Origin of the sequence: Stutzerimonas stutzeri KOS6 (assembly GCF_000307775.2) — a bacterium.
GTDB classification, from domain to species: Bacteria; Pseudomonadota; Gammaproteobacteria; order Pseudomonadales; family Pseudomonadaceae; genus Stutzerimonas; species Stutzerimonas stutzeri_B.
In genome coordinates, this window is the sequence record NZ_KK020675.1 from 679,784 (window position 1) to 737,454 (window position 57,671).

Genomic DNA, 57,671 nt, shown 5'->3' on the forward strand with positions numbered 1-57,671 from the left:
TGCCGAAGGTGGCGAGGCCAAGACTCGCTTCTCGTCCATCGTTGTTCCAGTCGTACCAAAGCCATTCTGGAACATCCGGAAAACCGACTCGAGCACTGCCAGTAACGTTCGGAGCAGCGACGGTCAGCCCCCCCTGATAACCACTCTTGATAGTTGAAACCTCCAACTGCTCCGCTATATCGGCCAATTTTCCACTCGGCTCGGTCAGACCCGGATTGGGCCAGGTCGGCGCGCTACAGCTGTCGTCCTCTTCAGGAAGGAAAGCGCCGGGCGCCTGCCAGCTTTCGATCGTCCACGGAAGGTTAAGTTGTTGCAGTTCCGAACCATGGGCGTTGCCGATACGTAACCGACCCAGGCGGATTTCACTGGCCTCGTAAGGTAAGTCGTATGGCAGGCAATCCTGCGTTCCCGCCATATAGCAAGCGCCATCGGCATCGGTTAGAGCGTCTGCGGAAAATCGCTGGAGGATCGAGAAAGGCAAATCATCGGCGCCAGGGGTCGTATTGGAAGACTCATAACTCAGGCCATCTCCCGACCACTCATATGCGCGCTGGCCATCCGGATCTTCCGCATCGCTCAAGGTAGAGTCCTGCTCTGGAAAACTGAGATTGTTCGTCAGTTCCCGCATGCCATCCAAGGTCCACCAAGTACTGGATAAAGATGATGGCAAGCGCCAGAAATCTCCACGGTCATAATTTTCCGTCGTGCCTCCTTGACGGTTTTTGCCCGTCACCATCAATTTCGGAACCACGGAATAGGTCACCAACTCCCGCTGGTAGCTGAACCCGTCGCAACTCTCCAGGCTGGCGACGCCGCTCACTTCCAGCGAAGCTGGAATGAACCTGACCCAATGACTAACACCAACTATGTTATTTCCAGCCTTCAGATAATTTTCCGCAGACGCTACAAGTTTCACAACACCAACTTCATCCACTCGCGGAACCGGATCACCATTTGGATCACCAAATGAATTCACCCCCCCTAAGCCATGAGCATAGTTCTCAGGATAAATCTTGGGAGGCACCCCGTCTCGGGGATAGTATTTATCGTCTCCCTCATAACCTACCAGCAACCTTACTGTATGTTCAAAATTTGGCGTCGGCTCGCCACTGCGATTAACCGCGCCAATATCCAAGTCAAATCCATCGCCTGCCGCCTTAAATGCCGGACAATTGCTTCCCGTAAAGGACTCTTCAGGATCACAAACTCCACTTGGCATTTTGATTTCAAAAGAGGCAGGCGTAGCGATAAACTGGCCTTCGCCCTCCAATTCAATCATGGACAGGCCTTCTTCTGGGCTGCCTTCTGCACCCGAATAGCTGACATGCAAAGCCATTTTCCCTGCATCGGCATAGCTCAAACTTTGCAGATTGGCCACAGCAGCATCATTAAAAGTCAAACTATAAGTAGTAGTCTGGCTATCATTTATCTTGCTGACTGCTGAACCAGCGATTGTGACCGAACCATGCCCTATTTCACGGGAAGAATCCGGATCGATATAGCTTGACCAAAGCTTCACACTTCGGGGACCAGCCTGACTAAAAGCAGGACCGCATGTCTGCGGATCGTTCTTGTCCGCTTTAATCGCCGAAATTTTGGCCTGAACGCTATCACCCGAAATAAAATCAGGCACATCGACTAGAAAACCACTGGAATACATCTCCAATGTACAATTTGCCCCTACAGCGCTCGTACCGATCTGACAAAGTGGCGGGTTCAATGCAGAGGGCGTGGAGGCTGTCACCCCCAGAGATGCAGCGCCCTCTTTTACAGCCCTTAGCGCATAGTCCCCATAACCGCCGGAGAACGATTTTCCATATCCGGTAGTCGTTGTACCCTGAGTCACGCTCACTTCAGCGTTGACGGCCTCAACGTAAAAGTTGCTGCATGTCGTATCGAGGCAGGCTTTCACCGTTATCTCTACTGGGCTACAGGTTATGCCGCTGGCAGGTGCGACAATCTCGAAATGATCGATTTCGGCAACCGCACCACCTGAGTCACAAAGCGGGCCCAGCGCAACCGGATCCTCATGTTCGACAATGGAGCCCTGACCTATATAAATGTTGCGCCCGGTAATGCCACCCTTGTACCGCCCATTATTGCTGAAGTTGATCGTCACATCCCCGGCCGCATAAACAAAGGCGGGAAGGTCCTTCTGGCTACTGATGGTGATGTTGCCCGTGGCATACATCAGAAGGTCACCACCGCCAAAATTCTCGAACACCGCTGCGTGCTGGATTTCAATATTGCCGCGCACGAACAACCTGACCTTTCCTTCGCCCGGCAATTTTCGAAATTTGGTTGCGACTTTGGCGGTCAGGTCGCCATCGATCCAGTAATTGCCCGGAGCAAGCTCGAATGTCGAATCGTAAGCCGGCGTCAGAGTGCCCATTTTGTGATCATGGTTGATTTGGGTATAGCGAATGATCGGTGAGCTGTTGGTGGAAAAATTGTTCGAATAAACCCCACCGGTCACCTCAGCCTCCGTCCCCAAATAGACCGACCCATTGGCATAAATAAAACCCGGAAGCTTGAGGCCATTGCCAAAATTGACGTTGCCAGTGGCGTAGATAGCTATTTGCCCGGCAGCAAACCCCTGCACCTTTATCTGCCCTGCCCTTACGTTGCCTCTGACGAACAAACGCACCGTTCCATCGCCTCCCCCGATTCGACGTAGTGTCGAATCCTGCGCCTGCAGATCAAGGTCGCCATCGATCCAATAGTCGCCGGACGAAAACTCCAGGATCGACTGGTAATTGGTTTTCACCCCTTTCATCAGATAAGTGCCACCGACACTGGTGAAGCCAATGATCGAAGCCTGGCCGACCTCCACACGCCCATAATCTCCAGCCGATTTGTACAACGGCTGTGCCCGGTAACCTGTAACAAGATCACCACCACTGGCATTGCCGCTCTGGAAAGTCGTGGGTACCTGGGAGCCGGTCAGAAAGGTCGGTGTCGAGGTAGCCGCATGAGTCCCACTCGCCGCACACTTCACGCCGTCACATAGACCAACCTGATCCTGCCAGCTATGGGTATGCGTCACGGTAGGCGCAACCAGTGTCGGCCCGCTGCCATAGACTCGCGACATATAGCCCATCTGGATGAAGCCGCTGGGCGAGTGGCTCTGGATGCCGCCAGGAAAAATCGCCGTGCATTGCTCAGCCATTGCGAAGCCAGCGAACAATGATGCGGCCAGAAACGCGATGTATCTCATGACCCGACGATTTCCCGGCATTTCAATCCTCCCCCGTCTCGCTGCCCTGCTCCGCCTCTTCCGCTCGCTCGACTACTGCCTGTAATTGCCGATAAGCATGATCCGGACTCCCCACCGAGGCGTATTCGGCCTCGCTGGTAATGGTGTAGAAGACGAGGTTCTGGATGCCCTCTTCCGACAAGTCAGGTGGGCCGGCTTCCTCCGAACAGGAAACATCAATCCGAAACAATCCAGCAAAACCATCCGGCGTAAAAGGAAGATTTACCTCGGAGCAGGTTCCCGCCAGCGCACTGGATATTCCCCATTCAATTCCCGCCCGGGCAGCCTGATAAGCACGAGCTTGTTGTAAGGACAGAGTGTTGGTCGCGGTTTGAGTGACCGACATACGCCACATGGCGGCGATGACACCGGCAATCACGATGATCAGGAACATCGCAGCGACCAAGCCGAAACCACGCTGCTTGTGGCCCTGTAGGAGCGGGCCATGCCCGCGATGCTTCTGCGCAGTATCGATTCGCGGGCATGGCCCGCTCCTACGGAGTGTGTCGCGCCGGAGATCAGGGGGCATTGTCGACATGGACCTGTTGTAGCAGGGTGATGGTTTCGCCGTCCTTGCTCAGCGACAGCCGCAGGGTTACCAAGCCATTGCGGGTATTGGTGGCGGGATCGTAGGTGAATGAACAGGCGGATACGGAGTCGACGACTAGCGAAGCATCTGTATAGGTATATGTACCTGACAACGTATCAAATACCCCACGACGGAGACTTCCGGTGCCATCGCCATTGGCAGCCTCTCCGGGATTTTCGCAGCGGTAACCCAAGACATCGCGCACCAAGTAAAAACGATGCTGGGGCGAGGCATGTTGGAACGAGAATCCTGCAGCTCCAGTTAAGACCAAACACTGTTCATCGGAAGAGGTGCAACCCAGCGCAAACTGAACATTATCCGGCGTGATCACTGCCGATCCGCCGGCATTCCAGACCGCCTGTCCCGTATTGTAGATCACCATCCAGCGGGCCTCGGCTACTTTGCCAGCATCCGTACCAGGGCTGAGGACCGGTATGTTGCACTCTCCAGATTCTGGGCAGCGAGGCGGCTCGTAGCGTTCACCTGATGTTTCCCATTGGTTGGCGCGGTAACGACCGCCTTCATTGATCGCCAACAGCTCAAGAAGGCGACACCCCGAGGCAGGACAAAAGGGCTCGTTACGCAGCGAATTCGGCACTGCCAACCGAATATCCCGTGCCATGCGGTTAAGTGCGCTGGCGGCGAGGTCGGTCAGCTCGGCGCGGCGGCTTTGGTCGACGAAGCCTTGCAGAGGCCGTGACATGACAGAAGAAACCATCACCGCGACGGTACCGGCCAAAGCGATGACCATGATCAATTCGACCAAGGTGAAGCCGGATGGCCGAGCGCGTCTACAGGAACGAACTTTCATCAATAGTCCGTCCTATATCCGGTCAGAGTGAGGGTTTGTCCTGCCGGGTCCTTGACGGAGACATCGATACGCGTGGCGTCCACCTCGTTCAGGCTGGCGGTATTATCCACGACCACCTCAACCGAGTAGCTGGCTAATTCACCGATAGGATTGCCATTCACGTCCTGCGGGGGCGCAGGAGGTTGTGCCGCCGAGCTCAATTGATCGTAGGGAAGAGCCGTGATCGCCTCCAGATAACTCTCGGCTATATACAAGCTCTGCTGGCGCAACATCGGGTCGGCGGACCGGCCGGTGATGGAGGCCATGGCGGAGAACAACGCTGCAGCGGCGATGCCGATGATGACGATGGTGATGACCAGCTCGACCAGGGTCATGCCGCGTTGGGAACGTATCACGGCTGAACCCTCGCCCGTAGGGTTGAGAGCCACCCCGTAAAAAACCTCGAAGCGTTTTCCACAAACCGCTCAGGTTGCGAGCGAATAGTTGGAGCGCCTCGGTGGATGGGTGAGGCATCATCCACCCTACGGCCCTTCCGCCCGATCGATTTCCCGGACGGCCACGCTGCTTTTGTAGGGGCGAATTTATTCGCCTGGCCGTGTGCGATCAGCCCATGCGGAAGGTGCGACAGGCATCGTGGTGCCAAACCACGCGAGCTGAGGCTTGGGTGTTTGTCGTCACGCCGCAGGTGCCGGGGAGTTTGGTGCCGGGCGAATGAATTCGCCCCTACGGGAAGCGCAGTGCAGGTGATTAACCCGGTGGTCATTGCATGACCTCGATAAAGCCGGTGGCGCGATGGATTTTCATTTTGAAACTGGATTCACCAATTTCCAATTCATCGATACCCTGCACCGGACAAAATTTTGTAGTGGAAACACAGCCAATAGAATTGAAAACAACCGTAAAGGGAGCAGCGCCAACCTTTATGACCTGCTGCGGATTAGCAACTGCATAACCGCCAAGCACAGTTTCACCTGAATTCTTATCTCCACAATTATTAAAATAATGCAATTCGGTCCCAGTCGCACTAACCTGGACCTGTATATAACACCCACTTGCCACCGCCAATTTCTGCGCATAGCGAACAGACGAAAGAACCTCTTCGAAATAGAAGCGTTCATCGAAGTTGCTTTTACTAAAGAAGCGCGGCCCCACCACGGCGGCGAGGATGCCGATGATTACGATCACCATGATCAACTCGACGATTGTAAAACCGCGCTGTTCAACCATTGGCCAGCCCTTTGTTCAAGCGGGTTGGAGGCGGGAATTGACCAGCCTCCAGAAATTCGTGGCAACCCGGCCAAAAGCCGGGTTGCGATGCAGCGTAGGGCGGATGAAACCCGCCGACTATGAGTTGTCGTCAGGTTTCGACATCCGTGAATTGCAACCGCCCTACATAACTACATAGTTAGCAATCACCAGTTGCTGGAGTAATATCGGAAATATCCACACCACTCGTTGCACTTGTTGCTGGCGTGTAGTCAAAACTACAAGAACCGAGCGTTACTTTTACATCTGTCCCATCGAGAGCGACAGTATAGTCGTTGCTAAGCTGAGCCGCCTCCCTAACATCAGCGACCGTCCCGGAAATATATCCATATGCCAAATTTATTTCCTGCCCCTCAAGTTCGACTGACTCGCCGGTCGCAGCTATGTTGTTTTCAACCAAAGCAGCCGAATGGACAATAGCACTAGCTGAACGAAGGGCGCCTTGAGCTGCTTCCAAGCTGGCCCGTCGCGCATCCGCCCCAAAATCCGCAAACCTCGGCAACGCAAACGCCGCCAAAATTCCCAATATCACGATAACCATAATCAACTCGATCATGGTGAAGCCGCTTTGTTGCTTTTTCATGGTGTTGCTCCTTTTTGCCTTATTCAAAAGTGACGGCGACTTCGCCGGTGTTGCTGTTGTACTCGATGAAATCGTTGTTTCCATCAAGGGTGTAGCGATAGAGGCAGCGGTGGCCCTGGGCCTCGGCGCGGAAGGTGGGGTTGGTGCCGGTGACGCTGGCCGCCGAGGCTTGCAGCAGGTTGGCCCAGAGGTTCATGCATTCCTGCTGGCTCATGCTGGTGATGGCACCGGGGTTGCCGCTGCGTTCGGTACCGACGGGCCAGCCGAGGGTGTTGACGTCAACGGTGCCGTTGCCATAGCCCAGCACGTCGATCTGGCAGTTGCCGGCCACGCAGCTGTTGCGGTTGAGTTCGTATTGGCCGCGCACCAGAGAGACGGCCGACGTGAAGGCGCCGCCGGCGCTGCGCACGGTGGCGCGGTGGGCGTCCTTGGCCGAGTCGATGAAGTGCGGTAGCGCCACCGCGGCGAGGATGCCGAGGATGGCGATGACCACCACCAGCTCGATCATGGTGAAGCCCTGGTTCTTCTGCATTACATGCGCTCGCTGCTGGTTTTCATTCATCTGCTCACCTTTCGTGTCGGCACAGGCGTACCGCCCTGCCCTTCGCGTTTCGTTGTTCGCTGCTTCAGTCATCACCCCCTCCCCTGCGCCGCGTTGCCCAGCTCCCACATCGGCAGGAACACGCCCAGCGCCAGCACCAGCACCATCACGCCCATGCAGACGATAAGGATCGGCTCGATGGCGTCGGCCAGTTGCTTGAGGTCGTAGTCGACCTCCTGTTCGTAGAAATCGGCGACCTCGATGAAGAGGTCATCCAGTGCGCCGGTCTCTTCACCAACCGCCATCATCTGCAAGACCAGCGGGGTGAACAGGCCACTGTTGTAGGCCGAGCGCGTCAAGGCCTCGCCGCGCTCGACGCTTTCGCGGATAGAGAGGATCGCCTCGCCGATATGGCGGTTGCCGACGCTGGCGCTGTTGATCGAGAGGGTTTGCAGCAGCGGCACGCCGGCGCGGTACATCATGGCGAAGGTACGGGTGAAGCGCGCCAGGGCGATGCGCTCGAAAATGCCGCCGACGATGGGCAGGCGCAGCTTGATGCGGTCCCAGCGAAGTCGGCCAGCGTCGGTCTCGATCCACTTGAAGAAGGCGTAGAGCCCGCCAACGATGCCCAGCAGCAACAGCCACCACCAGTCGCGCATGAAGTTGGAAGTGCCGATGAGAATGCGCGTGGCCAGGGGTAGCTGGGCATGGAACTGGGCGAAGACCTTGGCGAAGGCCGGGATCACCAGCAAGTTGATCACGCCCAGCGCGACGGCCATGGCCGCCATGACGAAGATCGGATAGCGGGTGGCCTGCTTGATGCGCTTGCGGGTTTCGCGTTCGAGCTCGAGATAGGCGGACAGCTGCTTGAACGCCTGATCCAGCTGGCCGGTGTTTTCGCCGACGCTGACCATGCTGACGAACAGGTTGTTGAACACCTTGGGATGGGCATTGAGGGCAACCGCCATCGACATGCCGCTTTCCAGGCTGGCGCGCACGTCCTGCAGAATCCCGCGGAAGTAGAGGTTGCGGTTGGATTCGGCGAGGCCGCCGATGGCACGGATGATCGGCACGCCGGCTTTGCTCAGGCTGTACATCTGGCGGCTGAAAATGATCAGTTCGTCCAGGTCGACGCGCTTGCGCCGCAGCTTTTCGCGCAGCTGCGCCAACACATCGTTGTCAGCCGTCTCGACCCTGCCCGCTTCGATGGTCAGCGGGATGATCTGCCGGGACAGCAGTTCACCGGCGACGGCATCGGCGCTCATACCCTCGAGCTCACCACTGACCTTGGCGCCCTGGGCGTTGCGGCCGGTGTAGCGGAAGCTAGGCATCGGCACGGGCCTCCCTGTCGCCACCAGTCGCCGTGTTCCGGCCCATCGCCAATGGCCACGAGAAGTTCATTCGTTCTGCCGCGCTAAAAGCATCGCCCCGGGGTCGGGCCTCCCACAACAGCAGGCTGCGCACACCGAACCCTGTGGGAGGCGCGCCCACGCGGCGATTGCCGGCGCAGAGCGGGTACGACCCGCCGATGGGGCGTTGGCGCCTGGTCCGTTCGGCGGGCGCGGCGCAGCACTGGACGATCACGCGGCCACCTCGTCGTCGGCCAGCGTGGCGCAGACCTTCAACACCTCGTCGACGCTGGTGACGCCGGCGATGGCGTAATCCAGCGCACAGGCCGCCAACGGGCGGTAGTGCACCTGCTGGCGCGCAGCCTCGGCGAAGCCCTGCGGATCGCCCCGGCGCAGCGCGGCGATCATCGGTTCGTCCAGTTCCAGCAATTCGTAGACACCGACGCGGCCGGCATAACCGGTGTTGTGGCAATGGTGGCAACCGCTGCCGCGCTTGAAGCTGCGCCCTTCCAGCGAGCCGCCATGCAGGGTTTCCAGCCAGGCCAGTTGGCGCGGATCGGGCCGGTGGTCTTCCAGGCAGTTCTCGCAGACCCGGCGTACCAGGCGCTGGGCCAGCACGGCATTCAGTGCGGTGGCGACCAGGAAGGGTTCGACGCCCATGTCGATCAGGCGCATGGCCGAGGTCAAGGCGTCGTTGGTGTGCAGGGTCGACAGCACCAGGTGGCCGGTGAGCGCGGCACGCAGGCCGATCTCGGCGGTTTCCTGGTCGCGGATCTCGCCCACCAGCACGATGTCCGGGTCCTGGCGCAGGGCAGCGCGCAGCACGCGGGCGAAGGTCAGTTCGATCTTGGCGTTGACCTGCACCTGATTGATGCGCGGCAGCCGATACTCCACCGGGTCTTCCACGGTGATGATCTTCTTCTCCGGGCTGTTCAGCTCGGACAGGCCGGCATAGAGCGTGGTGGTCTTGCCCGAGCCGGTGGGGCCGGTGACCAACACCATGCCGTGCGGGCGATGCAGCAGGCGGCGGAAGCGTTCGAGCATGGCCGCCGGCATGCCGGTGCCGTCGAGCTGGAACATCGCCCCGCTCTGGTCGAGCAGACGCATGACCACCGATTCGCCGAACTGCACCGGCATGGTCGAGACCCGCACGTCGAGGTTGCGGTTCTTGACGCGGATATTGAAGCGGCCGTCCTGCGGCAGACGCTTCTCGGAGATGTCCAGGCCGGACATGATCTTCAGACGCATGACCAACGCCGAAGCGACCCGCTGCTCCTTCATTACCTGCTCGTTGAGCACGCCATCGATCCGCTGGCGGATGCGCACCACGCCTTCGTCCGGTTCGATGTGGATATCCGAGGCCTTCATCTGCACGGCATCTTCGAACAGCGTCTGCAGCAGGCGCACCACAGGCGCGTCGCTGTTGCTCTCGGCGCCCAGGCGCGACAGGTCGAAGTCGCTGTCCTGCAGTTCGCCTTCGAGCTCGCCGGCCAGCGAGGCGATCTCGCTGGTACGCCGGTAGAGCTGGTCGAGCGCGCCGAGCAGTTCACTTTCGCGCACCACGGCAGGGAACACGCGCTTGCCCAGCAGGCGCTCCATCTCGTCCTGGGCGAACAGGTCGAGCGGATCGGTCATGCCCACCAGCAGCCCTTCACCCTGGCGTGACAGCACGAGCACCCGGAAGCGCCGCGCCACCGCCTCGGGCAGGCTTTGGGTGAGCTGGTTGTCGAACTTGTAGTGCTTGAGCTCGACGAAGGGGATTTGCAGCTGCTCGGAAAGCGCACGCAGCAGGCGACCCTCGTCGATGAAGCCGAGGTCCAGTACCGTGCGACCGAGCTTGGAGCCAGTGCGTTTCTGGTCCTGCAGCGCCAGCTGTAGCTGGGCCTCACTGATCAGGCCGGCCTGGACCAGCAGGTCGCCTAGACGAATCTTGCGCTGACGCATGTCTTGCTGGGTCATCGACCAACTCCCAGGGCAGCGGCCCGTTCAACGGCAAAGCGCCGTGCATTTCCATCCAGCCCCTGCCCTTGCGCAGCCAAGCGATAATGATCAGCCGCGAGCGCGGGCTGATCGAGCTGCTCCAGCGCGATGGCCAGGCCCAGTTGCCAGGATGCCTGCTGCGGCCGGAGACCGACCAGTTGGCGGTAGATGGCTGCGCTGCCCGCCCAGTCGCCGACCTGCTGCCGCAGTGCGGCCAGTAGCGCGTGATACGCCGAATTGCTCGCCAGGGCCGGCAAGCTCTGTTCGAGGGTGGCGAGGGCGGCAGGCTTGTCGCCGCCCAGCAGTTGGCCGCGAGCCAGCAACATGCGCAGCTCGGCATCCCGGGGCCGGGTTTGCAGCTGGCCAGGCAGCCAGGCGAGCAGCGTATCGATCTGTCCGCTGGCCAGATAGGCTCGCGCCAGCCAGCGAATCGCTTGCGGATTGTCCGGTTGTGTAGCGTGCAGCGATTGCAGCAACTGGATGGCTCGCGGGTAATTCTGCTGCCGCAGGGCGTCCTGGGCCTGCGCCAACGGCTCGGGCCGGTGACTGCCGATCTGCACCGACTGCTTCGCCGAAACCTCGGGAGCTGCAACCTGCGCGGCAACCGGCTCGGCAGGATTGCGGACTTCCGGCGCGGGTGCGGCCGCGCGTGGCTCGTCCGGCACGCTGCGAGTCACCCAGTCGGGCCAGTCCGCTTCGTCCCTTACCGCTTCGGCGACCGGCAGAACCAGCTCATCGGCCGGCGCCGACGGTTCGCCCCCCAGGCGCGCCTCCAGCCAGAGCTGGACGTGACCACCAGCCGGCTCGAGCCGGTCGCGAATGTCGAGACGATCGGTCATGCCGATCAGCAGCACCCGCACCTCATCATCATGCGGTTCCACGCGCCAGGACAGGGTCAGGCCGTTTTGCTCGATGCGCCCGGTAAGCGCCTCGCCGGCAAGCACGACGCCAGGCAGACGCAGGCTGACCACGCCGCTTTCATCGGTACGCTGGTAACTGACCGAGCGATCCAGCAGCAACTGCAGCACGAAGCGGCCTTCCTCTTCGTGAGGCAGGACATCCAGCAGCCGCACAGCCGTCGCTGCCGGCGGCGCCGGTACGACGGCGGGTGCGGCGGGTGCGGCGGGTGCGGCGGGTGCTTCGACCTGGCGGCTACCGAACGGCAGCCGCTCGAACATAAGCCCCACGCCAAGCGCGACAAGCAGCACCGCAACCAGCGGCAGCAGCCAGCGTTTCGCCCGTGCCGAGCGCTGGCGGCGAAGCAACGCGGCCTCATCGACCGTACGCACGCCGTTCAGTGAACTCTGCCCGCCGGAAGCCGCACCGCGCGCCTCCAGATCCCGCAGCATGTCGTTGACCAGGCTCATGGCTGCGCCTCGATGAACTGCGAGAGCCATGGCCAGGCGCCGAGCAGCAAGCTCAAGGTGATGCCTCCCGCGAGCATGGCCCAGCGCACCGGCGAAGCCGTTCGAAGGAAGGGACGGGCGCCTTCCGTATCAGCGACGGCCCGCTGTACATGACGACGGGTGATCCGCGGTCGCCCCTCACCGAAGGCCGCCATCAGGCATTTATTGGCAAGAATGTTGAGCAGCCGCGGGATACCACCGCTGCCCTTGACCAACAGCCGCACCGCGGCGGGTCCGAACAGCGGGGGGCCCTGATAACCGGCGACGGCGAGGCGTTCGTGCAGGTAGCGACCGACATCACTGGCATCCAGCGGTTGGAGCCGATAGGAAAAGGTGATGCGCTGGCGCAACTGGCGAAAATTTTCACTGCTCAAGGTTGCATCCAGCTCAGGCTGACCGAACAACACCACCTGAAGCAGCTTGCGCCGTTCCGTTTCCAGGTTGGTCAGCAACCGCAGGGCCTCCAGCGTCGTGGGCGGCAAGGCTTGCGCCTCGTCGATCAGCAGCACGGTGCTTTTGCCGGCCGTAGCCAGCTCGATCAGACGATGATGCAGCACCGTGAGCAAGCCATGGTTGTCCAGACGATCGACATGCCGCACGTGCAGCTCGTGCGCCAGCGCCTGGTGCAACGCCATCGGGCCGAGCGCGGGATTCGGCAGCCAGGCGACCTGATAGTGCTCGGCATCCAGCTGCTTGAGCAGCTCGCGGCAGAGCAGTGTCTTGCCCGTGCCCACTTCACCGGTCACCTTGATGAAGCCTTCACCCTCGGCCAGCGCCACCCGCAACAGGTTCAGACACGCCTGATAAGACGGCAGCCGCACCATGAAGCCGGTGTTGGGCGTCAGCGCGAACGGCTTCTCGCGCAGACCGAAGAATGCCTCGTACATGCGGCGGCCTACCTCACCTGCCGAAACGAATCGGCGCTGCGGCGCAACTCGTCGACCCAGACCTGATCAGTGATCACCTGCGGACGCACCAGAATGACCAGCTCGGTCTGCTGGAGCGATTTGCTTTGCTGCTGAAACAGCGGTCCCACGATTGGCAGCTTCGAAACCCAAGGTAAATTCGCATCGTTGTTGGTGTTGCGGTTTTCCAGCAGGCCGCCGATGACCACCACCTGGCCGCTGCGCGCACGCACGATGGAGTCGGACTGACGCGTGGTGGACAGCGCCAGTGGCAGGTTGAACACGTTGTCGGCGCCACCCAGCTGGATGCTCTTGTTCTGGTCCTGTACGCGACTGACGGTAGGCCGCACATGCAGGGTGACCTGGTCGTTCTCGTCGATCTGCGGCGTCACGTCCAGCGAGATGCCGGAGAAGAACGGCGTTAGCGTGATATCGAGGTCGGGCGCGGTGGTGCCGCCGGCCAGCGAGGTGGTGGTGGTCGAAACGTCGGTGACGAAGAACTCGTCGGTGCCGACCTTGATCACCGCCTTCTGGTTGTTCAGCGTGGAAATGCGCGGACTGGAGAGCACACGCACATCGCCCTGGGTTTCCAGAAGCTGAACTACCCCCTCAAAGTTTCCGAAATCAAACGTGGCACCGAACACGCCGCCAACCCCGCTGGGACCGCTTAACGGGATACTGGGAATATTCACGCCTTGTGGCAAGCCGCTCTGAACATTGGTCCCGTTAGTGAGAGTGCTATCGACATTGTTGCCGGTCGTAGTGATGAAGCTGCCGAGGCTAAGTCCTTTCTGGCCCTGCAAAAAACTCCAGTTAATCCCCGACTGGAAACCATCGGATAGACTCACCTCGAGAATCTTGGTTTCCAGAATCACCTGGCGCTGCAGGTTGCGCTGTGCCTGTTGCAGGAAGCGCTCGACGCTCTGCTGGTCGCCGGTCGATGCGCGCACCACCAGCAGGCCGGCCTGCGGGTTGACCACCACGCTGTTGCCCGCCTCGCTGCCGATCATCATCGCCACCACGTCGCGCACTTCGCTCCAGAAGTCGACGTTGCTGCTGGTCAGCAACTGGCTGGCATTGACGGTGCTGGAGGTCGTGCTGGTAGTGGTGCCGCTCGCCCCCGTGCCGGTATTGTCGCTGGTGGAGACCTGGCCCGAGCTGACCCGTGTATCGCTCATGCCCTGGCGCTGCAGGTTGAGGTAATTCAGGTCATAGGTTCGCGTCACCGCGGTATTGGCCTGGATCTGGTAGCCATAGCTGGTGCGACGATAGTCATAACCATAGCTGTCACGCACCGCCGCCAGCACCTCCTCCAACGTCACATTGCGCAGGCTGAAAGTGATGTTGCCGGTCACCCCGGGATGCACCAGCAGGTTCTGCCCGGCGCTGTCCATGAGGCTGAGGAAGAACTCGCGGGCCGGCATGTCGTTGGCCACCACATCGAAACGCGGGCCGTTGGCAATGGTGCCGCCATCGACATCCAGAGGCGGGATCAGGGCCGCCTGCACCGAAGGCGGCGGCTCGGCCTTGACCTGGCTCTGCTGCAGACTCTCCTCGAACAAGCGATTGCTCTGCTCATACAGGCGCTGGTCGCCGTCCTTGAAGGTCTGACAGGCAGCCAGAAGGCTGAACAGGCTCAGCAGGACGAGGCGCGGCAGAAGGATCGGCATCATGGTCGGGATTGGCTCGAAGTGATGATCGGCGCAGCCAGACGCAGCTGTTGCCGCTGTCCGTCACGCTCGATCAGGACGGAGTTCGTGTTGATCGCCAGGACTCGCGCCCCGGCAAGGCTTTCGCCGACTTGCAACGACTGGCCGTTGAGCACGGCGCGTGAGCCCTGGGCGCTGCGGAAGATCGCCTGGAGCTGCAAGGTGGCCAAAGGCTGGCGCTCGGGCGTCGCAGACGCGAACGCAGCAGGCGGTCGCGTCGGGTCGAGCGCGAATGCCGAAGCGGGCAGCAACAGCACGAGCCAGGCAGCACGAAGAAAATTAGACACCGACCCACCCCGCATGACGACTCAAGGTATGCAGTTCGAGCGTGACCCGCGCCTTGTCCGGCCCGGCATCCTCGACCTGGTAGTCGAGGCTGTCCCAATGCAGACGCCAGCCACTGTTCTGCACCGATTGCAGGTAGGCGAGCAGGTCGAAATAGCCGCCCTGCAAGGTCATACGCACGCCGTGACGATAGAAATCCGGTGTCGCAGGTGAAGCCTCGTCTTTTTTGCTCGTCGCGGAAGCCGGCAGCTCGAGGGGGGCTGTGAAGCTCTCCACCCCGACCAGTTGCAGGCGCGGCTGGCGACGCAACAGGTCCTGCAGCAGCGCCTTCATGCGGGACGGAGATACCAGCGAACTGGTCTGCTCATCGATGCGCCGCAGGATCTGCTCGCGACTGGCCTCGGCGGCGGCGATGGCTTGCCGGTAAGGGCGATTGGGGTCGGCAGCGAGTCTCGCCTGCAGCTCGAGCCGCGCATTGTCCGCTTCCATCTGGCGCGCCTCGGCGAGACGGCGCTGGTTTTCCTGGGCAGAGATACGCTGCGCCAGAGGCTCGGCAACCAGCAGTACGTAGAGCATCAGCAGCAGCGCCAGGCCGACGAGGAAACACAGCCACTGCTCTCGCGGCGCGAGTGCTTGCCAGCGCTTGCGCAGGCTATCCACGGCATTACTCATTGTCGTTCTCCTTGACGGCACGTGACGACAGCAGGAAAAGCAGCAGGCCATCGTCGTCACGCTGCAGGTCGAAGTTGCCGAACTCGCGTCCGCGCAAGGCAGCGCTGCGCCCCAGACTTTCCAGATAAAGCGGCAGCAGCTCCTGATCCTGACTCAGGCCCCGCAACAGCATGTCGCTGCCGCCCGCCTGCAGCCGAATGCGCGTAAGCCACAGCCCACTGGGCGGGTGTCGGTCGGCAAGCGCGGTGAGCAACGGCGCGAACCCGCCACGTAGCTGGCTATCGAGTGTTTGCAAATGGCTGGCCAGATTCTGCAGCTTCAGGTTTTCCGCTTCACGCTCGGCCAATTGCGTGGGCAGCCGACTGTCGAGTTTCGGCTCGCGGTAGCTCGCCTTGAATGTCGCCAGCTCGGACTCCGCGCTTGTCGCCTGGGCCTCGGCCAATTGCCGAGCCCCCTCGCCCTGTTGCAGAACCCAGCTCTGCCAGACGGCATGCGCCAGCAGCGCCACCAATAGCGCACTTAGACCAAGCAGCATGCTGCGCGGCCGCGGTCCACCCTGCTGGCGTCGTTCATGCTGATAAAGGTTGACGTTCTGCATCACGGCGCTTCCTGACGCAAAGCGGCGCCCACTGCGCCGAGGCAGAAGGCCTGCTCGGCTTCGGTCAGATCGGCGGCCGGCTGCCCTGGAAACAGCTCACGCAAGTCGAGCCGCTGCAGATTCACGGCCAGCCCGCTGGCGAGCCCTTGATAGGTTCGCTCGCCGTCCTGTTTCATCGGCAGCAGCAACAGACGCTTGATATAGCCTTTGCCCAGCTGGCTCTCGAAATAGTCCAGCGAACGCTGGATCTCCAGCGTCATGCTGCTCTGCTCCTGAGCCGCACGGGCCAGGCCGTGCTCGATGCGCCGCGCCATGTACAGGTCAACGCCATTCTGTATGCAAATGAGGCCTTCGCTGGTGCGCAAGCGCAGCAACGCGACATTCGCCCCCTCGGCCCCGGCGAGCGCCCCAAGATTGCGGAGCGCCATTTCGGTGATGTCGATGCTCGACATGCGCAGACCGGCCTGCCGTACGAGCTGGGCGTGATGCTGCATACGGCTCTTTTCGAGCACGGCGCAGTAGACCATGCGGGTACGCCCGCGATAAGCATCCTCAGGCAGGGCGAAACAATCGATCACCACCTCATCCAGCGATTGGCTGATCATGTCCTTGACCCGCCAGCGCATGGCATCGCGAAGCTCCTGAGGCGGAACATCCGGGGCTTCGAGCAGGAACATCTGGTATTCGGAAGGGTGCAGCAGAAGGTTTACCGGCAAGCCTTGCAAGGCATATTCGGTGACGGCCTTTTCCAACAGGGCCGAATGCGTATCGGGAGGGCCGTCGAGATGTTCGCAGCAAAGCAATGCGGGTCGCTTGCCCGGCGATCGCATCAAGTGCGCCACGGCTACGCCCTGCGGACCCGCCTCGATCCCCAGCATGCCAGCCGGCTTGGATTTCTTGGATTTGGAAAACAGATCCACCACTGGCTCCCTCGCCAAGAACGTCGGTGTTCGACCACTGTCGAGCAGCAGTCGATACTGAGGGCGTCAATAGATAGCACATCGCTATCGCGCTGGACTCTAACAATATTCAGCGATTGCGTCCAAATATTGTCACAAGTCAATCAAGCAACCAATAACCGTCAATTCAACCACGCCAACATTTAACACATTCTCAAGCAAAAGAAATGAATGCGCTATGGAAGCACCCGTCCTTTCGTCGCCCGACATCAGGCGACGGACGGACGGCGAACTCTGTGACGAGCCCTGCGGCAGGCTAGAACAGGCTAAGTTGCTCGAAACCGCCACGCAGATCGATCAGACGCACGCCGACGCCGATCAGCCGTACCGGGCGCGCTCCCCGCGCGTAAGCGCTGGCGAGCAGATCTGCGTAGTCGCCAAGCTCCAGCCCGGCACCGGCCTGTTCGAGAGTGGTCTGTGTAAAGTCATGGAACTTCAGCTTGACGAACGGTTTGCCGGGCCGATATCCGCTGTCCAGCCGGGCCAGGCGCGTACCAAGTTGCTGCAGCAACGGCGGCAGACGCTCGAGGCACGCCGGCAGATCAGGCAAATCCTGGTCATAGGTCTGCTCGACACTCACGGACTGCCGCCGGCTCTCCACCCGTACCGGACGCTCGTCCACTCCACGAGCCAGCCCCCAGAGTCGCTCGCCGAATGCACCGAACTCCCGAACGAGCTCCAGCCGCCCCCACTCACGCAGATCGCTGCAGGTACGAATCCCCAGGCGCCCGAGCTTTTCGGCAGTAACCCGACCAACCCCGTGCAGCCGACCGACATCCAGCGCCTTGACGAATTCATCCATTTGTCCTGGCGTGATGACGTAAAGCCCATCAGGCTTATTCCATTCACTGGCGATCTTGGCCAGGAACTTGTTCGGCGCCACTCCCGCCGACACCGTGATGCGCAACTGCTGCCAGACACGCCGACGGATGTCTTCGGCGATCCGCGTGGCACTACCGGAAAAGTGCTCGCAGGCGGACACGTCGAGATAGGCCTCATCCAGTGATAGCGGCTCGATCTGCTCGGTATAGGTGCGAAAGATGTCGTGAATCTCTCGTGATGCCTCCCGATACGCCTCCATGCGCGGCCGCAGTATCAGGAGATCCGGGCACAACTTGAGCGCGTGCCCCGACGCCATGGCCGACCGTACGCCGTATGCGCGCGCCTCGTAGTTGCAGGTGGCGATGACCCCGCGCCTGTCCGCCGCCCCGCCCACCGCTATCGGCCGCCGGGCCAGACTCGGGTCGTCGCGCATTTCGATGGCTGCGTAGAAGCAGTCACAGTCAATATGAATGATCTTGCGGGAACTGGCCTGAGTCACGAAAACGGCTACCGGGATGAATGAACGAATCGTCAGCGCAACGGGTCGGTAATTGAGATGGTAAGTCCTTTTTACACCCCGACAACCGGAGGTTCAGATGAAAATCTTGTACGCAGGCACCATCGCTCTGTGCAGCTTGCTTTCCACAGTCGCGACAGCCGACCAGGACATGATGAACACCCAGCCGCAAGGCACCAATATCCAGCAGGAAAAGCACGGCGAGGATCAGGTCCGCGAAAACGAAGACGGTGCCGATCCGAAGATGAAAGAGGAAATTCAGGAGGATTGGCGCGAAGACGCCAAAAAGCGCCGTGAGAGCGACGTCATGAAGCCCGAGCAGCGCGGCTGAGCCGAACGCGCCGTCAAAGCTCCAGCGGCTGCACCAGCGCCTTGCCGTAGCCGTCGACGAATTCCGGGGGCATGCGCTTGGGCTTCCCGCTGGAGAGCTCGATGCAGACGAAGGTCGTCTGCGCACGCAGCAAGGTCGCGCCATCGGCAGGCCTGATCAGCTGAAAAGTGCGCTTCATCTTCAACCGGCGGTCGGATTCGCAAATCCAGGTACCCAACTGCAGCTGATCGCCCTCGTAGGCCGCTGCCAGATAATCGATTTCATGTCGCAATACCGCCATGGCGCGATCCAGCCGGCGGTAGTCACCGATACCCAGTCCCAGGCTCTGCGAGTGCTGCCACGCACACTGCTCGAGCCACGTCACGTAGGCAGCGTTATTGGCATGGCCGAGCGCGTCGATATGCTCGGGCTGCACCTGCAGGTCGATGATGAATGCCTGCGCCTGATCCCAGCTCATTCGTTAGATACCTCGATGGCTGATTGCAATGGTTTATGAAACCGCAGCGAACCCGGCAAGTCACGCACGTTGCCCAGCGCTATGGCTCGGCATTCAGCGAGCGAGCACCCGCTATCTTTTCCATGCGCAAAACAAAAAGGGCCATCTTATGAAAGATGACCCCTTGAAGCCCAAAACGGGCAATAAAAATGGCGTCCCCTAGGGGACTCGAACCCCTGTTACCGCCGTGAAAGGGCGGTGTCCTAGGCCACTAGACGAAGGGGACGAAACCTTCGTACGAACCACAGTGCATCTGCGGATCGCTGGAAATTGGTGGAGCTAGACGGGATCGAACCGTCGACCTCTTGCATGCCATGCAAGCGCTCTCCCAGCTGAGCTATAGCCCCGGATTTATCGTCTCTCGACGCGCGATGCAAGCATCACTGAATAATGGCGTCCCCTAGGGGACTCGAACCCCTGTTACCGCCGTGAAAGGGCGGTGTCCTAGGCCACTAGACGAAGGGGACGCAAACCCTTCAAGCGCAACCTGTAAATACAGGCTGGTGGCAAATTCTGCTCTTCGAGATTGGTGGAGCTAGACGGGATCGAACCGTCGACCTCTTGCATGCCATGCAAGCGCTCTCCCAGCTGAGCTATAGCCCCATCTCGAGGACGGGGCGCATATTAGGGGCGCCCCTTGGCAGTGTCAACAATAATTTCGACCGAGCCGTAGATTTTTTGGCATTAGGAACAATTACTTACCGCCGACCAGTGGTAACCGTGCGCCATCATGACGACACGGCCCCAGACCGACTCCCCTGCCCGTCTACTCAGGCAATCGTCGCCAGCAGCTTCTCCCACTCCTTGACTTCCTTCTTCGACGCACCACCGAGCAGCTCCAGTGCGTTGCGCAGACGGAAACGGGTCAGGTCCGGGCCGAGGATTTCCATGGCATCGAGCACCGATACCGAACTGGCCTGGCCGGTGATGGCCGCAAACATCAGCGGCATCACGTCGCGCAGCTTGAGACCGAGTTGCCCCGCCACCTGGGTGATGCAGGCCGTGATGCGCTCTTTTTCCCACTGGCGCAGCGCCTCCAGCTTCCAGAGGATCAGCTGCATCACCTGGCGCACCTGCGTATTGTCCAGCTTCTTGTGTGCGAACAGCGCAGGATCGAGCGGTAGCGCACCGGAGAAGAAGAAGCCAGCCAGCGGCGTGATCTGGCTGAAGGTTTCCACGCGCTGCTGCACGTGCGGCGCGATCTGCATCATGTACTCAGGATTGAACGCCCACTTTCGCACTTCGGCAGCGAACTGATCGACCGAAAGCTCGCGCAGCCACTGACCGTTCAGCCAGGACAGCTTCTCCAGATCGAAGATCGGCCCGCCGAGGGACACGCGATTGATATCGAAGTGTTCGATCATCTCGTCCAGCGTGAACTTCTCGCGCTCGTCGGGCATGGACCAGCCCATACGGCCCAGGTAGTTGAGCATGGCCTGCGGCAGGAAGCCCATGCGCTCGTAGAAAGTCACCGAGGTCGGGTTCTTGCGCTTGGACAGCTTGCTCTTGTCCGGATTGCGCAGCAGTGGCATGTAGCACAGCTGCGGTTGCTCCCAGCCGAAATACTCGTACAGCTTGATCAGTTTGGGTGCCGACGGCAGCCACTCCTCGCCGCGTAGCACGTGAGTGATACCCATCAGGTGGTCATCGACCACATTGGCGAGGAAGTAGGTCGGCAGGCCATCGGCCTTCATCAGCACCTGCATGTCCATGCGATCCCAGCCGATCTCGACGGTGCCGCGCAGCATGTCGTTGACCTGGCACACACCTTCGCTCGGCACCTTCATGCGGATCACATGGGATTCGCCGGCAGCGATGCGACGCTGCGCCTCGGCTGGTTCGAGGTGCATGCAGTGGCCGTCGTAGCGCGGCGTTTCCTTGTTGGCCATCTGCTCGGCGCGGACCTGATCCAGGCGCTCGGCGCTGCAGAAGCACGCAAAGGCGTGACCCTTGTCGACCAGCTCATCCGAGTATTTCTTGTAGATCTCGCCGCGCTCGCTCTGCCGATACGGGCCATGCGGGCCGCCTACGTCGGGACCCTCGTCCCACTCGATACCGAGCCAGCGCAGGGCATCATAGATCTGCTGCTCCGATTCGCGAGTCGAACGCAGCTGATCGGTGTCCTCGATGCGCAGAATGAACTGACCGCCGTGCTGTCGGGCGAAGCACAGGTTGAACAGCGCGATGTAGGCGGTGCCAACATGGGGATCACCGGTGGGAGATGGCGCGATGCGGGTGCGAACCGTGGTCATGGATGCTCTCGGACGAATAGGACGAACGGAAATCGAAGAGGCGAATGGTAGCAGGCGCGCAGCAATGGGCTCCAGCCGCACACCGCCGACGACGCTTTCTACCCGAAAGCATCGCCCCGAGGTCGGGCCTCCCACAAAGGCGGCGAGGGCACACAGGCCTCGTGGGAGGCGCGCCCTCGCGGCGATGCAGGTCGGAGGACGATTCAAACCCGCGACCAACAGCCCAAAGACCGGACCTCACACCAAGCATCAGCCCCCACCACACCCGTGGGAGGCGCGCCCTCGCGGCGATGCAGGCCGCAGGGCTGCCTGTTCAAAGGCAAGCCATCGGTCTTGCAGACGCCTCGGAGCATGTGGCCGCGGCCTTGCATAAGGCTTCTATTGCGCAGCTGAATACGCACTCCAGGCCCAACAAGAGCATCGCCCCGAGGTCGGGCCTCCCACAAAGGCGGCAAGGGCACACAGGCCTCGTGGGAGGCGCGCCCTCGCGGCGATGCAGGCCGGAGGACTGCTCCTCTCAGACCTGCAGCAGCCGCTCGCGCAGCTTGTGGATTTCGTCGCGCGCCTCGGCCGCAGCTTCGAATTCGAGGTCGCGCGCCAGGCTCAGCATTTTCTCTTCCAACTGACGAATCCGTTTGGTGATCTCGCTCGGCGAACGCAGCTCGTTCTCGTAGCGCGCGCTCTCCTCTGCCGCCTTGGCCTCGCCGCGCCGCTTCTTGCTGCGCGAGCCCGGCACGGTGGCGCCCTCGAGGATATCCTGCACGTCTTTCTTCACGCCCTTGGGCACGATGCCGTTGGCCTCGTTGAAGGCAAGCTGCTTGTTGCGCCGCCGCTCGGTTTCGTCCATGGCGCGCTGCATCGAGCCGGTGATGTTGTCGGCGTAGAGAATGGCCCGCCCATTGAGGTTGCGCGCAGCGCGGCCGATGGTCTGGATCAGCGAACGCTCCGAGCGCAGGAAGCCTTCCTTGTCCGCATCGAGGATCGCCACCAGCGACACTTCGGGCATGTCCAGGCCTTCGCGCAGCAGGTTGATGCCCACCAGCACGTCGAAGGCCCCCAAGCGCAGGTCACGGATGATTTCGACGCGTTCCACGGTATCGATATCCGAATGCAGGTAACGCACCCGCACATCGTGGTCGCCCAGGTAATCGGTGAGGTCCTCGGACATGCGCTTGGTCAGGGTGGTGACCAGCACGCGCTCTTCCTTGGCTACGCACTTGCGGATCTCCGACAGCAGATCGTCGACCTGGGTCAGCGCCGGGCGCACCTCGATCTGCGGATCGACCAAGCCGGTCGGACGCACCACCTGTTCGACCACCCGCCCGGCATGTTCGGCCTCGTAGGGTCCCGGCGTCGCGGAAACGAAGATGGTCTGCGGGCTGATCGCCTCCCATTCGTCGAAGCGCATCGGCCGGTTGTCCAGCGCCGACGGCAGGCGGAAGCCGTACTCCACCAGAGTTTCCTTGCGCGAACGGTCACCCTTGTACATCGCCCCGACCTGCGGCACCGAAACGTGGGATTCGTCGATCACCAGCAGCGCGTCGGCAGGCAGGTAGTCGAACAGGGTCGGCGGCGGCTCGCCGGCATCGCGCCCGGACAGGTAGCGCGAGTAGTTCTCGATGCCGTTGCAGTACCCCAGCTCCATGATCATTTCCAGATCGAAACGCGTGCGCTGCTCCAGCCGCTGCGCCTCCACCAGCTTGTTTTGGCTGCGCAGGTAGTCGAGTCGCTCGCGCAGTTCGTCCTTGATCTTCTCGATGGCGTCGAGCAGGGTTTCACGCGGGGTCACGTAGTGGCTCTTGGGGTAGAAGGTGAAGCGCGGCAGCTTGCGGATCACCTCCCCGGTCAGCGGATCGAAGGCCGACAGGCTTTCCACCTCGTCATCGAACAGCTCGATGCGCACCGCTTCCAGGTCCGATTCCGCCGGGAAGATGTCGATCACGTCGCCACGCACGCGGAAGGTGGCGCGGGCGAAATCCATGTCGTTGCGGGTGTACTGCAGGCCGGTTAGCCGGCGCAGCAGCTCGCGCTGGTCGAGCCGGTCGCCGCGGTCGACGTGCAACACCATCTTCAGGTACGACTGCGGATCGCCAAGACCGTAGATGCACGAAACCGTGGTGACGATAATCGCATCCGACCGCTCCAGCAGTGCCTTGGTCGCCGACAGGCGCATCTGCTCGATGTGATCATTGATCGAGGCATCCTTCTCGATGAAGGTGTCCGACGACGGCACATAGGCTTCCGGCTGATAGTAGTCGTAGTAGGAAACGAAATACTCCACGGCGTTGTTCGGGAAGAACGCCTTGAACTCGCCATAGAGCTGCGCGGCCAGCGTCTTGTTCGGCGCCAGCACCAGCGTCGGCCGCTGCACATGGGCAATGACGTTGGCGATGCTGAAGGTCTTGCCCGAGCCGGTGACGCCCAGCAGGGTCTGGTGCGACAGCCCCGCCTCGATGCCTTCGATCATCTGCCGAATGGCCTCGGGCTGATCGCCGGCCGGCTTGAAACGGGTGACCAGTTCGAACTTGGACATTTCGCCTCTCTAGATAAGGTGTGCGAGCTTGGCAGCCGGACCTTCGACAGCCATCCAGCGATTTGCGCGACGGCGAGCGGATTTTGAAATCGCTGCCTGAGATGGGCGCGCAAAGCAGAGAAACGGCCCATCTTTCCAGTACGCAAAACGCACCGAAAGTGATCAGAAAACCGCGGTAGCATATCGCAGGCAACAGGTATGACCGCTATACTACCGCCCCGTTTGCGCATCACCCTGCGCGCCGACGCGAGGGGTGGTGAACCAGTCACTCTTCTCTTTCGAGCCCCCTCACCATGAGTTTGTTCTCTGCTGTCGAAATGGCGCCGCGTGATCCTATTCTCGGCCTCAATGAAGCCTTCAACGCCGACACGCGGCCGAACAAGGTCAATCTCGGTGTCGGCGTCTATTACAACGAAGAAGGCCGCGTTCCGCTGCTGCGCGCCGTGGTCGAGGCTGAGCAGGCGCGCATCGCTGCACACGCGCCACGCGGCTACCTGCCGATCGAAGGCATCGCCGCCTATGACGCTGCCGTCCAGAAGCTGCTGTTCGGCAACGATTCTTCGCTGATCGCCGAAGGCCGGGTGGTGACTACCCAGGCGCTCGGCGGCACCGGCGCACTCAAGGTTGGCGCCGACTTCCTCAAGCGCCTGCTGCCGGACGCCGTGGTCGCGATCAGCAACCCGAGCTGGGAGAACCATCGCGCGCTGTTCGAATCGGCCGGATTCCCGGTGCAGAACTACAGCTACTACGACGCGACCAGCCACGGCATCGATCGCGCCGGCCTGCTGCAGGACCTGAAGAATCTGCCGCCCCGCTCCATCGTCGTGCTGCATGCCTGCTGCCACAACCCCACCGGTGTCGACCTGAACCTGGATGACTGGAAGCAGATTCTCGATGTGCTCCGCGCGCAGGATCACGTGCCGTTCATCGACATCGCCTATCAGGGCTTCGGCGACAGCATCGAGGAAGATGCCGCCGCAGTGCGCCTGTTCGCCGAGTCAGGCATGACGTTCTTCGTCTCCAGCTCGTTCTCCAAGTCCTTCTCGCTGTATGGCGAACGCGTCGGCGCGCTGTCGATGGTCACCCAGAGCCGCGAGGAATCTGCGCGCGTGCTGTCGCAGGTCAAGCGCGTGATTCGCACCAACTACTCCAACCCGCCGACCCATGGCGCCACGATTGTCTCCGCTGTGCTCACCAGACCGGAACTGCGCGCGATGTGGGAAGCCGAGCTGGGCGAGATGCGCAGCCGGATCCGCGAGATGCGCCTGAGCATGGTCGAGCTACTGGCCGCCAAAGGGGCGAAGACGGACTTCAGTTTCGTTGCCGCGCAGCGCGGTATGTTCTCCTACTCGGGCCTCACGGCCGAGCAGGTCGAACGACTGCGGATCGAGTTCGGCGTCTACGCCATCAGCACTGGCCGGATCTGCGCCGCCGCATTGAACCGCAGCAACATCGGCCACGTCACTGACGCCATCGTTCAGGTGCTCTGATTCGATCCGCCCGGGCGCCGAAGGGCGCTCCGGACGGCCCGCGCCACGCGCCCGAAGGGGTTGACTTCTCCTTTCCAAACAGTAGGATACGCACCGTTGTTCCGCGATAGCTCAGTCGGTAGAGCAAATGACTGTTAATCATTGGGTCCCTGGTTCGAGTCCAGGTCGCGGAGCCAATTTCGAAAGCCTCGGTTAATACCGGGGCTTTTTTGTGGCCACTGGACTCTCACCAGGGACTGCGTCCCAGGTTATTCGCTTCGCTCACCCCTTCGGGGCCGCGCTGAAGCGCGTTCAGCTTCGCTGTCGAGTCCAGGGCGCGGAGCCAATTTCGAAAGCCTCGGTTTATACCGGGGCTTTTTTGTGGCCACTGGATTGGTCTCGCCGCGAGGGCGCGCGCCGCCTACCGGGCTCGGTATGCACCGCCGGCTTCGTGGGAGGCCCGCCCCCGGGGCGATGCTTTTTGCGTCAGGCAGCGCCAGTCGCAGGCCCGATGAAACCGCACGAACGATGCCGGGCTGACACCGAACCGGCTGGTAACAGCCCCAGCCAGGCCTGCATCGCCACGAGCGCGCGCCGCCTACCGGGTTCGATATGCACCGCCTGCTTCGTGGGAGGCCCGCCCCCGGGGCGATGCTTTTGCGTCAGGCAGCGCTCGCAGGGACTGGAAGCGCAAAGGTAGCTGCAATCATTCGGCCAACGGCTCACCCAGCCGCTGACGCCACCAGCCCTGCGCCAGCAGCGAGCAACCCCAGCCCAACAGAACCCCCAGCACGTTGGCCAGCATGTCCCACTGCGAGGCCGTTCGAGACGGCAGCAGGCCCTGCCCCAGCTCGATCGATAAAGCCGCGACCAGGGTGACCCCAAGCCCCCACAGGAAGGGCACTCGCGGAAACGCGAGGCGCAGGGTGAACGCCAGCGCCGCGAAGCCCAGCAGATGATGCAGCTTGTCCTGCTGGTCGAACAGCTGTGGTACCGGCTCCGGCTTCAAGCCATTGAACAGTACGATCGCCAGCACGATCAGAAAGGACAGCATTCGCATATAGGGCATAAGGTGGCGTCTCTCGCTTCAAGGGGGTGCAACGGAACGGAGGGATACGCCCTCACCGCGATCTCTGACCCGCGAAAGCCCATAAAGATCAACGGCAAACGCGGCCCTGCTTTTTGCCAACGTCGTGGCACAAACAAAAATGCCCGCATCCTTCGACGCGGGCATCCATGCAAAAGCCTTTGCTGCCGGGCTTTACGCTTACGCCTCGGTCTTGCCAACGGCGGACTTGATCAGCGTCTGCAGTTCACCCTTCTCGAACATCTCGAGGATGATGTCGCTGCCGCCGACCAGCTCACCGCTCACCCACAGCTGCGGGAAGGTCGGCCAGTTGGCGTAGGTCGGCAGATTGGCGCGAATCTCGGGGTTCTGCAGGATGTCGACGTAAGCGAACTTCTCGCCACAGCCCATCACCGCCTGAGTCGCACGTGCGGAAAAACCACACTGCGGGGCGTTGGGCGAACCCTTCATGTAAAGCAGTACCGGGTTGTTGGCGATCTGTTCTTTGATGGTTTCGATGATATCCATGGAGTACCTCGGCTAGACACGGTTGCCGCGCATTGTAACGGAAAACATCCGGGAAAGCCGAGCGGAGGAGTCGGCTTTGACCTGTCGCGAAGGCCGCCAATAGTGCGATTCAGCCACCTGCATCCCTGAGGAGGCCGGATTTGCGCCTGCGCTTGCTTTCTGGATAAGATCGCGCCTTTCCCGTTTTCGTCGCTCCCCGTGCGACCCCCAGTCGTCGGTTCCTCTTTTCCATCGAAAATGTGGATCGCGAGCTGCGGTAATAAAGGTAGTTGATATGAGCGCAAGGCATTTTCTCTCACTGATGGACTGCACGCCCCAGGAGCTGAACAGCCTGGTCCGCCGCGGCATCGAGCTGAAGGATCTGCGCGAGCGCGGCGTCCTGTTCGAGCCATTGAAGAACCGCGTGCTGGGCATGATTTTCGAGAAAGCCTCGACACGCACCCGGCTTTCTTTCGAAGCCGGCATGATCCAACTCGGCGGCCAGGCGATCTTCCTTTCTCCGCGCGACACCCAGCTGGGCCGTGGCGAACCCATCGGCGACTCGGCCATCGTCATGTCGCGCATGCTCGATGCGGTGATGATCCGCACCTTCGCTCATTCGACCCTGACCGATTTCGCGGCTCACTCCCGCGTGCCGGTGATCAACGGCCTGTCCGACGACCTGCATCCCTGCCAACTGCTGGCCGACATGCAGACCTTCCATGAGCACCGCGGCAGCATCGCCGGCAAGACGGTGGCCTGGATCGGCGACGGCAACAACATGTGCAATACCTATATAGAAGCGGCCATTCAGTTCGACTTCCGGCTGAAAGTCGCCTGCCCCGAGGGCTACGAGCCCGACGCCGAGCTGATGGCACGCGCCGGCGATCGCGTACAGGTATTGCGCGACCCGCGCGAGGCCGCCGCCGGCGCCCACCTGATCAGCACCGACGTCTGGGCCTCCATGGGTCAGGAAGACGAAGTCGCCGCACGCCTGGCCACATTCCGCCCCTATCAAGTCGACCGCGCCCTGCTCGATTGCGCCGCCGAAAACGTGCTGTTCATGCACTGCCTGCCGGCCCACCGTGGCGAGGAAATCAGCCACGACCTGCTCGATGATCCGCGCTCGGTTGCCTGGGATCAGGCCGAGAACCGCCTGCACGTGCAGAAGGCGCTGCTGGAGTTTCTCGTCGAACCGGCCTATCACCACGCATGAAAGGCGAAGGGTCGCTGCTGCAACTGCGTGACCTGGCCTGCGGTTACGGCGAGCAGAGCATCGTTCAACATCTGAACCTGCACCTGAAGCGCGGCGATATCGGCTGCCTGCTCGGCCCCTCCGGCTGTGGCAAGACCACCACCCTGCGCGCCATCGCCGGCTTCGAGCCGGTGCACCAGGGCGAGATTCAACTGGCAGATGCCATCATCTCGCGCGCAGGCTTCACCCTGGCACCGGAAAAGCGCCGTATCGGCATGGTGTTTCAGGACTACGCCCTGTTCCCCCACCTGAGCGTGGCGGAAAACATTGCCTTCGGCATTCGCAAGCAGCCCGACTGCGCGCGCATCGTTGCCGAAATGCTCGAGCTGGTGCACCTGTCCGCGCTCGCCAAACGCTATCCGCACGAACTGTCCGGCGGTCAGCAGCAGCGCGTTGCGCTGGCCCGCGCACTGGCTCCGGAGCCGGAGCTGCTGCTGCTGGACGAGCCGTTCTCCAATCTCGACGTCGAGCTTCGTCGGCGCCTCAGCCACGAGGTGCGTGAAATCCTAAAGGCGCGCAACACCAGCGCGATACTGGTCACCCACGATCAGGAGGAAGCGTTCGCCGTCAGCGATCAGGTCGGCGTATTCAAGGATGGGCGCCTGGAACAGTGGGATACCCCGTTCAACCTCTACCACGAGCCGCTGACGCCCTTCGTCGCCAGCTTCATCGGCCAAGGCTATTTTATCCGCGGGCAACTGCTGGAGCCGGAAACCGTGCAAACGGAACTCGGCCTGATTCGCGGCAACCGGGCCTACAACTGGCCGACCGGGAGTTCGGTGGACGTACTGCTGCGCCCTGACGACATTGTCTATCGGCCGGAAAGCCCACTGCGTGCGCTGATCGTCGGCAAGACTTTCCTCGGCGCGTCGACGCTGTACCGACTGCAGCTGCCCACCGGCAATCATCTGGTAGCGATCTTCACCAGCCACGCCGACTACCCGACAGGGCAGGAAGTCGGTATCGCCATTGCGGCCGATCATCTGGTGGTGTTTCCGGCCCAGGGCAGCGTTGCCGCCCGCGACATACTCCCGTCAGCCGCAGCGGTCCGCTGAACGCGACTCGCGGAGTTCATGTACCCGTAGGGTGGGCTTCAGCCCACCAGATCCCGCTCGAATCGTTGGGCTGAAGCCCACTCTACGGCAAAGGCAGGACGTTTCCTGCCAACGGCATACCGGCATCAGCCGTCCGCTCGCCCCTTCTGCCGGCGATGGCGGAAGAACTCGCTGAGCACCGCCCCGCACTCCTCGGCCAGCACGCCGCCCTCGACCAGAACCCGGTGATTGAGAAAGCCCTGTTCGAAGAACTGGCCGCGGCTGACCACCACGCCGGCTTTCGGCTCGCAGGCACCGTAGACGACGCGCTGGATGCGCGAGTGCACGATCAGCCCGGCACACATGCTGCACGGCTCCAGCGTCACATAGAGCGTCACGCCGGGCAGCCGATAGTTCTGCAGCGCTTGCGCCGCGTCACGTACCGCCACCATTTCCGCATGGGCGCTGGGGTCGTGCCGCGAGATCGGGCAGTTGTAGCCGCGCCCGATGATTTGTCCTTCCTGCACCAGCACCGCCCCCACCGGGACCTCGCCCAGCAACGCACCCTGCGCCGCCAGCGCGAGGGCTTCGCGCATGAAGCGCTCATCCTGGCTGCGGTCGATGATCTGCGGCCGCTTCATCGCTCGATCCTGCCCCGTGTCATACCACCTCGATCGCAGCCATCAGGCCGGTTTCCATGTGATCGATGACATGGCAGTGGAACATCCAGACGCCCGGATTATCCGCAACCAGAGCAATACGGGCGGTTTCGTTCTTGCCCAACAGATAGGTATCGGTAAACCAGGGGTCGATCCTGCGACGATTGGACGAGATCACCTTGAAGGTCATGCCGTGCAGATGGATCGGGTGCTGGTACTGGCTCAGGTTGCGCAGCTCGAAGATGTAGTGGCCGTCCTTCTTCAGCGTCGCGATCGGACGTTCGGCGCAGGTCTTGTCGTTGATGTCCCAGGCCTGGCCGTTGATCTGCCAGAAGGTAAAGGCGCCGCCCTGCCCGGCGTCGGTGGACAGGTTACCGGCCCACTCGAAATTGAAGCGCAGGGTTTCGGCACGCTGCAGGTCCGGTTCTGCGACCGGGTTGGCCGGCAAGGCCGGCGGCCAGTCGCCGGCCGCTTCCGCATGCGCCACCGAACGCAGCGTCGCCAGTCTCAGCGGGCCGTTGCGCAGGGACAGTTCGGTTCCGACCGCGGGCACCTTCAGCGCCAGGTCGATGCGCATGCCGGGGCCGAGCCAGTACGCCTTGCCCAGCGGACTGGGGGAAATCGGATGGCCGTCGAGCGCATAGATCCGCGCCTCGCCATCCGACAGGTTGAGCCTGTAGGTCAGCGTGTTGTCGAGATTCAGCACGCGCAGTCGTACGATCTGTCCGGCCGGCAGGTCGAGCACGGGCGCATGCCGGCCATTGACCGTCGACAGCACGCCGGGCGTGCCACCGCGGGCAGCCTCGCGCGGCACACTGAACTCGGTGAAGGCGCCCTGCTTGTCGATGTGCCAGCTCTTCAGACTCAGCGTTCGCTCATGACGGAAACCGCTTGCTTCACGCTCCTCGACGATCAGCGGGCCAACCAGCCCGCGCCCCAGCTGCGCGGCGCTGCTGGTATGCGGGTGATACCAGAAGCTTCCGGCGTCATGCAGCTGGAAGCGATAGTCAAAGAACTCGCCGGGCAACACCGGCAGTTGCGATACATAGGGAACGCCATCCATCTCCAGCGGCAGGCGAATGCCATGCCAGTGAATGGTGGTGGGCTCCGGCAGGTTGTTGATGAAACGCACGCGCAGCCAGTCGCCCTGGCGACCGCGCAGCTCGAGGCCTGGCGCCTGCCCGCCATAGGCCCAGGCGGGCGTCGCGTGACCGGGCACCAACTCCACGTCCAGTGGTGCGGCGATCAATTCATAATCGTGCGTGGCAGTGTCAACCGGCCGGCCTAGCCAGTAGCGCGCGCCACTGCCGGCAAGGCCGACGACACCGAGACCGGCCAGGCCGGTGAGCACTTGTCTACGGGTGAAACGCATGAAAAACCTGCTCCTGCACGACAAAGATGGCTCATCAGGGCATCGGGAATCGAGCGCCTCGTCTGCGCGAGGTCGCGAGCGCGAACCGACGCGACTGCTCGTTGGCTTCGCCCGGTTCGATGGCGCGCAAGGTTAGCGGAATACACCCACAGCGGCCATAGCTCTGCCTTGGGCGTCACCGTGTCGGCTCGGCAACCCCGGCCTCCAGTCTTTCAAGGAACATCGCCTGTAACAGCGTCGCGAAGCGCGCACCCAGATTGTTCTGCGGCCGGTGATCGGCGTACAGCAGGTAGCTGGTAAAACTGAAATCGGCGGCGAACGGGCGCATCTCGATGCCCGCATGCAGGTAGCCCTGCGCCACCAGAGGACTGACGATGCTTACCCCGAGCCCCGTACCGACCATCGCACAGATGATCGCTGCATAGGGCGCCTCGAGGCTCAGCTTGCGACGATCGCCGTGCTGCAGGAACAGCCGATCGATGCGCCGCCGAGTGCCGTCGTCGTGCGCCAGCGAGACGAACTCCTCCCCCGCAAGATCATCGATCCCGACGCGCTCCAGCGCCGCCAGGCGATGCCCTTTCGGAAAGATGCACACCGCGGGCAAGTCACCAATCAGACGAGCCCGCACCCCGGGGGTTTCCTCGCCGATGAACGACACCAGGCCGAAGTCGCAGAACTGCGAAGCGACCCAGCGGGCGACCGTCGTCGAGTCGCTGGTGTGCAGCGAGATGGCGACCTGCTCATGGCCTTCGCGAAAGCGCTGGATGGCCCGTGGCAGCACCGAAAGGGAAAGCGACGGCACAGCGCCTATGCGTATCCGCCCGGTGCCGAGCTGGCGGATATGCCGCGCCGAATGCTCGAGGTTGCGCAGGCCGATGAACGCTCTGTCCACTTCGTTGAAGAATGCCGTGCCCTCATCGGTGGGGACCAACCGGCTGCCTATACGCTCGAACAGGGCAAAACCGTTGAGGCGCTCCAGTTGCGCGATCAGCCGGCTGATATTGGGCTGTGACGTATGCAGCGCTTCGGCCGCAGCGGTCATGGAGCCGGACAGCATCACGGCTCGGAAGGCTTCCACCTGCTTGAAGTTCACGGCATCACCATATCATTTACGCATGGACACGTGGCGTATTGGCATTTGTCAGTATGAGCCATTCCCTTTAAAACTTCAGCCAAGGCCCGCGTCAATGTGATCGGAACGCACAGCGAGGCTCATACCAACGTTCCGCTACTCCTAACTGCCATGGTTCCGCTCGAGCTCAGGCTCACCCATTGCGATAACAACAAACAGGAGACACCCATGCCATTGTTCCCCAAGCTTTCGCTCGCCCTTGTCGTCGCCGCTTCGCTCGGCTTCGCCGCCCATTCGGTGGCCGCTGAGGGCATGCCGCCCGTGCCGTCATCCATCAGCAAGCAGGACAAGTTGCGCGCAGGCGTGCGCTGCGACCAACCACCTTACGGCTACCAGGACAACAACGGCGACTTCGCCGGAGTCGAAGTGGAAATGTCCCGGCAGATCGCCGAATGGGCCCTCGGCTCCAAGGACAGCGTGACCTTTACCTGCGTGACCGCGGAAAACCGCGTGCCTCAGCTACTCGGCCGCAAGGTCGACCTGCTGATCGCCACCCTGGGCGTCACCCCGGAGCGCCAGCGCGTGATCGCCTTCACCCAGCCCTATCGCTGGGGTGCCAGTGACGTGCTGGTGCGCAAGGACAGCGGCATCGAAAAGATCGACGACCTCAAGGGCAAGACCCTGGCAACGCTCAAGGGCTCGGTGCAGGCCAAGTGGTTCGAAGAGCGCATGCCCGAAGTCAAGACCCTGCGCCTGAACAGCGCCGCCGATGCGCTGCAGAGCTTCCGCCAGGGCCGCGCCGACGCCTACACCCACGACGCCGCAACCCTGGTGGTGGTGACCGGCAACGACGATTCGCTGCGCTTGGTCCAGGAGCCGTTCCAGATTTCCGACGCCGCCATCGGCCTGCGCAAGGGCGAGGACGAGTGGCAAACCTACCTCTCCGCCGCCGTCGAGCGCATGCACGAGGAACGGCTCTTCCGCCCTTGGATCGAGCAATACGTGCCGGAAGCCATCCGCGGCTACTACCTGAGCGTGTTCGAGCAGCCCAAGCCCGAAGAATCCCACTGATCGGCGGTTTCCCATGAGCTTCGATTTCGACTACCTGCTCGCGCAGTGGCCTGCCTTGCTCGACGGGTTATGGATGACCCTCCAGGTTTCCGCACTGAGCATCGTGCTGTCGCTGATGATCGGCGTGCTGGGCGCCGGCGTCAGGCTGTTCAAGCTGCCAGTGCTGTCACAACTGGTGGTGCTCTATGTCGAACTGATCCGCAACACGCCGATTCTGGTACAGCTGTTCTTCATCTTCTACGGCCTGCCCGCCGTCGGCATGAAGCTGTCGCTGTACTGGTCGGGCGTGCTGTGCCTGTCGCTCTGGGCGGGCGCCTACCAGATCGAGAATCTGCGCGGGGGCCTGGCCACAATCGACAAAGGGCTGCGGGAGGCCGGCATGGCGCTCAACCTGCAGTCGCGTCAGTTCTTCCGCCTGATCGCGGTGCCTATCGCCTTTCGCATCAGCCTGCCGGCCATGCTCAACACGGCCATCTCGCTGCTGAAGAACTCGGCGTACCTGCAGACCATCGGACTGGCCGAGCTGACCTTTGTCGCGGTGGACCGTATCGCCACGGATTTCCGCGCCATCGAGATGTTCGCTGCCATCTGCGTGATCTACCTCGCCCTGGTGGCGGTCCTGGCCCTGCTTGCGGGGCGCCTCGAAGCGCGCCTGCAACGCCCCTTCCAACAATGAGGCCGTCATGGAATTCGTGATCGAGAACTGGGGATTCATCTCCAAGGGCCTGCTCATGACCCTGAAGCTGGCGCTGGTGATCCTGTTGTTCACCACGCTGATTTCAGTCGTGCTCGGCACCCTGGCGACGGTGAAGAACCGCCCGCTAAGCTGGGCGATCCACGGTTACGTCGAGCTGTTCCGCTCGATCCCGCTGATCGTCAACGTGTTCTTCATCTTCTTCGGCGCGCCGCTGTTGGGCGTCAACCTTAGCCCCTTCGCCGCGGTGACCCTTGGCCTGACCTTGTGGGGCAGCGCCAACGGCATCGAAATCGTCCGCGGCGGCCTGCTCTCGGTGCCCCGGCACCAGTGGAAGAGCGCCTGGGCGCTCGGCCTGCGACCCTGGCACATCTATGTGTACATCGTCGTCCCACAGTCACTCAAGGCCATCCTGCCAGCCTATACCGGCCTGCTGACCCTGCTGGTGCAGGCCACCTCGCTGGGCGCCCTGGTCGGTGTCAGCGAGTTCCTCAAGGTCGGTCAGATCATCGTCGAGCGCAGCACCATGATGGGCGGCGTAAACCCCGCCTTCACCGTCTACAGCGTCGTGCTGCTCGTCTACTTCGTCATCTGCAGCGCGCTGACCTGGCTCAGCCGCTACCTCGAACGTCGCCTGGGCCGCAATGCGTCCCGGCTCACCCAACCTCAGCCCTGATGTCCAGAAGGCCTACCCTCATGCTCGAATCCAAAGTCAGCCGCCGACTCAAGGAACCCACCGCAGCGGAAGTCTGCGACCTCATCTACGCACCGCGCCTCGCCGGGTTCGCCGACGGCTTCGGCTACCTCGGTGACGTCAACAAGGCGCATATCGTCATGCTCGCCGAGTGCGGCCTGATCGCCCCGGCGGTAGCCGTCGCCCTGGCCCGCGGCGTTCTCGAGATGGAGCGGGTCGGCCCGCAGGCCGTGGCCCTCGACCCGCTGCGCGAAGATGCCTATTTCAACTACGAGGCGCACCTGATCGACAAGGTCGGCACCGACATCGGCGGACGCCTGCACATCGGCCGCAGCCGCAACGACCTGCTGGCCACCCTCGACCGCCTGCGCGGCCGCGAGGTACTGATGGACCTGCTCGATGGCCTCTTCCGGGTGCGCCAGAGTGCCCTGGACGGCGCGGCGCAGCATAGCGCAGCGATCATGCCGGGCTATACCCACCTGCAGCCGGCACAGCCGATCACCTATGGCTTCTACCTGTCCGGCGTGGCCCAGGCGCTGGAGCGCGACTGCAAACGCCTGGCCGCCACGCTCGACAACATGAACCGCAGCCCGATGGGCGCCGCCGCATTCGCCGGCACACCGTTCGCCATCGACCGTGCACGCACCGCGGAGCTGCTGGGCTTCGATGGCTTCCTGGAGAACACGCTGGATGCCGTCGGCTCACGCGACTTCGCCCTGGAAAGCATGGCGCAGATGACCCTGCTGGCGGTGTTCTGGAGCCGTGTGGCGCAGGATTTCTTCGTCTGGTCGACCCATGAGTTCGCCCTCATCGACTTCCCGGACAGCGTCGCCGGCACCTCCAGCATCATGCCGCAGAAGAAGAATCCGGTCGTTCTCGAGTACCTCAAGGGACGTACCGGCCAGGTGCTCGGCTCGCTGGTCGCATCGGCCGTCACCATCAAGGGCACCAATTTCACCCATACCGGCGACGGCAACCGCGAGAGCATGCGCGGCTTCTGGGAATCAGCGCAGGAGTGCCAGCAATGCCTGACCCTGCTGGACCTGGTGCTGCGCACCGCGACTCCCAACCTCGAGGCAGGTCTGCGCAAAGCCGCCGAAGACTTCTCCACGGCCACCGGCCTGGCGGACCTGATGGTCAGCGAGGCCAACCTGTCCTTCCGCGAAGCCCACCATGTAGTCGGGGCCGTGGTGCGCCAGGCGATGGATGACGGGCTGCCGGCAAGTCGCATCGACAGCGCGATGGTCGAACACGCCGCCCAGCAGCAGCTCGGCCGTTCCCTCGGACTGGACGAGCAGCAGGTTCGCCAGGCGCTGGACCCGGTGACAAACGTCAGTTCGCGCAGTCTGCCCGGAGGTCCGGCGGCCAGTGCCCAAGCCGTGCACATCGACGCCGCACGCCTGCGCCTGGAGCAGGAGCGCGCCACCCACGCCAAGCGTCGCCAGCGCCAGGCCGAGGCTCGCCAGGTATTGCAGGACGCCACCGAGAGGCTCGCACAATCATGACCAGCCTGATGACCGTACGCGGACTGCGCAAACGCTTCGGCGACACCGAGGTCATCCAGGGTGTCGATCTCGACATCTCCGAAGGCGAAGTGGTGGTGGTAATCGGGCCCAGCGGTTCGGGCAAATCCACCCTGATCCGCTGCCTGAACAATCTGGAACCGGCGACGGCCGACGACATCGTACTGACCGGCTCGGCCAGCAGCCGCGAATCGATGGCCCGGCTACGCGACGAAGTCGGCATGGTGTTCCAGGACTACACCCTGTTTCCGCACCTCAGCATCCTGCGCAACATGACCCTGGCACCGATGAAGTTGCGCGGTCTGAGCCGCGCTGATGCCGAAGCCCAGGCCATGAAGCTGCTCGAACGGGTCGGCCTCGCGCACAAGGCGCAGGCCATGCCCGCCGAACTTTCGGGTGGCCAGCAGCAACGGGTGGCCATCGTCCGGGCGCTGGCCATGCAACCCAGGCTGATGCTGTTCGACGAGCCGACCTCGGCGCTCGACCCCGAGACGGTCAATGAGGTGCTGCTGGTGATGAAGGAACTGGCCGCCGAGGGCATGACCATGGTGGTGGTCACCCACGAGATGGGCTTCGCCCGGGAAGTGGCCGACCGGGTGATCTTCTTCGACGGCGGCAGGATCATCGAATGCGCACCGCCCGCCCAGCTGTTCGCCCAACCTGGCGAGGCGCGCACGCGCCAGTTTCTCACCCACGTATTGAAGTGAGCCCTCCCATGCCCGATACCCCCATCATCCAGATCGATGGCTTGAACAAGTGGTACGACTCCTTCCATGCCCTCAGCGACGTGAGCCTTCAGGTGGCCGCCGGCGAACGGCTGGTGATCTGCGGCCCCAGCGGCTCGGGCAAATCGACGCTGATTCGCTGCATCAACGCGCTGGAGCCCTTCCAGGATGGCCGCCTCGATGTAGCCGGCATCGCACTCGATACATCGCCCACGAGCATCACCCGAGTCAGGGAGCACGTCGGCATGGTGTTCCAGAACTTTCATCTGTTCCCGCACCTGAGCATCGCCGACAACTGCGCCCTGGCCCCCGTCCACGTGCTTGGCATGGACAAGCGCAAGGCCCGCGAACGAGCCATGCAACACCTGGACAAACTGCGCATCGCCGACAAAGCCGACTGTTATCCGGCACAGCTTTCGGGCGGCCAGCAACAGCGCGCCGCCATAGCCAGGGCGCTGTGCCTGGAACCCAGAATCATGCTGTTCGACGAGCCGACCTCTGCACTCGATCCGGAGATGGTCGGCGAAGTGCTCGACTCCATGGTCGCGCTGGCCGAATCGGGCATGACCATGCTGGTGGTGACCCACGAAATGGGCTTCGCCCGGCAGGTCGCCGACCGCGTGGTGTTCATGGATGCCGGCGCGATTGTCGAAACCGCCGTGCCAGAAGACTTCTTCGCTCACGCGCAAAGCGAGCGGGCGCGGCAGTTTCTCTCGAAGATCATTCACTAAAGAGCGATACGTCCAGCATCACACCGAATGACCCCGGCCAGGCCGGGGTCTTTTCGTTTGGGCTGGCATATCGGCCGGTCGCTCGCACGGTCCACGGCGACCCAAAGTACTCGGGCGAATCACTCGATCAGACTCAAAGGCAAATTTTCGGACTCAAGCGCATAAACGAATAGCGTTGGGCAAAGCGATGGGAGGGGCGATTGCCGAGAATCGGTGGCAATCGCTTCGCAGAACAACAAGAGCCGCCCATGAACATGCATCAGAGCTCTCCCGAGGCCGCCACCGGTCATATCGGAAAGTCCCAGCGCCGCGTCGAGGACACCGCCCTGCTGCGCGGGCTTGGCCGTTATGCCGATGATGTCGCCACGCCGCCCGGCACGCTGCACGCCGCTATCGTCCGCTCGCCTCACGCCCACGCCCGGGTGCTTTCCGTCGATGCCTCCGTCGCGCTGACCATGCCCGGCGTGCACGGCGTGCTGACCGGCGAGGACGTCAAGCGCTGGGCCAATCCGTTCCCGGTCGGTGTGCGCGCACCGATGGAGCATTGGTGCCTGGCGGTGGACAAGGTGCGCTACGTCGGCGAACCGGTCTGCGTGGTGATCGCCGATGACCGCTATCTGGCTGAAGACGCACTGGATGCGGTGAAGGTGGAATACGAGCCGCTGCCGGCCATCGTCGATCCGGAAGCCGCCACTGCCGAAGACGCGCCGGTGCTGCACGAGGCGGTCGGCAGCAACGTGGTCAACGAGCGCCACTTCCGCTACGGCGAGCCCGAGGAGGCCTTCGCCAAAGCCGCAAAGCGGGTCTCGATCAAGGTTCACTTCCCGCGCAATTCCTGCACGCCCATCGAGTGCTACGTGGTGCTCGGCCAGTACCAGCCGGCCACCGGGACCTACGACGTGCTGTCCAATTTCCAGGGCCCCTACGCCCTGCACTCGGTCATGTCGCGCGCGCTGAACGTGCCCGCCAATCGCCTGCGCCTGCGCACCCCGCCGGATTCGGGCGGCAGTTTCGGCATCAAGCAGGGCGTGTTCCCCTATGTCGTGCTCATGGGGCTGGCGGCGCGCAAGGTCGGCGCCCCGGTGAAATGGGTGGAGGACCGCCTGGAACACCTGCAAGCGAGCTCCAGCGCGACCAACCGGGTCTGCGAAATCGAGGCGGCGGTGGAAGCCGACGGCCGCGTAGTGGCGCTCCGGTACGACCAGATCGACGACTGCGGCGGCTACCTGCGCGCCCCGGAGCCGGCCACCTTCTATCGCATGCACGGCAACCTGACCGGCGCCTACGCGATCCGCAACCTGCTGGTGCGTAACCGCGTGGTGCTGACGAACAAGGTGCCGAGCGGCCTGAACCGCGGTTTTGGCGGTGGTCAGGTGTATTTTTCGCTGGAGCGGCTGATGCATCAGGTCGCCGTGGAGCTGGGCCTCGATCCGCTCGAGGTGATCCGCCGCAACCTCGTCCCCGCCGGCGTGTTTCCCTACCGCGCCGCGGCCGGTGCGCTACTCGATTCCGGCGATTACCCGGCCACGGTCGACCTGGCGGTACGCGAAGGCGGTCTCGACGAACTGCTGCGCCGCCGCGAGCAGGCGCGCGCCGAGGGTCGCATCTATGGCATCGGCTACACCGCCGTGGTCGAGCCATCGATCTCCAACATGGGCTACATCACCGTCGCGATGACGCCCGAAGAGCGGCGCAAGGCCGGACCGAAGAACGGCGCGGTGAGCACCGCCACGGTAAGCGTCGACCCGCTGGGTAGTGTCAGCGTGCTCGTCGCCTCGACGCCGCAGGGCCAGGGTCATCAGACGGTGGCCGCGCAGATCGTCGCCGAAGTACTCGGCGTGGCGCTCGAAGGCATCAGCGTCAATGTCGAGCTGGACACCGGCAAGGACGCCTGGTCGATCGCCTCGGGCAACTATTCCAGCCGCTTCGCCGGCGCTGTCGCCGGGGCCGTCTACAACGCGGCGCTGCGCATCCGCGAGCGCATGGCCGGCATCGCCGCGGCCATGTGGAACGTGCAGGCCGAAGAGGTGCGCTTCGCCGGCGGCAAGGTGTTCGTCGAGGACGGGCCGAGCCAGCCGTTCCACCGCATCGCCGGGGCCACCCACTGGTCGCCCGGGCTGCTGCCCGACGGCGAGCTCGGCGGCCTGCGCGAGACTGCATTCTGGACCCCGCCGCAGCTGGCCGCACCGAGCGACGAAGACTGCATCAACAGCTCGCTGTGCTACGGCTTCATCTTCGACATCTGCGCGGTGGAAATCGACCGGATCACCGGCGAAGTACACATCGATCGTTACGTCACCTGCCACGATGCCGGGCGCATCCTCAATCCGATGCTGGTCGACGGGCAGATCCGCGGCGGCTTCACCCAGGGACTGGGCGTGGCGCTGATGGAAGAGTTCGCCTATGCCAACGATGGCAGCTTCCTCTCCGGTACCTTCGCCGACTACCTGGTGCCGACCGCGCCGGAAGCGATCGAACCGCTGATCCTGCACATGGAAACGCCCTCCCCGTTCACCCCGCTGGGCGCCAAGGGCGTCGGCGAAGGCAACAACATGAGCACGCCGGTGTGCGTCGCCAATGCCGTGGCCGATGCGCTCGGCCGCTCGGACATCCGCCTGCCACTGACGCCGTCGCGGGTGCGCACGATGATCGGCATCGACGAGCCCCCGGCGCCCGAGGGCATGGTGCTCGAGGCGCCCAAGGTGGCGGGCGGCTCCAGCCTGCAAGCCGAGGATTCGGTGGAAATCCCCGCCTCGCCGCAGGAGGTCTACGACGCCCTGCTCGACCCGGAAACACTGAAGGCGATCATCCCCGGCTGCCACGCCCTGGAGCTGGAGAGCGAGAACCACTACCGCGCCGACGTTACCGTGGGCGTCGGCATGATCCGCGCGCGCTTCGCCGCCCGGGTCGGCCTGACCGACCTCGACCCGCCCCGTTCGCTGAAGCTGTCCGGCTCGGGCAACAGCCCCATGGGCTCGGCCACCGGCAGTGCCAGGGTGCGCTTCGTCGAGCTGGACAACGGTCACACACGCCTCGAATACGTCTATGACGCCGCAGTCAGCGGCAAGGTCGCCGCGGTCGGCGGGCGCATGCTGCAAAGCGCCTCGAAGGTGATCATCGGGCAGATCTTCAGCCGCCTGGCGCAGCGCCTGACCGGCGCGCCGGTACGCAGCGGCCTGTGGCAGCGCCTGCTCGGGCTGTTCGGCAAAGGAGGTGCACAATGAAACCGGCCGCATTCGAATACGTTCGCGTCGCCAACAAGCGCGAGGCGCTGGAAATCCTCGCCGAGCACGGCGAACAGGCACGGATCATCGCCGGCGGCCAGTCGCTGATGGCGGTGTTGAACATGCGCCTGACACAGCCGAAGGTGCTGATCGACATCAACCACACCGACGACCTGCATGGCCTCACGGTCGAGCGCGGCCACCTGAAGGTCAGTGCCGCGGTGCGCCAGGTCGAGCTGATGGACCGCGCCAGCCTCGCCGACGAAGTGCCGCTGCTGGCCCGCGCACTGCCGTGGATCGGCCACTTCCAGACGCGCAACCGCGGCACCGTGTGTGGCTCGGTGGCACACGCCGACCCCAGCGCCGAAATTCCGCTGTGCCTGGTCACCCTTGGCGGCCGGGTGGTGCTCGAGTCGCTCAAGGGCAAGCGGCGCGAGGTGCCCGCCGCAGAATTCTTCCAGGGCGTACTGACCACCGCCCGGCGCCCGGACGAGCTGGTCAGCGAGGTGCACTTCCCGCTGGCCGATCCGACGGTGCGCTACCGCTTCCGCGAAGTGGCCATGCGACACGGCGACTTCGCCCTGGTGGCTCTCGCTGCCTGCATCCGCGAGGACGCGGTCGAACTCGGCATCGGCGGCGTCTCCGACCGCCCGGTGCTGCGCCGCCTGCCGCGCGGTGAGGGTTTGCCCGACGCACTCAACGCTTTCGCCTGGTCGCTGGGCGCCCAGGACGATGTACACGCCAGCGCGGCGTACCGGCGCCATCTGGTGCGCGAGCTCGGCCAGCAACTCATCGAGGAACAAGACCATGCGCGCGCCAGCTGACCAACGTTTTCCCGTCCGCCTGAAGCTCAACGGGCGCGACCGCCAGGGCCATGCCGAGCCGCGCATGCAACTGTGCGACTTCCTTCGTCACGAGTTGGGCGCCACCGGTGTGCATGTCGGCTGCGAGCACGGCGTCTGCGGCGCCTGCACGGTGCTGGTCGACGGTGTCGCCTCGCGCTCCTGCCTGATGCTTGCGGTGCAGGCCCACGAGCGGTGCATCGACACCGTCGAGTCGCTGGCCCGCGATGACGTGATGAACGACCTGCAGCAGGCCTTCAGCCGTCATCACGCGCTGCAATGCGGCTTCTGCACCAGCGGCATCCTGATGTCCTGCGTGGAATTCCTCGAGCGCGTGGCCGAGCCGGACGAGGCCCAGGTACGCGACATGCTGTCCGGCCACCTGTGCCGCTGCACCGGCTACACCGGCATGGTCCAGGCGGTGCTCGAAGTGGCGCAACAACGCCAGGCTTCGCGACAGCAAGCCCCACAACAACAAGAACCATCGGAGAGCACTCATGTTTGATTTGGGACGCAGCTTTCTCGCCGCGGTGGAGCGCCGCCCCGAGGCGGTAGCAATCAGTGACGGCGAACTGAAGAAGACCTATGCGGCCTGGTTCGACGACATCCAGCGCACAGCCCACGGGCTCGAGCGTCTCGGCCTCGGCCAGGGCGACCACCTGGTGGCCGTGATGCAGAACCGCTGGCAGATGGCGACGCTGCACTGGGCCTGCCAGTTCAGCGGCATCGTCATGACCCCGCTGAACTGGCGCTGCACGGCCGAAGACCTGGCCTGGTGCCTGGCCGATGCCGATGCCCGTGCGCTGGTCCACGACGACTCCGCCGCCGAAGCGGTAATGGCCTGCGGCGAACTGCAGATTCCGTGCATCGCCGTGGGCGCGTCGCTGGCCGGCGGCGCGCTGAGCTTCGAACAGCTGTGCGCCGAGGCGCCGGCCGAAACCATCCTGCGCGCCGGTCCCGAGGACTGGTCGCTGATGCTCTATACCTCCGGCACCACCAGCCGGCCCAAGGGCGTGCCGCGCCGGCACCGCGCCGAACGCGCGGCGGCGGTGGCGCACGTGGCGCAGAACCTCTATGGCCACGAGGAATGCACCCTCGGCGTGATGCCGCTGTATCACACCATGGGCGTGCGCTCGCTGCTGTCGATGGCCCTCATCGACGGACACTTCGTCTGCGTGCCGAAATTCGACGTCGAAGCCACGCTGGAGGCCATCGAGCGTGAAAAGATCAGCAATCTGTACCTGGTGCCGACCCTCTATCACATGCTCATCGAGCACCCGGCGTTCAGCGCCGAGCGGGTCGCCAGCGTACGCAAGATCGGCTTCGCCGGCGCGCCCATGAGCGATGGCCTGATGCGCCGGGTCGAGGCGGCCTTCCAGCCCGAACTGTTCGTCAACCATTACGGCAGCTCGGAGATCTACACCTTCACCATCGACCAGCTCGCGGCACGCAAGCCCGGCTCGTCGGGCCGCTGCGCACTGAACCAGCGGATTCGCGTGGTCGGCCTCGATGCCCAGTCGCCGTCCCAGTTCGCCAAGCCCAACGAGGAAGGCCAGATCATCGCCGACCTGGCCAGCGACGAAGCCTTCGAGGGCTACTGGAAGCGCCCCGACGCCGATGCCAAGTCGCTGCGCGAGGGCTGGTACTTCACCGGCGACACCGGCTATTTCGATGACGACGGCGACCTCTTCGTCACCGGCCGGGTCGACGACCTGATCATCACCGGCGGCGAGAACGTCAGCCCGGCGGAGATCGAGAACACGCTCTCGCTGCATCCCGCGGTCGAGGAAGTCGCGGTGGTCGGCCTGCCCGACGAACAGTGGGGCAAGCTGATCGCCGCCTTCATCAAGCTGCGCTACCCGGTCAGCGAAGAAGAACTCGACGCGCACTGCGTCGCCTCCGGCCTGGCGCGCTTCAAGCGCCCGCGCCGCTACGAATTCATCGAGCAGATTCCCAAATCCCCCGTCGGCAAGATCCTGCGCCGCGTGCTGGTGGCCCAGTACGGAGACGTACTCAAGGCCGCCAATTGAAGCCCATTCGACAAGAGGAAAGACCATGAACGACAGCAACCTCGAACAGTTTCTCGCCAGCGAATTCGACGGCTTCACCGTTGAACTGGATACCGCTCGCGAGCGCGCCGACATCATTCTCGGGCGCCCGCCGTATAACGTCATCGCCATGAGCCAGCGCGAGACGCTGCGCCAGGTATTCGAGGCGCTCGATGCGCATCCCGGCGTGCGTGTGATCGTGCTGCGTGCCCAGGGTGAGCATTTCTCCAGCGGCGGGGACATCAGGGGCTTCCTCGAGGCCTCGCCGGAGCACGTCTCCAAACTGGCCTGGAACGTCGCCGCGCCGGAGCGCTGCAGCAAGCCGGTGATCGTCGCCAACCGCGGCTACACCTTTGGCGTCGGCTTCGAACTGTCGCTGGCCTGCGACTTCCGCATCGCCTCGGAAACCGCCCGCTACGCACTGCCCGAGCAGAATCTGGGGCAGATCCCCGGCTCCGGCGGTTCGGCACGCCTGCAGAAGATGATCGGCATCACCCGCACCAAGCACATGGTCATGCGCGCCAAGCGGGTCACCGGCCAACAGGCCTATGACTGGGGCTTCGTCACCGAATGCGTGCCGGACGCCGAGCTGGAAAGCACGGTCGATGCGCTGGTCGACGAACTGCGCCGCTTCTCGCCGCTGGCCCAGCGCACCGCGAAGAAGCTGATCAACGACAACGAGGATGCGCCGCTGAAGGTCGCCATCGAGATGGAAGGCCACTGCTACAGCCGCCTGCGCAGCTCGGCCGACTTCAAGGAAGGCGTCGAGGCATTCCACGGCAAGCGGCCAGCGGTTTTCCGCGGCGAATAAGCCCCGCGGCGGATGACCGCCGCCTGCACGCGTGCCACCCGGCCCCGGGTGGCACGCGGCGAACGAGCGAACGCAAACAACAACAAGCGAAGGCGTTGCCATGACCCAGAATCTCTCCCACCCAGCCGTGGGCAAATCCCCCGCCACCGGCGAGCCCACGCTGCGCCGGGCGTTCAATTCCAAGTCCATCAGTGCCGGCGTGGTGGCCGCGCTGTTCGGTTGCACCGGGCCGGCCCTGGTGGTGATCAACGCCGCCGAAGCCGGACGCCTGAGCAATGCCCAGACGGTCGCCTGGCTGTTCGCGATCTACGTGCTCGGTGGGTTGATCAGCCTGTTCCTGGCGCTGCGCTACCGGCAACCGATCTGTGGCGCCTACACCATTCCCGGCGCCGCGATTCTCGCGGCCTCGCTCACCGTCATTCCTTTCAGCGATGCAGTAGGCGCGTTCATCATGAGCGGCTTGCTGGTCTTCGTGCTGGGTATCACCGGGTTGATCGGCCGACTGATGCGCTGGCTGCCGATGCCGATCGTGATGGCGATGATCGCCGGGGCGTTGATCCGCTTCGCCACGGGTGCCATCGACGCCATCGTCAGCGCGCCGCTGATTGCCGGTGTCGCCGCACTGAGCTTCTTTGTGGTCACACGACTCACTCGCGCCGTGCCGCCGGTGCTGGTCGCCGGTGTGGTCGGGCTGGTGATGGCCTTCGCCCTCGGCCAGCTACAGCCGGCCGATGTGAACATCGCCTGGGTGATGCCCGCACTCACCGCACCGAGCTTTTCGCTCGATGCCTTCCTGGCCATCACCATTCCGCTCACGGCGCTGGTGATCGGTGCGGAAAACGCCCAGGCCACCGGCGTGCTGATGGCCGAAGGGTATCGTCCGCCGGTCAATGCGATGACCGTCATCAGCGGCATCGGCGGCGTGCTGGCCGGCCTGCTGGGGGGCCACAACGCCAATATCGCCGGGCCGATGACGGCGATCTGCTCGTCCGAGCAGGCCGGCGACGATCCGCGGTTGCGTTATGGCGCGGCGCTGGTCAACGGCGTGCTGTTTGCCCTCTTCGGTCTGTTCGCCGGTCTCGCGGTGCCGTTCATCCTGGCTTTCCCGAAGGCGTTGATCGTGGTGGTGGCCGGGCTGGCCATGATCGGAGTGCTGCTCGGCTCGCTGCAGCAGGCGTTCCAGAAAGGCGGTGCCTGTCAGATCGGCGCTTTCGTGGCGCTGGCAGTGGCCATGAGCCAATTCTCGCTGCTGGGCATCAGCTCGCCGTTCTGGGCGCTGCTGTCCGGCGTCGCGGTGTCCTGGTTGCTCGGCGAGATCGAACGCTGAGCGACAGGGTGGGCGCCCAGGAATCGCCGCCAGGGGGCGCCTCCCACAGGGTGCAGTGTGCACCGGCTGCTTCTTTGGGAGGCCCGACCTCGGGGCGATTCGGCCGAGTCTGCTTCGTAGCTTCGGGCATCGCGGTGTCCTGGTTGCTCGGCGAGATCGAACGCTGAGCGACAGGGTGGGCGCCCAGGGTCGCCGCCAGGGGGCGCCTCCCACAAGGTTAAGTGTGCACCGGCTGCTTCTGTGGGAGACCCGACCTCGGGGCGATTCGGCCGAGTCTGCTTCGTAGCTAGAGCAGCACCTGATGACGCGTATCAAAATTCGTTAATGGCCAGGCACTTCGGCAGGCCCATAAGATGAACCTACCGAAGCACTCTGGTCCGGCGAGCCCCGGCCCCGAGACAACCGACAAAAACAACAACGGTGATCATCATGAACAGCCACCCGCCCCGTGGGTTCATCCCCCGCCTTGCCATTGCCCCACCGGTGAGACCGCCGCGCCCGCATATGGGCCACACGCCCCTGCGCATCCGCACCGCCGAAGACCACTGACTGCCCAGCGCGGCACGCTCGCCGTGTAGCGCAGCACTCCGACTTCGGCCCCGGCCCTCACCCGATACGGCAGACAATCATGAAAAACCTTGCCAACCCCGCCTCGTTCGTCGCGCTCTGCTGGGCGGCTTTCCAGATCTACATGGTCTACGGCACGCCGCTCGACCTGATCGTCGCAGTGCCCATCCATATCATGTTCGGCGTCGTGCTGACGTTCATCACCCACCCGCTGCGCAAGGGCGAGGTCGGTCGCTTCACCTTCGCGCGGCTATCGGACTACCTGCTGGCTGCGGTCGCGGTCGCCATCGCGCTTCACTACCTGCGCAGCGGCGAGATGCTGAACATGCGCATCGCCATGGTCGACCCCCTGACCACGCTGGACATGGTGGTCGGCATCGCCACCATCGTACTGGTGATCGAGGCCGTACGCCGCGCGCTGGGCATGGGCCTGACGGTGGTGATCCTGGTGTTCCTGGCCTACCAGTTCATCGGCCCGCAACTGCGCGAGATCCCGATGCTGGGCATCATCGGCCACGACGGTGAACCGAGCCGGCTGTTCTTCGAGACTTTCCTCGACATGCAAACGATGCAGAACGAGGGTGTGTTCGGCATTCCCAGCATCGTCTCCTACAACCAGGTCTTCTACTTCCTGCTGTTCGGTGCCTTCCTCCAGCTGTTCGGTGGCGGGCAGCTGTTCATGGACCTTTCGGTGCTGCTGGTAGGTCGTTTCCGTGGTGGCATGGCCAAGGTATCGATCGTGTCCTCCACGCTGTTCGGCTCGGTGAGCGGCAGTGCGACAGCGAATGCCGCGGTGATGGGCATGTTCACCATCCCGGCGATGAAGAAGTCCGGCATGAGCGCCGAAGAAGCCGCGGCAGTCGAGGCGACGTCCTCCACCGGCGGGCAGATCATGCCGCCGGTCATGGGAGCGGCGGCATTCCTGATCGCCCAGTTCATGGGCATCCCCTATGCCGAGGTGGCGATCGCCGCACTGATCCCGGCGCTGCTGTTCTACGTCGCGCTGTATTTCGTCGTCGACCTGCTGGCGCGGCGCAAGGGCCTGGCCGGACTGAAGCGTACGGAACTGGGCACCACCTGGGGCAGCGTGCTCAAGCGGTTGTACCTGTTGATTCCGGTATTCGTGCTGGTCTACCAGATCATGGCCGGCCGCGCACTGAGCTCGGCGACTCTGCAGGCAATCTGGATCACCTTGGTATTCGGCCTCTGCACCCGAGCCTGGGATGGCCTGCGGGCAGAAGGCGGCAGCGGCGTGCTGAAGGCCGCCGGATCGGTGTTCAGCGACTCGTTGCAGGCGCTGGACTCAGGTGCGCGCGGCGCTATCGCCGTGGCCATTCCCTGCGCCGGGGCCGGCATCGTGGTCGGCATCGCCTCGATCACCAACCTCGGTCTGACCTTCGGCAGCTTCGTCACGGCAATGTCCGGCGGCATGCTGATCCCGGCACTGCTGCTGGTGATGTTCATGGTCATCGTGATGGGCATGGGCATGCCGACCACCGCGGCCTACATCATGGGCGCGATCCTGGCGATCCCGGCCCTGGACAAACTCGGCGTGCCAGCCCTCTCGGCGCATTTCTTCGTGCTTTATTTCGCGGCGCTGTCGATGGTCACGCCGCCAGTAGCACTGGCCGCTTTCGTCGCTGGAGGCATCGCCAAGGCCAATGTGTGGAAAACCGGCTGGGTAGCGTTCCGCTACAGCCTGGCCGGCTTTCTCGTCGCCTTCGCCTTCGTCTTCAGCCCGGCACTGCTGCTGCAGGGCGACTGGCAGGCAATCGTTCCGGCAGTGATCACTGCGCTGATCGGCTGCTACGCACTGGCCGGCTGCGTGGTGGGCTACCTGCGCGCCCGTAGCTCGCTGATCGAAACGCTGATTCTGTTCGTCGCCGCGGCGCTATTGATCACTCCGGTGATCAAGGCCTCGCTGGGCGGGCTGGTGCTGCTCTGCGCGGTCTGGGCCTGGCAAAGCCGCAAGGCCAGATCCACGCGGGCCGAATGTGTGCTGGGAAGGTCGGGCGCCTGATGGCCCGGCCTCCAAAATCAACCGAGGAGAACAACAAAATGATCAAAGCACTGAAGAAACACGCAGCGGTTGCGCTGCTGGGAACCATCGGACTGTGCGGCAGCGCGCTCGCCGCCGAACCGGTGAACGTCAAATTCGCCGCCGGACCGACCGGCACCACCTGGTACGCCTATGCCGGCGCCCTGCGCGGCGAAATGCTCCAGCGCCTGCCGCAAGGCTCCACGGTGGACATCCAGGGCACCCCGATGGCGATCGCCAATACCAAGCTGCTGGCGGCCAAGCGCGCCGACATCGGGCTGATCTTCCCGCCAGTCGCCGCCTGGGCCCAGCAACCGTTCGGCCCGTTCCAACGCAAGATCGAGAACGTCCGCGGCCTGGTTGGCGGCCTCGACCAGTACTACCAGCGCATCACGGTGCAGAATGACAGCCCCATCCAGTCGATCGCCGAGATCAAGGAGAAAAAGCTGCCGGTGCGCATCGGTACCGGCCCACAGGGCAGCCTCAACGAATACATCGCCAAGCTGATCCTCGAGGCCAACGGCCTGAGCTACGAGGCGATCGAGTCCTTTGGCGGCAGCATCAGCAAGTCCAGCCTGAGCATCCTGCAGGACCAGTTCGGCGACCGGAAGATCGACATGATCATCGGCATCACCACCGCTGGCCATCCGAATACCGCGCAGTTGTCGATCACCCCCGGGCAGCGCTTCCTCGACCTCAGCGACGAGGCCGTCACCTACCTCGAAAAGTTCGGTTTCGTCCGCGCCACCATGCCGTCCGGCATGTTCGAGAAGCAGGACAAGCCGGTCCGAGGCGTAGGCTTCAGCACCTCGCTGTATGCCAATGACCAGGTTTCCGAAGACGATGCCTACGCCATCACCAAGGCCGTCATGGAAGGCCGTGAAGCGCTGCAGCGCTCGTTCGGCTCGATGAAGGGCTGGACCGTCGAGGGCTCGGTCGAGCCGGTCAATCTTGCCGCGCCACTGCACCCGGGCGCCGAGAAGTTCTACCGCGAAGCCGGCCTGCTGAAGTAACCCCCCTTGCCGCGCGGCGACCGCCGCGTGGCTTTTTTTTTGCCCGAGCTCAGTGAGGGATCAGATGACAGCCGACAAGCGATCCGATGGCGGCCAGGCCATCGTCGAACTGCTCAGACGCAATGGCGTGGACAGGGTGTTCACGGTGCCCGGCGAAAGCTTCCTGCCGGTACTCGACGCGCTGCACGACGCCCCCGACATTGCCCTGGTGGTGTGTCGCCAGGAAGGCGGGGCGTCGATGATGGCCGAGGCCTATGCCAAGACCACCGGCCGCCCGGGCGTCTGCTTCGTCACCCGCGGGCCGGGCAGCGCCAACGCACTTGCGGGCCTGCATGTCGCCGCGCAGGACTCCACGCCGCTGCTGGTGTTCGTCGGTCAGGTGCCGCGCGGCTTCCAGCAACGCGAGGCCTGGCAGGAAGTCGATGTCGGTGCGCTGTTCGGCTCGGTGGCCAAGTGGGCCGCCGATATCCAGGATGCCGGGCGCCTTCCCGAGTTGCTTTCACGCGCCTTCACCACTGCCCGATCCGGTCGTCAGGGCCCGGTCGTGCTCGGGCTGCCGGAAGACCTGCTGTTCGAAACCGTAGATCCGCTGCCACTGGCACCGGCGCCGGTCAATCAGGGCTACCCAGCGCCGTCGGCGATGGCGCAACTGCAGCAAATGGTGCATGAGGCACAACGGCCACTGGCGATTTTCGGTGGTTCTGGCTGGAGCGCCGACTGCCGCCAACAGCTGCAGCGCTTCGCCGAAGCGCAGGGCCTGCCGGTGGCCACCGCCTTCCGCCGCCAGGACCGCTTCGACAACCAGCACCCGAACTACGCTGGCGACGCCGGTCTGGGCATGAACCCCGCGCTCGCCACCATGATCCGGGAAGCCGACCTGCTGATCGCAGTCGGAACCCGCCTGGGCGACATCACCACCCGCCACTACGAGCTGGTCGATGCGCCGCAGCCGCAGCAGCGACTGATACACATCCATCCGGATGCGCAGGAACCTGGCCGTGTGTACCGGCCGGACCTGGCCCTTTGCGCCTCGGTGGCAAATTTCGCCGAAGCCGCAGCCGAGCTGGCAGCGCCTCCCATACGGACCGACGAGCGCCAGACCTGGCTGACGCGAGCCCGCGAAATCCGTCAGGCCTGGCAGCAGCCGACCGCACTGCCAGGCCCACTCCAGCTCGGCGAGATCGTCGCCTGGATCGGTGACCGTTTGCCGGCCGATGCGGTTATCAGCAACGGCGCCGGTAACTACACACTCTGGGTCCACCGTTTCTACCCGTTCCGCGAGTGGGGCAGCCAACTGGCACCGACCTCGGGCTCGATGGGCTACGGACTGCCTGCCGCGATTGCCGCCAAGCTTGCCGAGCCGTCGCGCCCGGCGGTGTGCTTCGCCGGCGACGGCTGCTTCCAGATGACCTGCCAGGAGCTGGCGACCGCCGTGCAGTACGCTGCCAACATCATCGTGATAGTGGTGAACAACGGCTCCTACGGCTCGATCCGTATGCATCAGGACAAGCACTACCCTGGCCGGCGCTATGGCACCGACCTGGTCAACCCGGACATGGTCGCCCTCGCCCGGGCCTATGGCGCCGCTGCCGCTCGGGTGGAGCGCACCGAACAGTTCGCCGAAGTGTTCGAGCAGGCGCTGGCTTCCGACCGTCCGTTCCTCATCGAGGTAATGATCGACCCGGCGATCCTGCGGCCCTGAGCGCATCGCCTCGAGGTCGGGCCTGGCCTCCCACAAAACCGTCAGTGCCCGACTTCTGGGAAGCGCGCCTCGCGGCGACTGGCGTGTAGGTGGGCTTGGCCACTTACCCCAACCGAGGGACGGTCTCGACCGCGCAGAGACTTCCACTGTACCGAGTCCATCGCGAACAAGGCTCCTTCATCCGGAGCCTACCCGCCCGTGGGCATCTGCCCGCTCAGTGCATCACCGAGCCGCCATCCACAACCACGGTTTCCCCGGTCATGAAGGCGCTGTCGTCGCAGGCGAGGAACAGCAGCGGGCCGATCAGGTCGCCGGGCATCTGGTCACGCTTGATCGCGCGGCTGGCGATCACCGGCGCGGTCAGCCGTTCGCGCATCTCGGCGTTGGCCACCACGCCTTCGCTCAGCACCAGACCCGGTGCCAGCGTATTGACCGAGATGCCGTAATCGCCCAGCTCACGTGCCAGCGCGCGGGTCAGCGCGAGGACGGCACCTTTCGAGGTGACGTAATGCAGCAGGTTCGGCGTGCCCTTGAAGGGCGTGCCGGAGGAGATGTTGATGATCCGCCCGTAACCGCGCTGCTTCATGTAGGGCGCCACCGCACGGGCGCAAATGAACGGACCGCGCACGTTCACCGCCATGACCTTGTCCCACTCAGCGAGGTCGATGTCCTCGAAGCCCTTCATCTTTAGCGAAGCGTAGATCGCGGCATTGTTCACCAGCACGTCGATTTGCCCAAAACGCTCCATCGCCGCCGCAGCCATTGCCGCGGCCGAGGACTCGTCGGACACGTCGGTTTTCAACGCCATTGCAGCGCTTCCCATGCCCTCCAGTTCGGCCACCAGCGACGAGCCATCGAGCACGTCGGCGATGACGATGCGCGCACCCTCGGCCGCCAAAGCGCGGGCGTAGGTCGCCCCGATGCCCTGAGCTGCGCCGGTGATGATCACGACCTTGTCTTTCATTCGATTCATAGACGTCTCCAGTCAGACCCGGCCACAGGGCCGGGGTATGCATAGCGACCTTGCACAGGCCTCATGAGATAAACGCGGTCACCAGGTCCGGCTGCCAGGCGATCAGAATCATCACCAGCAGGGTGACCAGCAGGAACGGCAGCAGTGGCCGCATGATGTCGCCCGGCCGGCAGCCGGTGACACGGGACGCGACGTAGAGCGCCGCACCCACCGGCGGGGTGAGCAGGCCAAGGGTCAGGTTGATGCACATGATCACGCCTAGATGGTAGGCGTTGATGCCATAGACCGACTCGGCCACCGGCAACACGATCGGCACCAGCAGGATCAGCGCCGCGATGCCGTCGAGTACCATGCCCACCACCAGAAGGAGTGCGATCAGCAACAACAGATAGATGAAGGGATCGGACGTCATTCCCTGCATGATCGCGCCGAGCTGCTGCGGGATTTGCTCGTAGACGATGACCCAGCCGAAAACCGCCGCCGCGGCGACCAGCGCCAGTACCACACCGCTGTTGATCCCCACTCGCAGCAGCATGTCTCCCATGCGATCGAGCTTCATCTCGCCATGCGCGAAGCGACCGACCAGCACCGCCATGGCCGCGCCCACCGCAGCGGCCTCGGTCGGCGTCGCGATGCCGCCAATGATCGAACCGATCATCACCACCGGCACGCTGAGCGACGGTACGCTCCGCACCACATTGCGCACCATCTGCGCGCGGGTCAGGCGCTCGTTTGGGGGGTACTGGTAAAAGAAGCCAAGCAATGCGATGACCAGGATGAAGCCACCGGCCATCAACAGGCCGGGAACGATGCCGGCGATGAACAGGTCGCCGATGGATATCTGCGCCAGCACGCCAAAGATCACGAACAGCATCGACGGCGGAATTACCGGCGCCAGCAGCGCCCCGGCTGCCGTGGTCGCGGTGGCGAAATTGCGGTCGTAGCCCTTCTGATGCATCTCCGGCACCATCACCTGGGCCATGACCGCCACCTGGGCGTTGGCCGAACCGACGATCGAGGCCAACATCATATTGGCGAGGATGTTGATGTAAGCCAGACCGCCGCGGACCGAACCGAGAAACACCGACGCGAAGGCGACCAGGCGGCGGGTGATGCCGCCCTCGTTCATCAGTTCACCGACCAGCATGAACAGCGGGATGGCGAGCAGCCCGTAGTTGTCCAGCCCGCCGAAGAACTGCTGCGGGTAGGAGAGAAACAGCACGCTATTGCCGCTGGACTGGATGTAGATCATGGCGCTGACCGCCAGCACCAGCGCGATCGGCACGCCGATGAACAGCAGCACGGCGAAGAGTCCGATAATCATTGCGCTATTCCCCCGAGCCGGTGGCGGCCGCAGGCCCGGCACCCGGCGCCGGATGCGGCGCGCGCAGGCTATCGAGCAGGTTGGCCAGTGCATGGATGGAGCTGGTGAAGGCCACCAACGGAAGAATCAGCCAGAACCAGAACTTGGCGACGCCGAGCGTTGCGGTCGGTTCCTGGTAGATGAAATTGAAGGACTGCGCGGCAAACGCGTCGAAGTCGAAACCGTGGCGCCATAACGACAGCGGGTCGAACCACAGGTAGCAAAGCACCAGCAGCGCCACGGCAAAGCCAAGCACCACCAGATCGGCGGTGCAGCGCAGCACCTTGCAGGCAGTCTCCGGCACTGCGTCGGTGAGCAGGGTCACGGCGACGGCTTCGCGTGTCTGCAAGGTGACCGACAGGCCCAGCATCGCCAACCAGACCATGGTCAGCACCGCCAATTCGTCCAGCCAGAAGATCGGCGCCTTCAGCGCGCGCCCGGCGACGTTGACCAGGATCATCAGCGGCAGAACCAGCACCAACGCGCGCAAGGCGGCGCGTTCACCGCGACCAATCAGGTTACTCAGCGCCCGGATCATAGGCATTCTCCCGAACAGCTTATGCAGGTGCCCCGCGCGCCTGTCACGCCACGGGGCTCGGAATCAAGGTTTGAGATCGGCCGCTTCCCGGCGCAGATCAGCCAGCGCCGGGGCCTTCTTCAGCCAGATTTCTTCCCACTGCTGCAGCGTGTCGCCGAAGAATTCGGGCCCCACCGGAGTGACCTTGACGCCGGCCTGCTCGATGCTCGCCTGGGTGTCGGCCTCCGATTTTTCGTAGTCCGCCGTCAGCGTATCGAGGTGCTTGCGGGTCAGTTCACGAATCATCGAGCGGTCCTCTTGCGGCAACTGCGCCCAGACCCGCCCGGACATCAGTCCGATCACCGGGAACATCATGTGATTGCTCTGCAACACCGTTTTGGCACGCTCGTAGAGGCGCAGCTTCCAGATCAGCTCGAGATCGGCATCGACGCCGTCGACCTGGCCGTTGGCCAGGGCGTCATACACGTCTGTAACCGGCATCGGCGTCGAGGCAGCGCCGAGCAGGCGGTAAAAATCCTGTACCGGCGGGAACGGCGTGATACGGATTTTGCGGCCATTGATCGCCTTGACGTCGTCGGTGGGGAAGGCATTGAGCATCAGCCGCATGCCGGCCACGCCATAACCGAGCCCGACGACACCCGCCTTGGCCGGTAGCTGATCAAGCATCCCCTGGGCGGTCTTGCCATTGAGCAACTGACCGGCCTGTGCCACGTCATGCACAAGATAGGGGGCGAACAAGGCACCGAAGTCGGGCACCCGGTTCGCCACTTCGGCGGTGGTCATGAAGGCCATGTCCAGCGCACCGGTCTGCAACTGCTGCAGCATGCGCGCCTCACTGCCGAGCTGGCCGGCGGGAAAGACCACCACATCGTATTTGCCGCCGGAGCGTTCCTTGAGTTCCTCGCCCATGGCCTGTGCCGCCTGCGACCAGGCATGGGTGCCAGGGACGATCAGCCCCAGCCGCAGGTCCTTGGCCATCGCACCGGCACTGAGCAATAAGGCGGCGGCAGAACATAGCGCACACAACAATTTCGTTGTCTTCTTCATGACTCACCTTTCTTGTTGTTATCGAACAAATGACCGGGCGAAACGGACAGCACCGCTGTCACGCACAGGCGATTTTTCACGCGGCGCCAACTGCGATACGCGAACCACGAATGGCCTTCGTCTGCCTCCTCGGCATTTAGCAGGGCATCAAGCGATGCACGGATGACGCTTTATTCGCGCAGGGATGTTTATCGCGGGCATACGACTGACGAGCGCGGCCTGGCAGCCGCGACCGCGACGAGAATGGGCAAAAGCATGCGCGCGGTGACATGAAAGGTTTGCAGGCGCTCGGCGAACGTCCATACACGGGCCTCATTTATTGTTCTTGTGGCCGACCCGGCGACCTTCGACAACTGCGGGCTCGGCTATCTATCGCTGGGCATGAACGTAGCGCAAGGCCTCTATCTCGGCCATTAGGGAATAATGATGCAGAGGATCACGGATCGTTATGGGGTGCGCGGACGATTTCCGAAATCGATGAAAGCCGGTGCCGACGAATCTTCAAATCAATAGCGCGGGACATCGCCGGTTCTGATGGCGCGCATCAGAAAACCTTAATAGGCAGACCTGCGTGACGCTCCTAGCATGGCCAAAACAATAACCACGAGAGAACTCGCCATGCCGTCCATGCCCTCTTCCTCGGCCGAGCCCGCTACCGCTGCCCTGCCTGTCGGCGCCACCCTGCGCGGCTGGCTGGATCATCTGCAGAACACTCAGCGACTGAGCGTGATCCGCCCAGGCACCGCGCTGCGCTTCGGCGTTGCAGCCATCGCCAACCGCCTGGACGGTCAGAGTGCGTCGCTGTTCCTGCAGCCCGAAGGGCATCCGATTCCGGTGATTTCGGGACTGCTTTCGGACCGTCAGTGGATGGCCGAGGCGATGGGTGTCGAACCAGGCCAGGTACTCGCCCGCTTCGAGCATGCCAGCCTCGAGCCGCTGCCCTGGCAGGAAGTGACCGAAGCCGCTTGCCAACAGGTGGTGCACCGCGAGGTCGACCTCCTCGCGCAGTTGCCGATCCCCACGCATAACGAACACGACAGCGGCGCCTACATCACCGCCGGTCTGCTGATCACCCGCAACCCGCGTACCGGCGTACAGAACGTGTCGATTCACCGCCTGCAGGTCAGTGGCCCCAACCGCCTCGGCGCGCTGCTGCTGCCGCGCCATACCCTGGCTTACTTTCAGGAAACCGAGCGCAACAACGAGGACCTCGAAGTCGCCGTGGTGGTCGGCTGTGACCCGCTGACACTGATGGCCTCGCAGGCGATCGTGCCGATTGACCATGATGAGTTGGAAATCGCTGGTGCGCTCCATGGCCGGCCACTGCCGGTAGCCAAGTGCGTCACCAATCGTATTCGTGTACCGGCGGAAGCCGAGATCGTCATCGAGGGGCGCCTGCTGGCCAACGCACGCGAGGCTGAGGGGCCTTTCGGCGAGTTCCCGCAGTATTACGGTGAGCGCGCCGAGCGGCATGTGATCGAGGTCGATGCCGTCACCCACCGCCAGGCGCCGATGTTCCATACCATCGTCGGCGGCGGCCTGGAGCACCTGCTGCTGGGCGGCATTCCGCGGGAGGCGACCATGCTCGCGCACCTGCGCCGCAGTTTCCCTTGCGTGCGTGACGTCCATCTGGCGCGCGGCGGCGTGTGTCGCTATCACCTGTACGTGCAGATCGACAAGCGCTCGGAAGGCGAGGCGAAGAACGTCATCCTCGGTGCCCTTGGGGGCCATTACGACATCAAGCACGTGGTGGTGGTCGACACCGATGTCGACATCCACAACCCCACCGAAGTCGAGTGGGCAGTGGCGACGCGTTTCCAGGCCGACCGCGATCTGGTGCTCATCCACGAATCCCAGGGTTCCAAGCTCGACCCGTCGACCCGCGACGGCGTTGGCTCGAAGATGGGCTTCGACGCCACCGTGCCGCTGGCCGCACCGCCGATGCGCTTCAAGCGCATCCGCGTGCCGGGGGAGACCGAAGTGGACCTCGCCGCGGTCAGTCAGCCGGCCGACGCCGACTGGCAGCAACTGTTCGGCCAGCCAAACGATCGCTGACCGACTCAACGCGCAGGTGTCGGACACGCACCCCGGGCCCGTGGGCGATCCCGACCTGCAGCCCGCCAGGCTGTTCCGGGATAGGCCCAGCAGGTCATGACCGATAGGGTCGCAGCGCCTTTTCCAGCGGCAGAACAAATACAAACAGAGCGCCGGACAGGAGATTCAGATGCAGCAGGCACGACATTTCATCGACGGACAGTGGTGCGACGACGGCCAATGGGCTGACAGTCTCGATCCCGCCAACAGCGAGCTGATCGGGCGCTTCGCCGACGGCGGCGAACAACAGGCCCGCGCCGCGGTCGAGGCCGCCGCACGGGCCTTCGAGAACCCGCAATGGTCGCAAAATCCACGCGTGCGTCAGCAGGTAATGCTGGACTGGGCGGCTGCG

Annotated in this window: 50 protein-coding genes and 5 tRNA genes (2 of these 55 running past the window's edge); 22 read left to right on the top strand and 33 right to left on the bottom strand. The window is 63.4% G+C overall.

What is annotated here, in order from left to right; all coding sequences use genetic code 11:
• From B597_RS27140 to dinB, 17 genes are all read right to left on the bottom strand, one after another.
• On the bottom strand, window positions 1-3,217 hold the 5' portion of the coding sequence (locus B597_RS27140) for a DUF6701 domain-containing protein (protein WP_024161673.1). The gene continues 50 nt to the left of window position 1, outside the view; only the first 3,217 of its 3,267 coding nucleotides appear in the window; it begins with the start codon at window positions 3,215-3,217; its stop codon lies beyond the left edge, outside the window.
• Between the two features lie 22 nt (window positions 3,218-3,239).
• Window positions 3,240-3,650: a pilus assembly protein MshP gene (locus B597_RS27145; protein WP_226924946.1), complete on the bottom strand. Its 411-nt coding sequence runs from the start codon at window positions 3,648-3,650 to the stop codon at window positions 3,240-3,242.
• A 124-nt stretch (window positions 3,651-3,774) separates the two neighbouring features.
• Entirely contained in the window at window positions 3,775-4,656 is an 882-nt protein-coding gene (locus tag B597_RS27150) for a PulJ/GspJ family protein (RefSeq protein WP_003295863.1), read from the bottom strand.
• Window positions 4,656-5,084 (bottom strand): prepilin-type N-terminal cleavage/methylation domain-containing protein, encoded by a 429-nt coding sequence (locus tag B597_RS27155; RefSeq protein ID WP_024161675.1) that lies wholly within the window; start codon window positions 5,082-5,084, stop codon window positions 4,656-4,658. The genes B597_RS27150 and B597_RS27155 overlap by 1 nt, the downstream gene beginning before the upstream one ends.
• A gap of 331 nt (window positions 5,085-5,415) precedes the next feature.
• Window positions 5,416-5,883 carry a pilus assembly FimT family protein gene (locus B597_RS46015; RefSeq protein ID WP_003295865.1) on the bottom strand — a complete coding sequence of 156 codons (468 nt, stop codon included), beginning with the start codon at window positions 5,881-5,883 and terminating at the stop codon, window positions 5,416-5,418.
• Window positions 5,884-6,061: 178 nt separating this feature from the next.
• On the bottom strand, window positions 6,062-6,505 hold the full coding sequence (locus B597_RS27165) for a pilin (RefSeq protein ID WP_003295866.1): 444 nt from the start codon (window positions 6,503-6,505) through the stop codon (window positions 6,062-6,064).
• A 19-nt stretch (window positions 6,506-6,524) separates the two neighbouring features.
• Window positions 6,525-7,067, bottom strand: a complete 543-nt coding sequence (locus tag B597_RS27170) for a type II secretion system protein (RefSeq protein WP_003295868.1) — start codon at window positions 7,065-7,067, stop codon at window positions 6,525-6,527.
• 71 nt (window positions 7,068-7,138) lie between these two features.
• Window positions 7,139-8,377, bottom strand: coding sequence for a type II secretion system F family protein (locus tag B597_RS27175; RefSeq protein WP_003295869.1), 1,239 nt, complete (start codon window positions 8,375-8,377; stop codon window positions 7,139-7,141).
• 249 nt (window positions 8,378-8,626) lie between these two features.
• Window positions 8,627-10,354 carry a GspE/PulE family protein gene (locus tag B597_RS27180; protein WP_003295872.1) on the bottom strand — a complete coding sequence of 576 codons (1,728 nt, stop codon included), beginning with the start codon at window positions 10,352-10,354 and terminating at the stop codon, window positions 8,627-8,629.
• Entirely contained in the window at window positions 10,351-11,742 is a 1,392-nt protein-coding gene (locus B597_RS27185; RefSeq protein ID WP_003295874.1) for a tetratricopeptide repeat protein, read from the bottom strand. Before B597_RS27185 ends, B597_RS27180 begins: the two co-directional genes overlap by 4 nt.
• Window positions 11,739-12,668: an ExeA family protein gene (locus B597_RS27190; protein WP_024161678.1), complete on the bottom strand. Its 930-nt coding sequence runs from the start codon at window positions 12,666-12,668 to the stop codon at window positions 11,739-11,741. The genes B597_RS27185 and B597_RS27190 overlap by 4 nt, the downstream gene beginning before the upstream one ends.
• An 8-nt stretch (window positions 12,669-12,676) precedes the next feature.
• Window positions 12,677-14,359: a pilus (MSHA type) biogenesis protein MshL gene (gene mshL, locus B597_RS27195; RefSeq protein WP_024161679.1), complete on the bottom strand. Its 1,683-nt coding sequence runs from the start codon at window positions 14,357-14,359 to the stop codon at window positions 12,677-12,679.
• Entirely contained in the window at window positions 14,356-14,682 is a 327-nt protein-coding gene (locus B597_RS27200; protein WP_226924947.1) for a Type II secretory pathway component, read from the bottom strand. The genes mshL and B597_RS27200 overlap by 4 nt, the downstream gene beginning before the upstream one ends.
• The gene (gene gspM / locus B597_RS27205; RefSeq protein WP_031323208.1) at window positions 14,675-15,352 is read right to left on the bottom strand and encodes a type II secretion system protein GspM; all 678 of its coding nucleotides are present in this window, start codon (window positions 15,350-15,352) and stop codon (window positions 14,675-14,677) included. Before gspM ends, B597_RS27200 begins: the two co-directional genes overlap by 8 nt.
• A complete protein-coding gene (locus tag B597_RS27210) occupies window positions 15,345-15,950 on the bottom strand; it encodes a hypothetical protein (RefSeq protein WP_003295883.1) in 606 nt (201 codons plus the stop codon). Before B597_RS27210 ends, gspM begins: the two co-directional genes overlap by 8 nt.
• Window positions 15,950-16,870: a type IV pilus biogenesis protein PilM gene (locus B597_RS27215; RefSeq protein WP_031323209.1), complete on the bottom strand. Its 921-nt coding sequence runs from the start codon at window positions 16,868-16,870 to the stop codon at window positions 15,950-15,952. Before B597_RS27215 ends, B597_RS27210 begins: the two co-directional genes overlap by 1 nt.
• Window positions 16,871-17,165: 295 nt before the next feature.
• Window positions 17,166-18,248: a DNA polymerase IV gene (dinB, locus tag B597_RS27220; RefSeq protein ID WP_024161683.1), complete on the bottom strand. Its 1,083-nt coding sequence runs from the start codon at window positions 18,246-18,248 to the stop codon at window positions 17,166-17,168.
• A 79-nt stretch (window positions 18,249-18,327) separates the two neighbouring features.
• Between dinB and B597_RS27225 the strand changes: the two genes are divergently transcribed.
• On the top strand, window positions 18,328-18,579 hold the full coding sequence (locus tag B597_RS27225; protein ID WP_003295887.1) for a hypothetical protein: 252 nt from the start codon (window positions 18,328-18,330) through the stop codon (window positions 18,577-18,579).
• A gap of 13 nt (window positions 18,580-18,592) precedes the next feature.
• Here B597_RS27225 and B597_RS27230 read toward each other — a convergent pair whose 3' ends face one another.
• From B597_RS27230 to uvrB, 7 genes are all read right to left on the bottom strand, one after another.
• On the bottom strand, window positions 18,593-19,036 hold the full coding sequence (locus B597_RS27230; RefSeq protein ID WP_003295888.1) for an acyl-CoA thioesterase: 444 nt from the start codon (window positions 19,034-19,036) through the stop codon (window positions 18,593-18,595).
• Between the two features lie 189 nt (window positions 19,037-19,225).
• Window positions 19,226-19,301: transfer RNA gene (locus B597_RS27235), tRNA-Glu, on the bottom strand.
• Between the two features lie 45 nt (window positions 19,302-19,346).
• A tRNA-Ala gene (locus B597_RS27240) sits at window positions 19,347-19,422 on the bottom strand.
• A gap of 44 nt (window positions 19,423-19,466) precedes the next feature.
• A tRNA-Glu gene (locus B597_RS27245) sits at window positions 19,467-19,542 on the bottom strand.
• Between the two features lie 60 nt (window positions 19,543-19,602).
• Window positions 19,603-19,678 (bottom strand) — tRNA-Ala (locus tag B597_RS27250).
• Between the two features lie 167 nt (window positions 19,679-19,845).
• Window positions 19,846-21,327, bottom strand: coding sequence for a glutamate--tRNA ligase (gene gltX, locus B597_RS27255; protein ID WP_003295890.1), 1,482 nt, complete (start codon window positions 21,325-21,327; stop codon window positions 19,846-19,848).
• 517 nt (window positions 21,328-21,844) lie between these two features.
• A complete protein-coding gene (gene uvrB / locus B597_RS27260) occupies window positions 21,845-23,860 on the bottom strand; it encodes an excinuclease ABC subunit UvrB (RefSeq protein ID WP_003295891.1) in 2,016 nt (671 codons plus the stop codon).
• Between the two features lie 293 nt (window positions 23,861-24,153).
• Here uvrB and B597_RS27265 point away from each other — a divergent pair, with 293 nt between their 5' ends.
• Window positions 24,154-25,350: an amino acid aminotransferase gene (locus tag B597_RS27265; protein WP_003295892.1), complete on the top strand. Its 1,197-nt coding sequence runs from the start codon at window positions 24,154-24,156 to the stop codon at window positions 25,348-25,350.
• Window positions 25,351-25,450: 100 nt separating this feature from the next.
• Window positions 25,451-25,526: transfer RNA gene (locus B597_RS27270), tRNA-Asn, on the top strand.
• Between the two features lie 509 nt (window positions 25,527-26,035).
• Here B597_RS27270 and B597_RS27275 read toward each other — a convergent pair.
• Together B597_RS27275 and grxD are read right to left on the bottom strand one after the other, a co-directional pair.
• Window positions 26,036-26,398, bottom strand: coding sequence for a VanZ family protein (locus tag B597_RS27275; RefSeq protein WP_024161684.1), 363 nt, complete (start codon window positions 26,396-26,398; stop codon window positions 26,036-26,038).
• 198 nt (window positions 26,399-26,596) lie between these two features.
• Window positions 26,597-26,923 (bottom strand): Grx4 family monothiol glutaredoxin, encoded by a 327-nt coding sequence (gene grxD, locus B597_RS27280; RefSeq protein ID WP_003295894.1) that lies wholly within the window; start codon window positions 26,921-26,923, stop codon window positions 26,597-26,599.
• Window positions 26,924-27,197: 274 nt separating this feature from the next.
• Here grxD and argF point away from each other — a divergent pair, with 274 nt between their 5' ends.
• Complete coding sequence (argF, locus tag B597_RS27285; protein WP_003295896.1) at window positions 27,198-28,118, top strand: ornithine carbamoyltransferase; 921 nt, start codon at window positions 27,198-27,200, stop codon at window positions 28,116-28,118.
• Window positions 28,115-29,212 carry an ABC transporter ATP-binding protein gene (locus B597_RS27290; RefSeq protein WP_024161685.1) on the top strand — a complete coding sequence of 366 codons (1,098 nt, stop codon included), beginning with the start codon at window positions 28,115-28,117 and terminating at the stop codon, window positions 29,210-29,212. The genes argF and B597_RS27290 overlap by 4 nt, the downstream gene beginning before the upstream one ends.
• A gap of 125 nt (window positions 29,213-29,337) precedes the next feature.
• On the opposite strand, the gene tadA is transcribed toward B597_RS27290, so the two are convergent.
• The 3 genes from tadA to B597_RS27305 form a co-directional block, all read right to left on the bottom strand.
• Complete coding sequence (gene tadA, locus B597_RS27295) at window positions 29,338-29,832, bottom strand: tRNA adenosine(34) deaminase TadA (RefSeq protein ID WP_003295901.1); 495 nt, start codon at window positions 29,830-29,832, stop codon at window positions 29,338-29,340.
• A 19-nt stretch (window positions 29,833-29,851) separates the two neighbouring features.
• Window positions 29,852-31,222, bottom strand: coding sequence for a multicopper oxidase family protein (locus B597_RS27300; RefSeq protein ID WP_003295902.1), 1,371 nt, complete (start codon window positions 31,220-31,222; stop codon window positions 29,852-29,854).
• Window positions 31,223-31,397: 175 nt separating this feature from the next.
• Window positions 31,398-32,315 carry a LysR substrate-binding domain-containing protein gene (locus tag B597_RS27305; protein WP_003295904.1) on the bottom strand — a complete coding sequence of 306 codons (918 nt, stop codon included), beginning with the start codon at window positions 32,313-32,315 and terminating at the stop codon, window positions 31,398-31,400.
• A gap of 207 nt (window positions 32,316-32,522) precedes the next feature.
• Here B597_RS27305 and B597_RS27310 point away from each other — a divergent pair, with 207 nt between their 5' ends.
• From B597_RS27310 to B597_RS27380, 15 genes are all read left to right on the top strand, one after another.
• Window positions 32,523-33,365 carry a transporter substrate-binding domain-containing protein gene (locus tag B597_RS27310; RefSeq protein WP_003295905.1) on the top strand — a complete coding sequence of 281 codons (843 nt, stop codon included), beginning with the start codon at window positions 32,523-32,525 and terminating at the stop codon, window positions 33,363-33,365.
• 13 nt (window positions 33,366-33,378) lie between these two features.
• The gene (locus B597_RS27315) at window positions 33,379-34,041 is read left to right on the top strand and encodes an amino acid ABC transporter permease (protein WP_003295906.1); all 663 of its coding nucleotides are present in this window, start codon (window positions 33,379-33,381) and stop codon (window positions 34,039-34,041) included.
• A 7-nt stretch (window positions 34,042-34,048) separates the two neighbouring features.
• A complete protein-coding gene (locus B597_RS27320) occupies window positions 34,049-34,735 on the top strand; it encodes an amino acid ABC transporter permease (protein WP_003295908.1) in 687 nt (228 codons plus the stop codon).
• A 20-nt stretch (window positions 34,736-34,755) separates the two neighbouring features.
• On the top strand, window positions 34,756-36,258 hold the full coding sequence (gene argH, locus B597_RS27325; protein ID WP_003295910.1) for an argininosuccinate lyase: 1,503 nt from the start codon (window positions 34,756-34,758) through the stop codon (window positions 36,256-36,258).
• Window positions 36,255-36,983, top strand: coding sequence for an amino acid ABC transporter ATP-binding protein (locus tag B597_RS27330; RefSeq protein WP_003295911.1), 729 nt, complete (start codon window positions 36,255-36,257; stop codon window positions 36,981-36,983). The genes argH and B597_RS27330 overlap by 4 nt, the downstream gene beginning before the upstream one ends.
• 8 nt (window positions 36,984-36,991) lie before the next feature.
• A complete protein-coding gene (locus B597_RS27335) occupies window positions 36,992-37,732 on the top strand; it encodes an amino acid ABC transporter ATP-binding protein (RefSeq protein ID WP_024161687.1) in 741 nt (246 codons plus the stop codon).
• A gap of 248 nt (window positions 37,733-37,980) precedes the next feature.
• Window positions 37,981-40,956, top strand: a complete 2,976-nt coding sequence (locus B597_RS27340) for a xanthine dehydrogenase family protein molybdopterin-binding subunit (RefSeq protein ID WP_003295915.1) — start codon at window positions 37,981-37,983, stop codon at window positions 40,954-40,956.
• On the top strand, window positions 40,953-41,780 hold the full coding sequence (locus B597_RS27345) for an FAD binding domain-containing protein (RefSeq protein WP_003295917.1): 828 nt from the start codon (window positions 40,953-40,955) through the stop codon (window positions 41,778-41,780). The genes B597_RS27340 and B597_RS27345 overlap by 4 nt, the downstream gene beginning before the upstream one ends.
• On the top strand, window positions 41,764-42,303 hold the full coding sequence (locus B597_RS27350) for a (2Fe-2S)-binding protein (RefSeq protein ID WP_003295918.1): 540 nt from the start codon (window positions 41,764-41,766) through the stop codon (window positions 42,301-42,303). Before B597_RS27345 ends, B597_RS27350 begins: the two co-directional genes overlap by 17 nt.
• Window positions 42,296-43,828 (top strand): AMP-binding protein, encoded by a 1,533-nt coding sequence (locus B597_RS27355; protein ID WP_024161688.1) that lies wholly within the window; start codon window positions 42,296-42,298, stop codon window positions 43,826-43,828. Before B597_RS27350 ends, B597_RS27355 begins: the two co-directional genes overlap by 8 nt.
• Before the next feature lie 25 nt (window positions 43,829-43,853).
• The gene (locus tag B597_RS27360; RefSeq protein ID WP_003295922.1) at window positions 43,854-44,657 is read left to right on the top strand and encodes an enoyl-CoA hydratase/isomerase family protein; all 804 of its coding nucleotides are present in this window, start codon (window positions 43,854-43,856) and stop codon (window positions 44,655-44,657) included.
• Window positions 44,658-44,757: 100 nt separating this feature from the next.
• On the top strand, window positions 44,758-45,984 hold the full coding sequence (locus tag B597_RS27365; protein ID WP_003295923.1) for a benzoate/H(+) symporter BenE family transporter: 1,227 nt from the start codon (window positions 44,758-44,760) through the stop codon (window positions 45,982-45,984).
• Between the two features lie 628 nt (window positions 45,985-46,612).
• The gene (locus B597_RS27370) at window positions 46,613-48,571 is read left to right on the top strand and encodes a TRAP transporter permease (RefSeq protein WP_003295924.1); all 1,959 of its coding nucleotides are present in this window, start codon (window positions 46,613-46,615) and stop codon (window positions 48,569-48,571) included.
• A 38-nt stretch (window positions 48,572-48,609) separates the two neighbouring features.
• Window positions 48,610-49,602: a TAXI family TRAP transporter solute-binding subunit gene (locus B597_RS27375; protein WP_003295925.1), complete on the top strand. Its 993-nt coding sequence runs from the start codon at window positions 48,610-48,612 to the stop codon at window positions 49,600-49,602.
• 64 nt (window positions 49,603-49,666) lie between these two features.
• Entirely contained in the window at window positions 49,667-51,304 is a 1,638-nt protein-coding gene (locus B597_RS27380; protein ID WP_003295926.1) for a thiamine pyrophosphate-binding protein, read from the top strand.
• 214 nt (window positions 51,305-51,518) lie between these two features.
• Here the strand turns inward: B597_RS27380 and B597_RS27385 are convergent, their stop codons facing one another.
• The 4 genes from B597_RS27385 to B597_RS27400 form a co-directional block, all read right to left on the bottom strand.
• The gene (locus B597_RS27385; protein ID WP_003295927.1) at window positions 51,519-52,277 is read right to left on the bottom strand and encodes an SDR family NAD(P)-dependent oxidoreductase; all 759 of its coding nucleotides are present in this window, start codon (window positions 52,275-52,277) and stop codon (window positions 51,519-51,521) included.
• A 61-nt stretch (window positions 52,278-52,338) separates the two neighbouring features.
• The gene (locus B597_RS27390; RefSeq protein WP_024161689.1) at window positions 52,339-53,601 is read right to left on the bottom strand and encodes a TRAP transporter large permease; all 1,263 of its coding nucleotides are present in this window, start codon (window positions 53,599-53,601) and stop codon (window positions 52,339-52,341) included.
• A 4-nt stretch (window positions 53,602-53,605) separates the two neighbouring features.
• Window positions 53,606-54,178: a TRAP transporter small permease gene (locus tag B597_RS27395; RefSeq protein ID WP_024161690.1), complete on the bottom strand. Its 573-nt coding sequence runs from the start codon at window positions 54,176-54,178 to the stop codon at window positions 53,606-53,608.
• Between the two features lie 63 nt (window positions 54,179-54,241).
• A complete protein-coding gene (locus B597_RS27400; protein ID WP_024161691.1) occupies window positions 54,242-55,225 on the bottom strand; it encodes a TRAP transporter substrate-binding protein in 984 nt (327 codons plus the stop codon).
• A gap of 618 nt (window positions 55,226-55,843) precedes the next feature.
• Between B597_RS27400 and B597_RS27405 the strand changes: the two genes are divergently transcribed.
• Both B597_RS27405 and B597_RS27410 read left to right on the top strand, forming a co-directional pair.
• Window positions 55,844-57,280 carry a UbiD family decarboxylase gene (locus tag B597_RS27405; protein ID WP_031323211.1) on the top strand — a complete coding sequence of 479 codons (1,437 nt, stop codon included), beginning with the start codon at window positions 55,844-55,846 and terminating at the stop codon, window positions 57,278-57,280.
• Window positions 57,281-57,449: 169 nt separating this feature from the next.
• Window positions 57,450-57,671: the 5' portion of an aldehyde dehydrogenase family protein gene (locus tag B597_RS27410; RefSeq protein ID WP_003295930.1), read on the top strand. The gene runs 1,221 nt beyond the window's last position; 222 of the gene's 1,443 nt are visible here — the first part of the coding sequence; it begins with the start codon at window positions 57,450-57,452; its stop codon lies beyond the right edge, outside the window.

Bases quoted from the DNA above. Each gene is read 5' to 3' on its own strand.
- B597_RS27230 (WP_003295888.1), bottom strand. From the start codon at position 19,036: ATGAGCTGGGATCAGGCGCAGGCATTCATCATCGACCTGCAGGTGCAG.
- tadA (WP_003295901.1), bottom strand. From the start codon at position 29,832: ATGAAGCGGCCGCAGATCATCGACCGCAGCCAGGATGAGCGCTTCATG.
- B597_RS27380 (WP_003295926.1), top strand. From the start codon at position 49,667: ATGACAGCCGACAAGCGATCCGATGGCGGCCAGGCCATCGTCGAACTG.
- B597_RS27335 (WP_024161687.1), top strand. From the start codon at position 36,992: ATGCCCGATACCCCCATCATCCAGATCGATGGCTTGAACAAGTGGTAC.
- B597_RS27225 (WP_003295887.1), top strand. From the start codon at position 18,328: ATGAAAATCTTGTACGCAGGCACCATCGCTCTGTGCAGCTTGCTTTCC.
- grxD (WP_003295894.1), bottom strand. From the start codon at position 26,923: ATGGATATCATCGAAACCATCAAAGAACAGATCGCCAACAACCCGGTA.
- B597_RS27150 (WP_003295863.1), bottom strand. From the start codon at position 4,656: ATGAAAGTTCGTTCCTGTAGACGCGCTCGGCCATCCGGCTTCACCTTG.
- B597_RS27210 (WP_003295883.1), bottom strand. From the start codon at position 15,950: ATGCAGAACGTCAACCTTTATCAGCATGAACGACGCCAGCAGGGTGGA.
- B597_RS27355 (WP_024161688.1), top strand. From the start codon at position 42,296: ATGTTTGATTTGGGACGCAGCTTTCTCGCCGCGGTGGAGCGCCGCCCC.
- B597_RS27165 (WP_003295866.1), bottom strand. From the start codon at position 6,505: ATGAAAAAGCAACAAAGCGGCTTCACCATGATCGAGTTGATTATGGTT.
- argH (WP_003295910.1), top strand. From the start codon at position 34,756: ATGCTCGAATCCAAAGTCAGCCGCCGACTCAAGGAACCCACCGCAGCG.
- B597_RS27345 (WP_003295917.1), top strand. From the start codon at position 40,953: ATGAAACCGGCCGCATTCGAATACGTTCGCGTCGCCAACAAGCGCGAG.
- B597_RS27170 (WP_003295868.1), bottom strand. From the start codon at position 7,067: ATGAATGAAAACCAGCAGCGAGCGCATGTAATGCAGAAGAACCAGGGC.
- uvrB (WP_003295891.1), bottom strand. From the start codon at position 23,860: ATGTCCAAGTTCGAACTGGTCACCCGTTTCAAGCCGGCCGGCGATCAG.
- gspM (WP_031323208.1), bottom strand. From the start codon at position 15,352: ATGAGTAATGCCGTGGATAGCCTGCGCAAGCGCTGGCAAGCACTCGCG.
- B597_RS27360 (WP_003295922.1), top strand. From the start codon at position 43,854: ATGAACGACAGCAACCTCGAACAGTTTCTCGCCAGCGAATTCGACGGC.
- B597_RS27320 (WP_003295908.1), top strand. From the start codon at position 34,049: ATGGAATTCGTGATCGAGAACTGGGGATTCATCTCCAAGGGCCTGCTC.
- B597_RS27375 (WP_003295925.1), top strand. From the start codon at position 48,610: ATGATCAAAGCACTGAAGAAACACGCAGCGGTTGCGCTGCTGGGAACC.
- B597_RS27400 (WP_024161691.1), bottom strand. From the start codon at position 55,225: ATGAAGAAGACAACGAAATTGTTGTGTGCGCTATGTTCTGCCGCCGCC.
- B597_RS27370 (WP_003295924.1), top strand. From the start codon at position 46,613: ATGAAAAACCTTGCCAACCCCGCCTCGTTCGTCGCGCTCTGCTGGGCG.
- B597_RS27315 (WP_003295906.1), top strand. From the start codon at position 33,379: ATGAGCTTCGATTTCGACTACCTGCTCGCGCAGTGGCCTGCCTTGCTC.
- B597_RS27185 (WP_003295874.1), bottom strand. From the start codon at position 11,742: ATGAGCCTGGTCAACGACATGCTGCGGGATCTGGAGGCGCGCGGTGCG.
- mshL (WP_024161679.1), bottom strand. From the start codon at position 14,359: ATGATGCCGATCCTTCTGCCGCGCCTCGTCCTGCTGAGCCTGTTCAGC.
- B597_RS27310 (WP_003295905.1), top strand. From the start codon at position 32,523: ATGCCATTGTTCCCCAAGCTTTCGCTCGCCCTTGTCGTCGCCGCTTCG.
- B597_RS27265 (WP_003295892.1), top strand. From the start codon at position 24,154: ATGAGTTTGTTCTCTGCTGTCGAAATGGCGCCGCGTGATCCTATTCTC.
- B597_RS27365 (WP_003295923.1), top strand. From the start codon at position 44,758: ATGACCCAGAATCTCTCCCACCCAGCCGTGGGCAAATCCCCCGCCACC.
- B597_RS27300 (WP_003295902.1), bottom strand. From the start codon at position 31,222: ATGCGTTTCACCCGTAGACAAGTGCTCACCGGCCTGGCCGGTCTCGGT.
- B597_RS27190 (WP_024161678.1), bottom strand. From the start codon at position 12,668: ATGTACGAGGCATTCTTCGGTCTGCGCGAGAAGCCGTTCGCGCTGACG.
- gltX (WP_003295890.1), bottom strand. From the start codon at position 21,327: ATGACCACGGTTCGCACCCGCATCGCGCCATCTCCCACCGGTGATCCC.
- B597_RS27290 (WP_024161685.1), top strand. From the start codon at position 28,115: ATGAAAGGCGAAGGGTCGCTGCTGCAACTGCGTGACCTGGCCTGCGGT.
- B597_RS27180 (WP_003295872.1), bottom strand. From the start codon at position 10,354: ATGACCCAGCAAGACATGCGTCAGCGCAAGATTCGTCTAGGCGACCTG.
- B597_RS46015 (WP_003295865.1), bottom strand. From the start codon at position 5,883: ATGGTTGAACAGCGCGGTTTTACAATCGTCGAGTTGATCATGGTGATC.
- B597_RS27350 (WP_003295918.1), top strand. From the start codon at position 41,764: ATGCGCGCGCCAGCTGACCAACGTTTTCCCGTCCGCCTGAAGCTCAAC.
- argF (WP_003295896.1), top strand. From the start codon at position 27,198: ATGAGCGCAAGGCATTTTCTCTCACTGATGGACTGCACGCCCCAGGAG.
- B597_RS27275 (WP_024161684.1), bottom strand. From the start codon at position 26,398: ATGCCCTATATGCGAATGCTGTCCTTTCTGATCGTGCTGGCGATCGTA.
- B597_RS27340 (WP_003295915.1), top strand. From the start codon at position 37,981: ATGAACATGCATCAGAGCTCTCCCGAGGCCGCCACCGGTCATATCGGA.
- B597_RS27395 (WP_024161690.1), bottom strand. From the start codon at position 54,178: ATGATCCGGGCGCTGAGTAACCTGATTGGTCGCGGTGAACGCGCCGCC.
- B597_RS27390 (WP_024161689.1), bottom strand. From the start codon at position 53,601: ATGATTATCGGACTCTTCGCCGTGCTGCTGTTCATCGGCGTGCCGATC.
- B597_RS27385 (WP_003295927.1), bottom strand. From the start codon at position 52,277: ATGAATCGAATGAAAGACAAGGTCGTGATCATCACCGGCGCAGCTCAG.
- B597_RS27145 (WP_226924946.1), bottom strand. From the start codon at position 3,650: ATGTTCCTGATCATCGTGATTGCCGGTGTCATCGCCGCCATGTGGCGT.
- B597_RS27405 (WP_031323211.1), top strand. From the start codon at position 55,844: ATGCCGTCCATGCCCTCTTCCTCGGCCGAGCCCGCTACCGCTGCCCTG.
- B597_RS27330 (WP_003295911.1), top strand. From the start codon at position 36,255: ATGACCAGCCTGATGACCGTACGCGGACTGCGCAAACGCTTCGGCGAC.
- B597_RS27175 (WP_003295869.1), bottom strand. From the start codon at position 8,377: ATGCCTAGCTTCCGCTACACCGGCCGCAACGCCCAGGGCGCCAAGGTC.